General features: G+C 72.7%; 54 protein-coding genes and 2 pseudogenes (1 of these 56 only partly in view). 27 read left to right on the top strand and 29 right to left on the bottom strand.

Annotated features, from left to right (window positions below; translation table 11 throughout):
- Window positions 1-246 precede the first annotated feature (246 nt).
- A complete protein-coding gene (locus tag ACZ6ZT_RS29310) occupies window positions 247-864 on the bottom strand; it encodes a TIGR03086 family metal-binding protein (protein ID WP_469723084.1) in 618 nt (205 codons plus the stop codon).
- Between the two features lie 141 nt (window positions 865-1,005).
- On the opposite strand from ACZ6ZT_RS29310, the gene ACZ6ZT_RS29305 reads away from it, so the two are divergent.
- Both ACZ6ZT_RS29305 and ACZ6ZT_RS29300 read left to right on the top strand, forming a co-directional pair.
- Window positions 1,006-1,632 carry a TetR/AcrR family transcriptional regulator gene (locus ACZ6ZT_RS29305; protein ID WP_469723082.1) on the top strand — a complete coding sequence of 209 codons (627 nt, stop codon included), beginning with the start codon at window positions 1,006-1,008 and terminating at the stop codon, window positions 1,630-1,632.
- Window positions 1,629-2,537, top strand: coding sequence for an alpha/beta fold hydrolase (locus ACZ6ZT_RS29300; protein ID WP_469723080.1), 909 nt, complete (start codon window positions 1,629-1,631; stop codon window positions 2,535-2,537). Before ACZ6ZT_RS29305 ends, ACZ6ZT_RS29300 begins: the two co-directional genes overlap by 4 nt.
- Window positions 2,538-2,571: 34 nt before the next feature.
- On the opposite strand, the gene ACZ6ZT_RS29295 is transcribed toward ACZ6ZT_RS29300, so the two are convergent.
- From ACZ6ZT_RS29295 to ACZ6ZT_RS29265, 7 genes are all read right to left on the bottom strand, one after another.
- Complete coding sequence (locus ACZ6ZT_RS29295; protein ID WP_469723079.1) at window positions 2,572-3,933, bottom strand: phosphatase PAP2 family protein; 1,362 nt, start codon at window positions 3,931-3,933, stop codon at window positions 2,572-2,574.
- 162 nt (window positions 3,934-4,095) lie between these two features.
- Complete coding sequence (locus ACZ6ZT_RS29290) at window positions 4,096-4,479, bottom strand: DUF6009 family protein (protein ID WP_469723078.1); 384 nt, start codon at window positions 4,477-4,479, stop codon at window positions 4,096-4,098.
- A gap of 144 nt (window positions 4,480-4,623) precedes the next feature.
- Window positions 4,624-6,216, bottom strand: a complete 1,593-nt coding sequence (locus ACZ6ZT_RS29285; RefSeq protein WP_469723077.1) for a DNA primase family protein — start codon at window positions 6,214-6,216, stop codon at window positions 4,624-4,626.
- Window positions 6,213-7,334, bottom strand: coding sequence for a bifunctional DNA primase/polymerase (locus ACZ6ZT_RS29280; RefSeq protein WP_469723092.1), 1,122 nt, complete (start codon window positions 7,332-7,334; stop codon window positions 6,213-6,215). Before ACZ6ZT_RS29280 ends, ACZ6ZT_RS29285 begins: the two co-directional genes overlap by 4 nt.
- Before the next feature lie 932 nt (window positions 7,335-8,266).
- Window positions 8,267-8,683, bottom strand: coding sequence for a hypothetical protein (locus ACZ6ZT_RS29275; protein WP_351820729.1), 417 nt, complete (start codon window positions 8,681-8,683; stop codon window positions 8,267-8,269).
- Between the two features lie 51 nt (window positions 8,684-8,734).
- Window positions 8,735-9,439: a hypothetical protein gene (locus tag ACZ6ZT_RS29270; protein ID WP_469723076.1), complete on the bottom strand. Its 705-nt coding sequence runs from the start codon at window positions 9,437-9,439 to the stop codon at window positions 8,735-8,737.
- A 1,121-nt stretch (window positions 9,440-10,560) separates the two neighbouring features.
- Window positions 10,561-10,920, bottom strand: a complete 360-nt coding sequence (locus ACZ6ZT_RS29265; protein WP_469723075.1) for a hypothetical protein — start codon at window positions 10,918-10,920, stop codon at window positions 10,561-10,563.
- Window positions 10,921-11,072: 152 nt separating this feature from the next.
- Here ACZ6ZT_RS29265 and ACZ6ZT_RS29260 point away from each other — a divergent pair, with 152 nt between their 5' ends.
- Window positions 11,073-12,233, top strand: coding sequence for a ParA family protein (locus tag ACZ6ZT_RS29260; RefSeq protein WP_469723074.1), 1,161 nt, complete (start codon window positions 11,073-11,075; stop codon window positions 12,231-12,233).
- Window positions 12,230-13,507, top strand: a complete 1,278-nt coding sequence (locus tag ACZ6ZT_RS29255; protein ID WP_469723073.1) for a ParB/RepB/Spo0J family partition protein — start codon at window positions 12,230-12,232, stop codon at window positions 13,505-13,507. Before ACZ6ZT_RS29260 ends, ACZ6ZT_RS29255 begins: the two co-directional genes overlap by 4 nt.
- Window positions 13,508-13,873: 366 nt before the next feature.
- Here ACZ6ZT_RS29255 and ACZ6ZT_RS29250 read toward each other — a convergent pair whose 3' ends face one another.
- The 5 genes from ACZ6ZT_RS29250 to ACZ6ZT_RS29230 all read right to left on the bottom strand — a co-directional run bounded on the left by ACZ6ZT_RS29250 (window position 13,874) and on the right by ACZ6ZT_RS29230 (window position 19,183).
- On the bottom strand, window positions 13,874-14,560 hold the full coding sequence (locus tag ACZ6ZT_RS29250) for a VC0807 family protein (RefSeq protein ID WP_469723072.1): 687 nt from the start codon (window positions 14,558-14,560) through the stop codon (window positions 13,874-13,876).
- 142 nt (window positions 14,561-14,702) lie between these two features.
- Window positions 14,703-15,359 carry a response regulator transcription factor gene (locus ACZ6ZT_RS29245; protein ID WP_469723070.1) on the bottom strand — a complete coding sequence of 219 codons (657 nt, stop codon included), beginning with the start codon at window positions 15,357-15,359 and terminating at the stop codon, window positions 14,703-14,705.
- Window positions 15,323-16,786, bottom strand: a complete 1,464-nt coding sequence (locus tag ACZ6ZT_RS29240; RefSeq protein WP_469723069.1) for a sensor histidine kinase — start codon at window positions 16,784-16,786, stop codon at window positions 15,323-15,325. Before ACZ6ZT_RS29240 ends, ACZ6ZT_RS29245 begins: the two co-directional genes overlap by 37 nt.
- Window positions 16,787-16,923: 137 nt before the next feature.
- On the bottom strand, window positions 16,924-18,096 hold the full coding sequence (locus ACZ6ZT_RS29235; RefSeq protein ID WP_469723067.1) for a UDP-N-acetylglucosamine--N-acetylmuramyl-(pentapeptide) pyrophosphoryl-undecaprenol N-acetylglucosamine transferase: 1,173 nt from the start codon (window positions 18,094-18,096) through the stop codon (window positions 16,924-16,926).
- Between the two features lie 55 nt (window positions 18,097-18,151).
- Window positions 18,152-19,183: a serine hydrolase domain-containing protein gene (locus tag ACZ6ZT_RS29230; protein WP_469723066.1), complete on the bottom strand. Its 1,032-nt coding sequence runs from the start codon at window positions 19,181-19,183 to the stop codon at window positions 18,152-18,154.
- Window positions 19,184-19,603: 420 nt separating this feature from the next.
- Between ACZ6ZT_RS29230 and ACZ6ZT_RS29225 the strand changes: the two genes are divergently transcribed.
- The 5 genes from ACZ6ZT_RS29225 to ACZ6ZT_RS29205 all read left to right on the top strand — a co-directional run bounded on the left by ACZ6ZT_RS29225 (window position 19,604) and on the right by ACZ6ZT_RS29205 (window position 24,331).
- Complete coding sequence (locus ACZ6ZT_RS29225) at window positions 19,604-20,806, top strand: cytochrome P450 family protein (protein WP_469723091.1); 1,203 nt, start codon at window positions 19,604-19,606, stop codon at window positions 20,804-20,806.
- 79 nt (window positions 20,807-20,885) lie between these two features.
- Window positions 20,886-21,530, top strand: coding sequence for a TetR/AcrR family transcriptional regulator (locus ACZ6ZT_RS29220; RefSeq protein WP_469723065.1), 645 nt, complete (start codon window positions 20,886-20,888; stop codon window positions 21,528-21,530).
- A gap of 134 nt (window positions 21,531-21,664) precedes the next feature.
- Window positions 21,665-22,276: a DJ-1/PfpI family protein gene (locus tag ACZ6ZT_RS29215; RefSeq protein WP_469723064.1), complete on the top strand. Its 612-nt coding sequence runs from the start codon at window positions 21,665-21,667 to the stop codon at window positions 22,274-22,276.
- A 628-nt stretch (window positions 22,277-22,904) separates the two neighbouring features.
- Window positions 22,905-23,264 carry a GDSL-type esterase/lipase family protein gene (locus ACZ6ZT_RS29210; RefSeq protein WP_469723063.1) on the top strand — a complete coding sequence of 120 codons (360 nt, stop codon included), beginning with the start codon at window positions 22,905-22,907 and terminating at the stop codon, window positions 23,262-23,264.
- 209 nt (window positions 23,265-23,473) lie between these two features.
- Window positions 23,474-24,331: a DUF4190 domain-containing protein gene (locus ACZ6ZT_RS29205; protein WP_469723062.1), complete on the top strand. Its 858-nt coding sequence runs from the start codon at window positions 23,474-23,476 to the stop codon at window positions 24,329-24,331.
- Window positions 24,332-24,347: 16 nt separating this feature from the next.
- On the opposite strand, the gene ACZ6ZT_RS29200 is transcribed toward ACZ6ZT_RS29205, so the two are convergent.
- On the bottom strand, window positions 24,348-25,763 hold the full coding sequence (locus tag ACZ6ZT_RS29200) for an FAD-dependent oxidoreductase (protein ID WP_469723061.1): 1,416 nt from the start codon (window positions 25,761-25,763) through the stop codon (window positions 24,348-24,350).
- A gap of 383 nt (window positions 25,764-26,146) precedes the next feature.
- Window positions 26,147-26,236: pseudogene (locus ACZ6ZT_RS29195) on the bottom strand (LysR family transcriptional regulator); the annotation flags it as partial.
- Window positions 26,237-26,554: 318 nt separating this feature from the next.
- Here ACZ6ZT_RS29195 and ACZ6ZT_RS29190 point away from each other — a divergent pair.
- A complete protein-coding gene (locus ACZ6ZT_RS29190) occupies window positions 26,555-26,845 on the top strand; it encodes a DUF3253 domain-containing protein (protein WP_469723060.1) in 291 nt (96 codons plus the stop codon).
- Window positions 26,846-26,922: 77 nt separating this feature from the next.
- Window positions 26,923-27,315 carry a YciI family protein gene (locus ACZ6ZT_RS29185; protein WP_469723059.1) on the top strand — a complete coding sequence of 131 codons (393 nt, stop codon included), beginning with the start codon at window positions 26,923-26,925 and terminating at the stop codon, window positions 27,313-27,315.
- 14 nt (window positions 27,316-27,329) lie between these two features.
- Here the strand turns inward: ACZ6ZT_RS29185 and ACZ6ZT_RS29180 are convergent, their stop codons facing one another.
- From ACZ6ZT_RS29180 to ACZ6ZT_RS29170, 3 genes are all read right to left on the bottom strand, one after another.
- Complete coding sequence (locus ACZ6ZT_RS29180; protein WP_469723058.1) at window positions 27,330-28,223, bottom strand: NAD-dependent protein deacetylase; 894 nt, start codon at window positions 28,221-28,223, stop codon at window positions 27,330-27,332.
- A gap of 73 nt (window positions 28,224-28,296) precedes the next feature.
- Window positions 28,297-28,752, bottom strand: a complete 456-nt coding sequence (locus ACZ6ZT_RS29175; protein ID WP_469723057.1) for an STAS domain-containing protein — start codon at window positions 28,750-28,752, stop codon at window positions 28,297-28,299.
- A 246-nt stretch (window positions 28,753-28,998) separates the two neighbouring features.
- Entirely contained in the window at window positions 28,999-29,319 is a 321-nt protein-coding gene (locus tag ACZ6ZT_RS29170; protein ID WP_469723056.1) for a hypothetical protein, read from the bottom strand.
- Here ACZ6ZT_RS29170 and ACZ6ZT_RS29165 point away from each other — a divergent pair.
- A pseudogene (locus tag ACZ6ZT_RS29165) lies at window positions 29,288-29,512 on the top strand (DUF3291 domain-containing protein); the annotation flags it as partial. The gene ACZ6ZT_RS29170 and the pseudogene ACZ6ZT_RS29165 sit on opposite strands and share 32 nt — an antisense overlap.
- A gap of 101 nt (window positions 29,513-29,613) precedes the next feature.
- Here the strand turns inward: ACZ6ZT_RS29165 and ACZ6ZT_RS29160 are convergent.
- Both ACZ6ZT_RS29160 and ACZ6ZT_RS29155 read right to left on the bottom strand, forming a co-directional pair.
- Window positions 29,614-30,156 (bottom strand): GNAT family N-acetyltransferase, encoded by a 543-nt coding sequence (locus ACZ6ZT_RS29160; protein ID WP_469723055.1) that lies wholly within the window; start codon window positions 30,154-30,156, stop codon window positions 29,614-29,616.
- Between the two features lie 83 nt (window positions 30,157-30,239).
- On the bottom strand, window positions 30,240-31,280 hold the full coding sequence (locus ACZ6ZT_RS29155) for a helix-turn-helix transcriptional regulator (protein WP_469723054.1): 1,041 nt from the start codon (window positions 31,278-31,280) through the stop codon (window positions 30,240-30,242).
- Between the two features lie 97 nt (window positions 31,281-31,377).
- On the opposite strand from ACZ6ZT_RS29155, the gene ACZ6ZT_RS29150 reads away from it, so the two are divergent.
- Entirely contained in the window at window positions 31,378-31,758 is a 381-nt protein-coding gene (locus ACZ6ZT_RS29150; RefSeq protein WP_469723089.1) for a VOC family protein, read from the top strand.
- An 84-nt stretch (window positions 31,759-31,842) separates the two neighbouring features.
- Window positions 31,843-32,274 (top strand): GNAT family N-acetyltransferase, encoded by a 432-nt coding sequence (locus ACZ6ZT_RS29145; RefSeq protein ID WP_469723052.1) that lies wholly within the window; start codon window positions 31,843-31,845, stop codon window positions 32,272-32,274.
- A gap of 15 nt (window positions 32,275-32,289) precedes the next feature.
- Here ACZ6ZT_RS29145 and ACZ6ZT_RS29140 read toward each other — a convergent pair whose 3' ends face one another.
- Together ACZ6ZT_RS29140 and ACZ6ZT_RS29135 are read right to left on the bottom strand one after the other, a co-directional pair.
- Window positions 32,290-32,949 carry an AAA family ATPase gene (locus ACZ6ZT_RS29140; RefSeq protein WP_469723051.1) on the bottom strand — a complete coding sequence of 220 codons (660 nt, stop codon included), beginning with the start codon at window positions 32,947-32,949 and terminating at the stop codon, window positions 32,290-32,292.
- 158 nt (window positions 32,950-33,107) lie between these two features.
- Window positions 33,108-33,713, bottom strand: a complete 606-nt coding sequence (locus tag ACZ6ZT_RS29135) for a hypothetical protein (RefSeq protein ID WP_469723050.1) — start codon at window positions 33,711-33,713, stop codon at window positions 33,108-33,110.
- Window positions 33,714-33,944: 231 nt separating this feature from the next.
- Here ACZ6ZT_RS29135 and ACZ6ZT_RS29130 point away from each other — a divergent pair, with 231 nt between their 5' ends.
- The 5 genes from ACZ6ZT_RS29130 (at window position 33,945) to ACZ6ZT_RS29110 (ending at window position 37,575) form a co-directional block, all read left to right on the top strand.
- Window positions 33,945-35,033 (top strand): LLM class flavin-dependent oxidoreductase, encoded by a 1,089-nt coding sequence (locus tag ACZ6ZT_RS29130; RefSeq protein WP_469723049.1) that lies wholly within the window; start codon window positions 33,945-33,947, stop codon window positions 35,031-35,033.
- Window positions 35,030-35,677 (top strand): CE1759 family FMN reductase, encoded by a 648-nt coding sequence (locus ACZ6ZT_RS29125; RefSeq protein ID WP_469723048.1) that lies wholly within the window; start codon window positions 35,030-35,032, stop codon window positions 35,675-35,677. Before ACZ6ZT_RS29130 ends, ACZ6ZT_RS29125 begins: the two co-directional genes overlap by 4 nt.
- Before the next feature lie 275 nt (window positions 35,678-35,952).
- Window positions 35,953-36,156: a cold-shock protein gene (locus tag ACZ6ZT_RS29120; RefSeq protein WP_469723047.1), complete on the top strand. Its 204-nt coding sequence runs from the start codon at window positions 35,953-35,955 to the stop codon at window positions 36,154-36,156.
- A gap of 210 nt (window positions 36,157-36,366) precedes the next feature.
- Window positions 36,367-36,903, top strand: coding sequence for a hypothetical protein (locus tag ACZ6ZT_RS29115; protein WP_469723046.1), 537 nt, complete (start codon window positions 36,367-36,369; stop codon window positions 36,901-36,903).
- Between the two features lie 192 nt (window positions 36,904-37,095).
- Complete coding sequence (locus ACZ6ZT_RS29110; RefSeq protein ID WP_469723045.1) at window positions 37,096-37,575, top strand: DUF4232 domain-containing protein; 480 nt, start codon at window positions 37,096-37,098, stop codon at window positions 37,573-37,575.
- A gap of 69 nt (window positions 37,576-37,644) precedes the next feature.
- On the opposite strand, the gene ACZ6ZT_RS29105 is transcribed toward ACZ6ZT_RS29110, so the two are convergent.
- Window positions 37,645-38,229 (bottom strand): hypothetical protein, encoded by a 585-nt coding sequence (locus tag ACZ6ZT_RS29105; protein ID WP_469723044.1) that lies wholly within the window; start codon window positions 38,227-38,229, stop codon window positions 37,645-37,647.
- A 167-nt stretch (window positions 38,230-38,396) separates the two neighbouring features.
- Window positions 38,397-38,747 (bottom strand): helix-turn-helix transcriptional regulator, encoded by a 351-nt coding sequence (locus ACZ6ZT_RS29100; protein ID WP_469723043.1) that lies wholly within the window; start codon window positions 38,745-38,747, stop codon window positions 38,397-38,399.
- Window positions 38,748-38,869: 122 nt separating this feature from the next.
- Between ACZ6ZT_RS29100 and ACZ6ZT_RS29095 the strand changes: the two genes are divergently transcribed.
- Window positions 38,870-39,244, top strand: coding sequence for an STAS domain-containing protein (locus ACZ6ZT_RS29095; protein WP_469723041.1), 375 nt, complete (start codon window positions 38,870-38,872; stop codon window positions 39,242-39,244).
- An 89-nt stretch (window positions 39,245-39,333) separates the two neighbouring features.
- Here the strand turns inward: ACZ6ZT_RS29095 and ACZ6ZT_RS29090 are convergent, their stop codons facing one another.
- Both ACZ6ZT_RS29090 and ACZ6ZT_RS29085 read right to left on the bottom strand, forming a co-directional pair.
- Window positions 39,334-39,519, bottom strand: a complete 186-nt coding sequence (locus tag ACZ6ZT_RS29090) for a hypothetical protein (RefSeq protein ID WP_469723040.1) — start codon at window positions 39,517-39,519, stop codon at window positions 39,334-39,336.
- 92 nt (window positions 39,520-39,611) lie between these two features.
- Window positions 39,612-39,887 carry an isoamylase early set domain-containing protein gene (locus tag ACZ6ZT_RS29085; RefSeq protein WP_469723038.1) on the bottom strand — a complete coding sequence of 92 codons (276 nt, stop codon included), beginning with the start codon at window positions 39,885-39,887 and terminating at the stop codon, window positions 39,612-39,614.
- A 399-nt stretch (window positions 39,888-40,286) separates the two neighbouring features.
- Between ACZ6ZT_RS29085 and ACZ6ZT_RS29080 the strand changes: the two genes are divergently transcribed.
- The 3 genes from ACZ6ZT_RS29080 (at window position 40,287) to ACZ6ZT_RS29070 (ending at window position 43,142) form a co-directional block, all read left to right on the top strand.
- Window positions 40,287-41,153 (top strand): MerR family transcriptional regulator, encoded by an 867-nt coding sequence (locus ACZ6ZT_RS29080; protein ID WP_469723037.1) that lies wholly within the window; start codon window positions 40,287-40,289, stop codon window positions 41,151-41,153.
- Window positions 41,150-42,379 (top strand): glycosyltransferase, encoded by a 1,230-nt coding sequence (locus ACZ6ZT_RS29075; RefSeq protein WP_469723036.1) that lies wholly within the window; start codon window positions 41,150-41,152, stop codon window positions 42,377-42,379. The genes ACZ6ZT_RS29080 and ACZ6ZT_RS29075 overlap by 4 nt, the downstream gene beginning before the upstream one ends.
- Before the next feature lie 406 nt (window positions 42,380-42,785).
- Window positions 42,786-43,142: a MerR family transcriptional regulator gene (locus ACZ6ZT_RS29070; RefSeq protein ID WP_469723035.1), complete on the top strand. Its 357-nt coding sequence runs from the start codon at window positions 42,786-42,788 to the stop codon at window positions 43,140-43,142.
- 4 nt (window positions 43,143-43,146) lie between these two features.
- Here the strand turns inward: ACZ6ZT_RS29070 and ACZ6ZT_RS29065 are convergent, their stop codons facing one another.
- Complete coding sequence (locus tag ACZ6ZT_RS29065; protein WP_469723034.1) at window positions 43,147-43,368, bottom strand: hypothetical protein; 222 nt, start codon at window positions 43,366-43,368, stop codon at window positions 43,147-43,149.
- 214 nt (window positions 43,369-43,582) lie between these two features.
- Between ACZ6ZT_RS29065 and ACZ6ZT_RS29060 the strand changes: the two genes are divergently transcribed.
- From ACZ6ZT_RS29060 to ACZ6ZT_RS29050, 3 genes are all read left to right on the top strand, one after another.
- On the top strand, window positions 43,583-44,200 hold the full coding sequence (locus tag ACZ6ZT_RS29060; protein WP_469723033.1) for a flavodoxin family protein: 618 nt from the start codon (window positions 43,583-43,585) through the stop codon (window positions 44,198-44,200).
- Between the two features lie 78 nt (window positions 44,201-44,278).
- Window positions 44,279-46,075, top strand: coding sequence for a thiamine pyrophosphate-requiring protein (locus ACZ6ZT_RS29055; RefSeq protein WP_469723032.1), 1,797 nt, complete (start codon window positions 44,279-44,281; stop codon window positions 46,073-46,075).
- 64 nt (window positions 46,076-46,139) lie between these two features.
- Window positions 46,140-46,538, top strand: coding sequence for a hypothetical protein (locus ACZ6ZT_RS29050; protein ID WP_469723031.1), 399 nt, complete (start codon window positions 46,140-46,142; stop codon window positions 46,536-46,538).
- Between the two features lie 83 nt (window positions 46,539-46,621).
- Here ACZ6ZT_RS29050 and ACZ6ZT_RS29045 read toward each other — a convergent pair whose 3' ends face one another.
- Window positions 46,622-47,038 (bottom strand): hypothetical protein, encoded by a 417-nt coding sequence (locus tag ACZ6ZT_RS29045; RefSeq protein ID WP_469723030.1) that lies wholly within the window; start codon window positions 47,036-47,038, stop codon window positions 46,622-46,624.
- A 225-nt stretch (window positions 47,039-47,263) separates the two neighbouring features.
- Window positions 47,264-47,617 carry a DUF6086 family protein gene (locus tag ACZ6ZT_RS29040; RefSeq protein WP_469723029.1) on the bottom strand — a complete coding sequence of 118 codons (354 nt, stop codon included), beginning with the start codon at window positions 47,615-47,617 and terminating at the stop codon, window positions 47,264-47,266.
- Window positions 47,618-47,859: 242 nt separating this feature from the next.
- Between ACZ6ZT_RS29040 and ACZ6ZT_RS29035 the strand changes: the two genes are divergently transcribed.
- On the top strand, window positions 47,860-48,192 hold the 5' portion of the coding sequence (locus tag ACZ6ZT_RS29035; protein WP_469723028.1) for an SRPBCC family protein. Its footprint extends 117 nt past the window's final position; only the first 333 of its 450 coding nucleotides appear in the window; its start codon is at window positions 47,860-47,862; the stop codon falls past the right edge of the window.

Genomic DNA, 48,192 nt, shown 5'->3' with positions numbered 1-48,192 from the left:
GCGGCGGGTGAAGCACCCGGGCCGCCCGGCGACTCATCCAGTACTACAGACCGCCCCCCACGCTGGCAACGAGCCCCGGTACTAGCCCGCCTCGGAGACCGTGACCAGCGACTGCCCGGCTGACCACGGGCATCCGGCAGGTGGGAGGCAGGGGCGGCGCACGAGCGCGAGGGGTAGGAGGTTACTAAAGCGGGTCGTATGTGACGTGGGTCCTATGGGGCGCCTCACCTCCAGGGCGCCCCGATCTCACCCAACGTCACCGTTCGTACCACTCGTAGGGCGCCAGCCGGGGTCGCGGCCGCTCAACCCGACGGCCCGGTCCAGCAGCGGGGCGTCCGCCGGGGCGGGTACGACCGGCCCGAAGATGCCCCCGCCGCGGCCCGCGTCGGCGACGGCCGCCAGCAGGAACCCGTGCGCGGCGCGCAGGGCGGCCCGGTCGGGCTCGTAAGGCTGGCCGGTGGCCCGGGCCAGGTCCCAGCCGTGCACCACCAGTTCGTCGGCGGCGACCGCGGCCGCGACCTCGCCGGGCAGGTCCACGCCCCCCGCGCGGGTCATCCCGCTCCAGGCGGCCGGGTCCCGCCACGCGACGGCCAGCTCGTCGAGGACGCGGGGCATCTCCTCCCGCCAGGAGTCGGACAGCGTGGGCGCGGCGGCGCCGGGGGCCGTGTCCGTCGTGGGACCGAGGTCCTTGCGGCCGGCGTCCCGGAAGGCGACGGCGAGTCCCGCGAGGTGGGCCAGCAGATCGCGGACCGCGTACGCGGGACAGGGGGTCCGGTCCCCGAGGGCGGTGTCCGGAACCGCTGCCGCGAGCCGGGCCACGATCCGGGTCTGCGGGCCGAAGTCGAAAGCCGTCGTGTCCGTCATCTTCGATCACTCCCAACACCACCCTCCCCCGCCGCACGACGGCCCGCCACGGCGACGGGTCACGACACGGCACATTGACGATATTTAGAGAGGAGTCTAAATTTATAGAGCTCTCTAACTATGGCGGAAGGGGACGCGGGGATGCCGGCAAAAGCGGTGGTGGGGCTGCGTGAGCAGCACAAGGCGCGGCGGCGGGCGCGGATTCTTGAGGCGGCGCGCGAGCTGTTGCGGGAGGGTCCGGACGATGTGATCAGTACGGAGCGGATCGCCGAGCGGGCGGAGGTCGCGCCGGCCACCGTCTACAACCTGGTCGGACCGCGGGACAAGGTCTGGGAGGCGCTCGCCGCCGGGTTCATGGACGATCTGGAGCGGCGGCTGGCGGGGCTGGGGGCCGTCGAGCCGCGCGCCGTCGTCGGGGAGACCGTCGGACTGTTCACCGCCGACCCGGCCGTCTCGCGGCGCATGGTGCGCGGCTGGGAGGAGAGCGGCCTCGTACTGGACCGCGGTCCGCTCATCCCGCTGCGCCGGGCGATGGCGCAGGCCCGGGCGAGCGGTCTCCTGCGCGCGGACGTCGACACGGACGCCTTGGCCGCCGTGGTGGCCGCCTCGTGCGTGGGGGCGCTGCACCAGTGGGTCGCCCGTCTGATCGATGACGACCGGTTCCTCGCGCGTGCGCTGTTCGCGCTGGACGTCGCCCTCGCCGCGGCGGCCGCCGATCCGCACCGCGACCGGCTGCTGGCGCCGCTGCGGCGCACCCCCGCGCGATGAGCGCCGACGCCGCGCGGCCCCGTACCCGTGAGGTCGTCGGCGCGGGCGGGATCCGGCTCGTCGCGGACGTATGGGGCGAGGCGGCCGCGCCGCCGCTCGTCCTGCTGCACGGGGGCGGCCAGACCCGGCGCTCCTGGGGCCGGACCGGCCCCCGTCTGGCCGCGCTGGGGTGGCGGGTCGTCGCGCCGGACCTGCGGGGGCACGGGGACAGCGGATGGTCCCCCGACGGCGCCTATGACCTGGACGTGTACGCCGAGGACGTACGGGCACTCGTCGCCGGGCTCGGCGGCGGCCGGCCGGTGCTCGTCGGTGCCTCGCTGGGCGGCCTGAGTGCGCTGCTCGCCGCCGGGGAAGCCCCTGGGGCGGCGCCCGGCGCGGCCGTCCGGGCCCTGGTGCTCGTCGACGTCGCGCACCGGCCGGACCCGGGCGGCTTCCACCGGATCGCGGCGTTCATGCGCGGCCGTCCGGACGGCTTCGCCACCGTCGAGGAGGCGGCCGAGGCGGTGGCCGCGTACCTGGCGCACCGCCCGCGTCCGCACGATCCCGAGGGACTGCGGGACAGCCTGCGACGCCGGGGCGAGCGCTGGGTCTGGCACTGGGATCCCCGGATGCCCGAAGCCTTCGCGGGGCGGATGGACCCGCCCGGCAGGGCGGAGCGCCTCCTCGGCGCCGCGCGCCGGGCCGACGTACCGATCCTGCTCGTGCGCGGCGCGCTCAGCGACGTCCTGCGCGAGGACGTAGCGGAAGAGTTCTGCGTACGGGTCCCCCGCGCCCGGCGCGTCGATGTGGCCGGCGCGGGGCACATGGTGGCCGGCGACCGCAACGAGCACTTCCTTGACGCGGTCGTCCCGTTCGTCGCCCCGTTCCTGGAAGGGGCCGGGGAAGGGACCGAAGGGACCGGATGACCCGGGATCGAGCCGGGCCCGGCTCGATCCCGGGTCAGACCAGCTCGGGCTGCTGTTCGCGGCGGGGCTGCGGGAGGCTCGGGGCCGTGGGGGTGTGCTCCCAGCGCCTGGTGGTGCGTACGTAGCCGTAGATCACCGAGGCCATCGCCAGGATGACCAGCGGGCCCGCCAGCCACCGGTGCTCGGCCATCGTCACCGGCAGGTAGCGGTACGAGGCCAGGAGCGCGGCGAAGACGGCGGCCCCGTAGAGCGCCAGCCGCAGGCCCCGGCGGTCCCGGCCGCGGTCGAGCGCACGCAGGGCGATCTCGATGGTCAGGGTGAACACCACGCCGGCGACGATGTCCGCGCCGTAGTGGTAGCCGAAGCCCAGCGTCGCGCCGAGCGTGGCGATCAGCCAGAACGTGCCCGCGTAGCGCAGGGCGCGCGGGCCCTTGCGGGAGTGGACGAAGATCGCGGTGGCCCACGCGGTGTGCAGGCTGGGCATGCAGTTGCGCGGGGTGATCTCGTCGAAGGGCATCGCCTGCGGGGTGCCGAGCGGCGGCGGGGTGTGCGGCCACAGGTTGGCGACGGCCCAGTGCGTGCCATCGGCTCCGTAGGCCAGGACCGGTCCGACCACCGGGAAGATCATGTAGATGCCGGGTCCGAGCAGACCGATGACCAGGAAGGTGCGCACCAGGTGGTGGCGCGGGAAACGGCGCTCGGCCGCCACACCGCGCAGCTGGTACAGCGCGACGGCGACCGCGGCGACGGCGAGCTGGATGTAGACGAACTCCAGGACGTGGGCGCCGACCGTACCGGTGGCCTCGACGAGGCGGCCGACCAGCCACGACGGGTTGCCGAGCGCGTGGTCGGCGGTCGCCACGTACTGGTCGAGCACCATCGGGCGGGTCTTGGAGGTGATCAGCAGCCAGGTGTAACCGGTCTTGCGGCCGGCGACGAGCAGCAGGGCCAGGCCGACGCCGTTCAGCAGCAGGGCGCGTTCACGGCCGGTGCGGCGGGTGAGGGCGATGACGGCACAGGCCAATGTGACCCACAGGGCGCCGTTGCCATACATCATCTGGGCGCCGACCGCCCAGCGCACGAGCCAGAAGACGAGGTCGATGCCGACCGCCGCGCCGAGGGCGAGGAATCGCTGCCGCCAGGTGAGTACCACCATCATCAGGGCCATGCCGGCGTAGAGGACCGTCCCCGACTTGGGGGCGAGGATCACCTCCTGCGCCTGGGCGGTGATCGGACCCGGCGCGCCGTAGCGGCGCGCGGCGACCTCCAGCGCGATGAGGAACCCGAGGGTCACCACGCTCACCGCGATCCACAGCAGGGCGCGGGGCCGGCGCCATCCGGGGGACGTGGTTTTGCCGCCTATTCGCGAGAGCACGCGCGTTTCCCCAGATTTCAATTGCCAGCCGTTTAATCGTCTTGTCTGCGCGGTTGCCGCGAACTCGAACATGTTAACGGAGGGGCGCGCGTCGCTCCCCGGGGCCCGTCGTGCGGCAGTGCGAACGCCGCCGCCCCGCCCGGTTCGAAACCGGGCGGGGCGGCGGGGCGGGCGGCTGGGTCGTCAGGCGACCGTGGGTTCCGCGGGGGTCAGGCCGCGCTGGGAACGGGGGGTCTTCAGGCCGACCTTGCGGGGCTCGATCGTCCGGGGGTCGACGGCTTCGCCCGGGGCGCCCTCGCGATAGAGGCCGTTCGGTTCGGCGTCCCGGTCGTGCGGCAGGAGGTAGAAGACGCGGCGCTTCTGCAGGCCGCTGTCGGGGTCGGCCTCGGCCGTCTCCCCCAGCTCGGTGAAGCCGATCATGCGGCCGTCACGGTAGTAGCGGGGCCGGCCACGGCGGCGCGGGGTCTTGTCGAGGGCCTGGCGCACGTAGTCGAGCTCTTCGGGATCCTCCAGCCACACCACTTTGACCTCGTGGGCGAGATCGCTCGGTTCGAGCAGCGAACTCATAGCCTTCGTCCTTCCTCGGTGTCACGGCCCACCCTGGAAGCGGGGCGGTCGCGGACGGCTATGGCGGCGGCGGTGCGGTGCCTGGCGGTGGTCTGCGTCCATCGTAGAGGGGTGGCCGGGCTGCGGACAGTACGCGGGGTTGGTTCACGCACGCGACGACCGGTTCGCCACGTCGGGTACGGCGCCCTCCTCGGCGAGGAGGGCGAGGCCCGGATAGAACTTCTGGCCGTTGGAACGGAGCATCTCGCTCGGCGAGGAGAGCCCGGCCTCGGCGCGGATGCGGGTGGCGAAGGCGCGGGTGGTGGCCGGGCGCAGGCCTTCGCCCTCCTGGCACCAGACGCTGTACGCGCGATAGAGGGCGCCCTGCTCGACGCGCAGGTCGCGGGGGTCGGCCGGGTCCGCGGCGGCGGCCGTCGTACAGCACTCGGCGAGGAAGCGACCGATGTGGTCCTCGGTGGTGGCGTACGCCTGGGTGGCGGTGCGGACGACGGTGGGGCCACCCAGGGAGGGTTTCGTCGCGAGGTAGGCCATGGCGCCGTCGACCATCCACTGGAGGATGCCGGGCCCCTCGTCGGCGACGAGCTCCTCGGCCAGGTTGTCGATCTTGCGGTGGTCGGGGACGACCCGGTCGAAGGGGATGAGGCGGATGCGCCGCCAGAAGGCGTGGCCGCCGGTGCCCACCTCGGGACGGTGGTTGCCCAGCAGCCACAGCTTGTGGGTGGGCTCGAAGCTGAAGTAGTCCTGCCGCATCCGACGGGCCTTCAGGCGGTCGCCGCCGGTGAGGAGCTTGACCCGGGCCTCGTCGAACTTGTCGTGCGGCTTGAGCTCGCTGCACACGAACAGGCGCCGCCCGTGGAGTTCGGTCAGCTCGGTGGAGTGCTCGTTGAACTTGCCGCGCTCCATCAGGAAGCCGGGCGGCGCGACGTCCGCGTAGTCGCCGAGGATCTTGATGACCACGTCCATGAGGGCGGACTTGCCGTTGGCGCCGATGCCGTAGAGGAAGGGCAGGACCTGGCCGCCGACGTCGCCGGTGATGGAGTAGCCGAGCAGGAGATGGAGGAAGTGGATCATCTCCTTGCCCTTGTCGTCGCCCCCGAAGGTCTCCGTCAGGAACCGCTCGAAGCGGGGGGTGGGGATGGGCTGGGGGGCCACGTAGGTGGCGCGGGAGTGCAGGTCGCGGCGCGGGTCCGGGGCGCGCAGGGCGCCCGTACGCAGGTCGACCACGCCGGCGGGGGTGCACAGGGCGTACTTGTCGCCGTCGAGGGAGTCGGGGTCCAGGGCGAGTTCCGGCGAGGCCTTGGCCTGGGCGAGCATCGCCTTGACTCCGGAGGTGGACATGGAGCGCTTGCGGTGCTGGCCCAGCTCGCGGTCGGTGAACAGGCCGCGCGGGTCGTGCAGGGGCATCTCCTCGGCCATGTCGCCGGCGGCCCAGATGGCCGCCTTCTCGCCACCGGTGCGCTTCCACCGGTAGACGTCCCACACGTACCAGCCGAGGCCCTCGACGTGCCGGAAGCGGTGGCTGTGCAGGTGCGCGAAGAGTTTGGCGTTGCCGCGGTCGGACAGGTTGGCGAGCAGGCCGGACTGGACGAAGTCGCCGGGACGGGACAGCGCGGTGACGGCGCCCTGCTGGGCGGGGAGCAGCTGGGGTTGGGGCTGGGCGGGCTCGGCGGCGCCGAAGACGCTGAGCTGCTCGGCGGCGGCGTGCGCGTCGAACCCGGTGCTGCCTGCGCTGCTCATGAACGTCCCTCGGGGTGGATCGGGCGGGTGCCGCCGGCGCGGAGTGCGGAGTCGATGACGAGCTGGTTCCTGCGGCTCTGGTGCGGCCGTGCGGCGTCGGCGGCCTCGGCCAGCATTGCGGCGCAGTCGGCGTGCGGGAGATGCCCGGCGGCGGCCAGCCCGCCCGCCGTGAAGGCGGCACGGTTGAGCTTCTCGGTGAACGCGGTACCGGAGGGGGCGCGGCCACAGTCGCGTACGGCGTCCAGGAGGGGCCGCAGGATCCGCTGGGCGTCCCGCCCGCCCCGCCGCCCCTCCCCGCGGGGCTCCGGAGCCCGTACGGGGGCGTACAGGGGCCCTGACGGGGCTTCGGGCGCGGCGGCGCCTCTGGAGCTGCGCAGGGGCCCGCGTACGGGCTCGCGTACGGAACGGCGAACGGCTCCTGGTACGGGGCCTCGTGCGGGTTCCCGTACGGAGCGGTTCGGGTCGGGCGCGAGGGCGTGGCCGGTGCGGGTCAGCTCGGCGCCGAGCCACAGGGGCAGCGGGGCGGGGGTGCGGGCGCCGGGCAGCGCCTCGTACGGCCCGGCGTCGGTACGGGTCGTGGGCGCGACGATGTAGCCGCCGCTCGCCCGTACGTCGACCTGCCAGGCGAGCGCGACGCGCGGACTGGAGCCGCTGGACGAGCGGAAGTGCGGGCTGCCGAGGGGCAGTCGGTACCAGATGTGCAGACCGCCGGACGGGGTCCGCACCCGCAGCGTGGCCGTGTCCTCGGCGGGGTGGGGCCGCGCGCGGTGGGCGGCGAGTAGGGCGAGGGTGTCGTACCCGGAGGCCAGTCCCGTCAGGTCGACGCGGTCGTCGATCCGGATGCCGGGAAGGAGCCGGTGGCGTTCGGGCACGGGCGCGGCGTGGGCGTCCACGTCGAGGACGACGAGCCCGGCCGGGCCGCAGGAGACCCCCACCCCGGACCCCGGCTCGCGGAGCCACCACGCACCGAGCACCTCGGGGTCGGTGGTCGCGGCGTGGAAACCGTGGCACCACCCCTGGCGGGCGTGGCAGGGGCAGGCGGTGGGCGGGTGCGGACGGGTGCGGCAGCCGGGGCAGTTCGGGGGCGGGGTCTTGGCCCCGGGGGCGAGCGGATGCACCGGGTAGCCGCGCGCCGCGAACCAGCGCGCGACGCCGAGCCGCTGCTCAGCCGCGGCGGAGGCGGCGCGAAGCCGGCTGGCGGGATCGGCTGGCACGTTCTGCTTCCTCGACGGGGCACCCTGCGATGTCAGTGGTCCTGTGCTGTGTCGCTTGCTGTGTCTGACGGGCGGTTCGGTCCCTGAGGGCAGGGACCAAGGGACTGAAGGGACCGAACTTTCACTATGGCGGAGCCTAGCGCAGCAGGCTCACAGGAACCTCGCAGGCCGGGGAGACCCTCGCTTGAGTCCCTCGCCGTGCACCCTTTCTCGGCCGGGCGGCTCCCGCCTCCCCGCCGAGGCGCTCTCGGTCCCTCCCTCGGAGAGGCAGCCGGGGGGCGTGCTCGGTCCCTGTCTCCACCCCTCCCCCTCTCCACCCTGACCAGGGTCCGAACGGCCGTCGTGCACGCTTCGGTCCCTGACCCTTTCAGTCCCTGCAAAACCTGCAGGTCAGCGGGCTGATCGCCGTTCGCCCAGGGACCGAAGGGACTCAACTTCGCAGTTATAACTCAAATATGGCACTACAAGGTTCATACGCCCGCGCATACGCACGCACACATAAAGGCTGGAAACAGGAAAGTTGAGTCACTTCAGTCCCTACCTGTGCGGTGAAAACTCCTCTGACCTGCGGCTTTATCGCAGGGACTGAACAGGGAGGGACCGAAGCACGAGGGACGCAACGGGGGTGCCACACGGATGAGGAGCCGTAACCCCCGGCGTGTCACCTCAGGGACCGAACGTGACACGGTCGGAGGACGTCATGGACGCCGACTGTGTGGAGAGCCGGGTCGGCGGATATACTTCGGGAACCAACTGTTACTCAGGCGCGGAAGGCCCCTCCACCACGGTGGAGGGGCCTTCTGTCTTGGGGCCCGTGGGGCCCGTTTCCGCCCGGTTCAGGCGACCTGGAGCTTCGGCCGGCCCGTCGGGGTGGGCGGGGCCTGGTGGTAGGTCGGGAGCTTCAGGTTGGGCAGGTCCCCCGCCTGGATGCGGACGAGGGCCGTACGGAACGCCGCCTCCATCGCCTCCGGTCCCTCGTACTTCGCCGCCAGCGGGTGCAGCCGGTAGGAGTTGCCGTTGCGCTCCTCGCTGCGCGGCCGCAGCACGATGTTCAGGTCGCACAGCGGGGCCATGAGCCCACTGACCGCCTGGGGGGTCACCCCGTACTCGGCCGCCATGTCCTTCTGACGGACCGGCAGCGCTCCCCCGAAGTCGCTGCGGGAGACGAGGTACTGGAGGAACTTCACGGCGGACCCTGACAGCGGTAGGGCCCAGATGCGCTCCGCGACGATCGGAGACATGACGTTAGCCATGGGATGGCCTTCCTCGTGAACGGTCGCCCGTGCGTGGGCCTGACAGCACTATCACCCCGTACGCCTCCTTCCGGGGGCGGGAACCTCAACTCCGAAGTCGAGGTCCAGCTGCTCCTGGTGGGCTCCCTCCGGTCCCAGCGCGTACGGGAACGACTCGGGGTCGTTGCCGTGCTTCTCGGCGATTTCCGCGAGAACCTCCTGCTGGGCGGTGCTGTTGCCCTGGAACCACAGGCGCACGTTGATCTGGATCCGGCCGTTCCCGGCCTTCTCCACCCAGTTGTAACCGCAGAGCGCCTGGACGGCGCGATTGACAGTCGAACGAGTGATCATCTTGCCGCCCTTCTGCGCGGCGATCTTGTTCAGCCCGTCCGTGATCTCCTGCTGCGTGTACTGGGTGATGCCGGTGCCCGGCACCTGGCCGCCCGCGACGAACAGGAAGACGCACAGCTGGGACTTGGTGATGCTGTTGGCCACGGCCAGCTGGGCCAGGAGCTGGGTGAACCAGTTGCTGGCCAGGCTGTAGCCGGCGCCCCCGGCCATGTCGTGGACGGATCTGGGATCGGCGGCGTACTCAAGGTGGACACCCTTGAGCCGACGCCGACCGCTGGGATCGGCGACTTGCGCGACCTGTTCCCCGAGCTGCTGGCCGAGGACGGCCAGGATGTCTCCGTACTCGGCGTCACTGCCCACGGTGGCGGGAACGGGAACAGGCCGGGGCCCGCGCTGTCGACGACGGGCGGGCGGATCAGATGTCACAGGACCTCCTTGTTACTCAGGCGGTCCGAGACTATCCAAAAAATCAACGAGGGCTTGTCTTTTGACGCCCCGGCGCGCCGAGATGCCGGTCCCACGCACCCACTCCCCCGCACCTGCGCCAAAACTACACGGTGCGTGAACTTATTTTGCGAGAAGGCCCCGGAAGTACACGGCTCCTTGAGTTCGGTTGTCGCGATGACGTCACACCTTGTTCGAACCGAACGAGCCCGGCGGGCCAGTTGAGCGCTTCCGCCCAAGTCTCTGACCTGCGGCGATGCGAGGCGAGTGGGCGGCTCGCAAAACTACACGGCTGCTTGATTTTTCCGCCAAATGTGCCCGCCAGGTACACACTTGGGACAGCGAAATGTGTCCTGGGGAACACATAGGTCACGGCAAACATGCAGGTCAGCGGCCTGAAAACAGGCCGCGCTCTTATACAAGAGCACCCTGATCCGGGCGGGTTCGGGCACTCGGTCCCCTGGTCTGCGACATGTGCGGAGCTGCGCGCGGTGTGCCCGCGCCGCCGATGTGTCGGTGTGGCGAGGAGATCCGACGGCTGGGTCACCCAATGCTGCCGCTCCTTCTACTGAGCCTGTTCGCACCCGCACCACCGAACGCGAGCCCCGATGCGCGGTCCGATGCATGAGCACGGCCAGTGGCCACCCGCACCACCTCAAGCCTCAGCCACATTTCCAAATCCACACCACGTCCGGCCCGCGGCCGCCAACGATGGCCGGCCACCCCGGCGGGGCACCGCAAGCCCGCCAGGGCTGAGGAGCTACCGGCCCAAGGCGCCCTCACTCGGACTGGTGGGATCTGACGGACGCTGGTCCGGCTCCCAGGCCCCATCAAGGGCGATTTCGCCTAGGACAGCCGAAAATCGACCGCCAGAATGGCGCCTCAGAGCCCCGAGCCGGGTGGCCCTGGTGCGATATGACCTTTCTGCACCTGAGAGGGCGTCAGCGGGCCGCACAGGGATTTTGATCATGGTCAACAAGCGCCGAGCTCCCCCTTTCGGCGGTGAGGGACCTGCCGCCGACCGATATCAGACGCGCTGTTCGCTAGTCACTGATCTCGACCGCCTCCGGCTTCGGAAACGCCAGGACGTCCCACCCCAGGGGCTAGCCGTGCGCGGTGCGCTGACCGCTCTCCGCTTCGAGCCGCCGTGGCACCCGCGAAAGCCACCATTGCCCTTCATGATCATCCCGCCCCGGCCAGCTCACCGTGGCGCGACAGAACCTGTGGTCGAGCTCGTCCAGTTCAGCGTGCCGGGCAGTACGGACGGATGGTGGCAACAGCGACCAGACGCGGGCCAACGCAGTGCGGCACTCCAGATCGTTGAAGAGCTCCGGGGCCGACCACCCGTAGCCCTCTTCCACGTCGTCCACCAATCCGCTCCACCGCTCCAAAAGAGAGTTGAGCCTCCGGAGGAGGCCGGCGGACGGCACTTCACCACCCGGCTCCGGTGCGACACGTTCCATCCCCCGACTATGCCAGGCGCCGCCGAAACTGCGGGGGCCAGGTGGGGGCGCCCTCAGGTGGGGTGCTTTCAGGGCAACTTCTGGCAAATCCGCTCACCGTGTCTGCGGTGTGCCTCTTCGCCTTTCGGAGGGAAGGTTAGTAAGGTACCCGCATGAGCGCCCCATACGATCCGGAAATCAGGGAAAAGGTAGTCGCCAAGCTGCCGGCGTCCCTCAGGCAAGAACTCAAGGTCCGTGCGGCCCAGTTGGGCGTGGACATCCAGGACGCCGTCACCGAGGGGATCCGCGCCTGGCGCGACGACGCCTCGGCGGCCACCACGGTGGACACCTCCGGTGCCTCCTCGTTCTCCACCTACCTCCCCACCGGTCTGTACGGGGAGTTCAAGGAGGATTGCCGCGTACGGGAGATCCCGTACAACCAGGGCGTCGCCCAGTCGATCCGGCTGTGGCTCGACACCCACCCCTCCCCCGTCGGCCGTCGGCGTCCCGCCAGTGAAGGGGCCCGCCGGATCGTCGTCTGCAACCAGAAGGGCGGTGTCGGCAAGAGTGCCATCAGCAACGGTGTCTCCCAGGCCCTGGCCGAAACGGGCGCCCGTGTGTGCGTCATCGACTTCGACCCCCAGGGGCACCTGACGCGCCACCTCGGTGCGGAAATGCTCTCCATCAAGGAGCCCAGCCTCGCCAAGCACATGCTCGGTGAGATCGAGGGCCGGGTCCGCGACCTCCTCGTCCCCATCGAGCACGGGGTCTTCGCCGGACGCCTGTTCCTCCTCCCCTCCTGCAAGGACGCGTTCCTGCTCGACGCCCGGCTGGCCACGACCCGCCACGTCCGGACCAAGGAGACCGCCCTGGAGAAGGCGCTCGAAGAGCTGGAGAAGGAGTTCGACTACATCGTCGTCGACTGCCCGCCCAGCCTCGGCTACACCATGGACACGGCGCTCTACTACGCCCGCAGCCGGGACGGCGAGCCCGCCAAGAGCTCCGGCATCATCGTTCCCGTGCAGGCCGAGGACACCTCCGCCGACGCCTACGACATGCTCAGCGAGCAGCTCGAAGACCTCATCGACGACCTCGACATCGAGATCGCCCAGCTCGGTTTCGTCGTGAACCTCTACGACAGCCGCAAGGGCTTCGTCGTCACCTCCTCCCTCCACAGCTGGAAGGAGTTCGGCGACCCGCCCGTCATCACCGTCATCGCCGACCTGAAGGAGCAGCGGGAGGCCGTACGCGTGAAGCTGCCCCTGTTGCACTACGCCCCGGAGTGCGAGCAGTCCGAGGCCATGCGCGAGATCGCCCGGAGGATCACGGCATGAGCAAGAGCGACCTCCTGGGTACCGGGGCCGCCTTCAGCAACGCCCGCCGGGCCGGCGGGCGCAGCGAGCGGGGGCGGGCCAAGGCCGTGGCACAGGGCGACGTTCCGGCGTACGAACTGGTCCGGATCCCCCTCGACCAGGTCTCCCCCACCCCCCTCAACCCGCGCCGCAACTTCGGTACGGACGAGGAGAAGACCCGCTTCGGTGAGGAGCTGCGGCAGGCGCAGCTGTCGGCGTGTGTCGCGGTGGGGCGTGCGGCGTACCTCGGGTTGTGGCCCGACCACGAGGCGCGGATCGGTGACGCCACGCATGTCCTGATCAACGGCGAGCGGCGATTCCGCAGCGCCGTGCACGTGGGGCTGGAGTCCCTCGACTTCGTCGTCCGCGACGACCTCGCCGCCTCTCGGACCGACTTCATCGACCACCTCCTCGCCGAGAACCTGGAGCGCGAGGACTTCGACGTCATCGAGCGGGCGCGGGGTGTGCAGCAGCTGGTCGACACCTGCGCCGGTGAAGGGCGTGAGCACGGGGCCAAGTCCCGGGCCGCCGAGCGGCTGGGGCGTTCCCCGTCCTGGGTCACGAACCAGCTGGTGCTGCTGGAGCTGCCCGAGGAGATCCAGGTCCTGCTGAGCTCCGGCGAACTGCCCGAGCGGGACGGGCGGCTGCTGGCGCGTACGGCGAAGGACCGGCCGGGGGCGAATGCGGCCGAACTGCTGGAGTTCCTCCAGCGGAACAAGCAGCAGGAGGCGGAGGCGAAGGCGGCGCAGCGGGAGATCCTGCGGCACGCGCAGGAGCCGGTGGTGCCGGGGCTGACCGGGGGAGTGGCACCGGTTCCGGTCCCGACCCCGGCTCCGGTCTCCGAGCCGGTAGCGGGGCCTGCGCCGCAGCCGCAGCCGCGTCCGGAACCGAGTCCGCAGCGGGCCCCGGAGTCGGCCCGACTTTTGTCCGCGGACAAAAGTCGGGAGCGGCAGCCCATGCCGTTGATGTCCGAGCCCGCAGTGACTGCTACGCCTACGCCTACGCCGGTGGAGGCTTCGACTCCGGCTCCGGTGCCGGTAGCGGCTTCGGCCGCCGAGCCGGTTCAGGGGCAGGAGCGGGAACCGGAACGGGAACGGGAGCCGGAAGGTGTGATCCCCCCGCAGGGAAGGCCGGGCGCCTCTTCCGTTCCGTGGCAGGACCCGAAGGCGGTGTACGAAGCGATCTGGGCCAACATGTCACCGAAACACCGGACCGAGCTGACGATGCTCCTGATCGAGAACAACCGACACGCTTAGCCGCGCCCCGACCCCGTCCGAGGCCCCACCGCATCCTGCGGTGGGGCCCGACTCTTGTCCACGGACAAAAGTCGGACCGCCTTCACACGGCTGGAGCGACCGCGTGGGGGACTCTCGGCAGTCCCCAGACTTTTGTCCGCGGACAAAGATCGGGCGACCTCTTGTCTCTCGGTGCCAGTGCGTCAGCCCCGGATCCTTGTCCGCGGACAAAAGTCAGGCTGCTCTCGGTGGCCGCCGGAGGGGTTGTTCAGGTGCGGGACCTTTGTCCGCGGACAAAGGTCGGGCTGTCCTCGGTGTCGTCCGGAGGGTCCATTGGGGCGCGGACTTTTGTCCGCGGACAAAAGTCGGGGGAGTGGGGGTGGCGGGTCAGGCGAGGTTCGTCATGATGCGGCGGCCGTAGGACTTGCTGGCCTTGACGATGGTCATCAGCATGCCCACCAGCAGGATCACCGAGAGCACCGGGACGAGGTCGACGGGCAGGGTGTACGCCATGACGATGCGGGCTGCGGAGTCGAGTAGGAAAGCCGCGCCCCAGGCGACCGACATCCCGCGCATCACGCTGCGGAAGCGGGGGTGCTGCTCCCAGTTGGAGTGCCAGGTGCGGGCGGTTTCCTCGGGCAGCATCTTGACCATCGTGGTGAACATGAAGGGCCGCTCCGCGAACAGGGTGCCGATCATCCAGAGGCCGAGCAGGCCCGTCAGGTAGCTCTCGCGAGCCAGCAGCAGCCGGGCGTCGCCGGTGACGAGGGTGATGGCGGTGCCGCATGCCATGACGCTGAGGGTGAAGAGGGTGACGGCGGCGACGCGGCGCTCGGTGGCCATCTTGTGGATCAGCTGAGCCAGCGGCAGGGCGCCGCTGATCAGGAGGGAGAGCCACTGGCCCAGGCCGGCGGCCCGGAGCCCGTAGTACAGGCCGAGCGGTATGCCGACGTCCATGAGCGCGGTGCGTAGCAGCGCCGCCTTCGGGTCCGTCGCGTCCCGCGCGGCCGTGGTGGCCGGCTGCCGTTCCTCGGCCCGCTGTGCGTTCGTCCGCTGCTGCCGCTCCGCCGTCATCACCGTATGTTTCCCGTCGCTCGCCCCGCCCGGCTCCTGCCCGGCCGCCCTCACCCCCATGACGCTACGGCGCGGACAAGGGCGTCGTAAGGGAGCTGTGAGCACATCCGGAGTGCAGAAAACTCCACCTCGAGGGGCGGCCTCAGAGGGGTGTCGGGCTCGCGTGCAGGTAGGCCAGGACGGCCAGGACCCGCCGGTTGTCGCTGCTGTCCTGTGCCAGCCCCAGCTTGGTGAAGATGTTCGCCGAGTGTTTGCTGACGGCGCTGTCGCTGAGGTGCAGCTCCTCGGAGATGCCCGCGTTGGACCGGCCCTCCGCCATCAGCCCCAGCACCTGGAGCTCGCGCGACGTCAGCGAGGACATCGGCCCGCGTTCGCCCCGCGCCACCAGCTTGGAGATCACCTCGGGATCCATCGCGGTCCCGCCGCCCGCCACCCGGCGCAGCGCGTCGACGAACTCCTCGTCGCTGAAGACCCGGTCCTTGAGCAGGTACCCGATCCCGCCCCGCCCGTCCGCCAGCAGCTCGCGCGCGTACAACTGCTCCACGTGCTGCGACAGCACCAATACCGGCAGCCCGGGCATCTCCCGGCGCGTGGCGAGCGCCGCCTGGAGGCCCTCGTCGGTGAAGGTCGGCGGCAGCCGCACGTCCACCACCGCCACGTCGGGCCGGTGCTCCAGCAACGCCCGCGACAGCCCGGGTCCGTTGTCGACGGCCGCGACGACCTCGAAGTCGTACGACTCCAGGAGCCGCACCATCCCCTCCCTCAGGAGGTACTGGTCCTCGGCGAGGACAACACGCATGGCAGCTCCATCGTCACTGTGGTCGGGCCGCCCACCGGGCTGCTCACGAACAAATCTCCGTCGAATGTACCCAGCCGCTGGCGCACGCCTTGGAGGCCCGTGCCCTTGGCGAGGTCGGCTCCGCCACGGCCGTCGTCGGTCACCGTCATCCGCAGCACCCCGTCGGAGTGCCGCAGGTCGATGCGCACCCGGGAAGCCCCCGCGTGCTTGGCGGCGTTGGCGAGGACCTCGCACACCGCGAAGTACGCGCATGCCTCCACCGGTGCCTCCGGCCGCCCCGGCACGTCCACCGTCACCTCGACGTCCAGCGGGCAGTCCAGCGCCACCGCCCGTACCGCGTCGCCCACGCCGCGCTCCGCGAGCACCGGCGGATGGATCCCGCGCACCAGGTCCCGTAGTTGCTTCAGCGCCGTCGATGACTGCCGGCGCGCCTCGGCCACCAGCTCGCGCAGTTCCGGCGCCTCGTCGCCGAGCCGCCGCTCGACCACACGCAGCGTCATCCCGATGGCCACCAGGCTCACCTGGGCCCCGTCGTGCAGGTCCCGCTCGATCCGGCGCAGTTCGGCGGCCTGCACCCCGGTGGCATCCGCGCGAGTCTCGGTCAACCGCTGCACCCGCCGGGCCAGTTGGGCGTGCCGGGTCGGTCGCAGTAGGAGCAGCCCGAGCCGGGTGTGCGCCCGCAGCGTGTACGGGGCCGCCCAGGCCGCCGCCGCCCCCAGCGCCGTGCCCACCAGGACCGCGGCCCACGGGACGCCGGGGAGCGCCCGCGTTGCCGGCAGCTGCCGCAACGCCTCGTCCCAGAAGGTGTAGGGGGCCGCGCCGCCGCCCGTCAGCATGTCCAGCAGGCCCGGCAGCACCAGCCCGAACAGCGAGAACCCCACCACGGCCAGCGGTGCCGCCAGCAGCGCCGCGGCCGCCACTGGACCCACCGCCAGCCACACCAGGTCGCGCCACACCGCCGGATCGGTCAGCGCGTGCCGCATCAGCTGCAACTGCCGTACCAGGTAAGGAGACCGGTACAGCCGCCGCCCGTACTGGTAGTAGCCGTCCGCCCCGCGCTGGACCGGCTCCGGCGCGGCGAGGTAGGGCACCGGGATCTCCACGCCGACCCATTCCCCGGCCAGCCGCCGGTACAGCGTCACGAAGCGGTGGCTCAGTTCCACGGCCTTCGGGAAGAGGCCCACCAGGCCGGTGCAGAGTCCGAGTACGAGCGCCACCACCTGTGCGGCGGCGAGCACGGCACCGGCCACCGACAGCAGCGACAACAGGATTCCGGCGCCCAGCAGCCGAAGGCGCCTGCCCAGCACGCCCGTCGCGCCGGCGACGACCGTGACCAGGGTGGGCACCAGGGCCAACAGGCCGACCAGTCCCAACAACACCCGCGCCAGTCCGCGCAGCGGCGCCATCGCGTGAGCTCGCAACCTCATGGCGGCGCCGACCGGTCCGGTCGGCGCCCCACGTCGTTCTTCCCGGCCAGGTGGATCAAGCACCCGGCCAGTCTGGCACGCCCGTTCGACTCCGTTCGACCCGCATCGAGCCCGGTCGCGGAGGTCCGGGGGAGGGGTCAGCCGTTCGCCGCCGACAGCAGTACGTCCACCAGCCGGTCCGCCGCGTCCGGCCTGCCGTACGCCCGCGCACGCTGGGCCATCGACGTCCGCAGCGCGGCATCGGTCAGCAGCGGGCCGACCGCCTCCCCGAGTGCCTGCGGCGTGACCTCGCCGAGCAGGGCGACCGCCGCTCCCGCGTCCGCCAGGTGCTTCGCGTTGTGCGCCTGCTCGTTCCCCGCCGACGTCGCCAGGGGGACGAACACGGCCGGCTTGCCCAGCGCGGTGACCTCCGCCAGCGTGCCGGCGCCGCTGCGGGAGATGATGACGTCGGCCAGCGCCAGCACGTCCGGCAGCTCCGGGCCGACGAAGCCCGTCAGGTGGTAGCGCCCGGCGAGGACCGGGTCCAGGGACGCGGCGGCGGCGCGGAGCTCGTCCACGTTGGCCGGGCCGCACTGGTGGATCACGTTCGCGTGGCTCAGCAGCCACGGGAGCACGTCCCGTACGACGCCGTTGATCTGCTGGGCGCCCTGCGCGCCACCGGTCACGTACACCGTCGGCAGCCGCCGGTCGAACCCGTACAGCGCCAGCGTCTGCACCGCCTTGTCCGGGTGGCCGGAGAGCACCTCGGGCCGCACCGGGTTGCCCGTGACCACCGCGCGGTCGCGCACCTCGGCCGGCAGCAGCTCCAGCGAGGACTCCGAGGACACCGCGATGCGCGTCGCCGAGCTCGCCAGCTTCCGGTTGGCCAGGCCCAGCCGCACCGTCTGCTCGTGCAGGACCAGCGGCCGCTTGCACAGCCGTGCGGCCAGGCCGGCCGGCACCGCCACGTACCCGCCCGTCGCGAGGACCACGTCCGGCTGGAACTCGGACACGATGGCCCGCGCCTGCGCCACGCCGAGCGGCACCCGCGCCATGTCCTTCACGTTCGCGGCGGACAGCATCTTGAGGGGATTCGACGAGCGGCGGATCTTGCCCGTGGCCACCGTCTTGAACGCGATGCCCTCAGCCGGGGCGATCCGGGCTTCGAGACCGTCCGCGGTCCCGATCCACAGGACGTCGAGCGTGCCGCCGGTGGCCGCGAGCCGGCCCTGGAGGGTACGGATCGCGGTGAGGGCCGGATAGGTGTGACCGCCAGTTCCTCCACCGGTGACGAGCAGCCGGAAGGAACGCGGGAGCGAGGGAGTGTCCACGCGCCCCACCCTACCCACCCGGGTGCGCGGCCCCCGAGGACGGGATCCTCCCGGGTCAGGTGGCGGAGATCGTCTTCAGCGCGAGGGCCCGCAGCGGCGCGATGCGCTTCCGGGCGGCGCCGTGGTAGACCGCGTTCGTGCAGATCACCAGGTAGCGGCCGGTAGCGGGGGACAGGTACATGCTCGTGCCGGTCCAGCCGTGATGGAAGGCCACCCCCGCGCCCGGGGCGACGATCCACGACAGGCCCCGGTCGAGCCCGGGTTCGACGGCGGCGTACGGGGTGAGGCTGGTGCGCAGCCACTCGCCGAGGTGGCCGTCCACCAGCCCCTGGTACGCGGTCAGCAGGAACCGGGCGTACGCGGCCAGGTCCGCCGGGGTGGAGAACACCCCGGCGTGCCCGGCGACTCCGCCCATCAGCGCCGCGTTCTCGTCGTGCGCCGACCCCCAGATCCGCGGGGCCCCCGGCAGGCGCCGCTCGGTCGGCGCGACGCCCGGGCCGCGGCCGACCGGGCCGTACGAGGTGGACGTCATGCCCAGCCCGCGCCACAGCTCCGCGCCCAGGTCGGTCAGCGGCCGGGCGTGGACGTGGGCCAGCGCCAGGCCGAGCAGGATGTACCCGCGGTTGATGTACCGGTGCTCGCCGGGGGCGCTTTCGAGCGGTTCCCGGCAGAGCAGCTCGTGCAGCGGGGCGTCCGCGCCCCGGTACCGGTCCAGCCGGGTCGAGGCCCGAAGCCCGCCGGTGTGCGTGAGGAGTTGCCGTACGGTCGCCTCACCGCTGGGAGCCGCGCCGGCGAGGGCGGGCAGGAACTCCCGCACGGGCGCGTCCAGATCGAGCAGCCCGGCGTCGACCGCCTGCCCCACCAGCGGCCAGACGGAGACCACCTTGGTGAGGCTGGCGATGTCGTAGACGGTGGTGTCGTCCGGGGGGACGTCGCCGAGCTCCGGGGCGACGGTCCCCGCCGACAGCACGGCGGGCTGTTCGTCGACGGTGCCACCGACGACCACGCCGCCGGGCGTGGCCCCGTCGGCCACGACCGCGTCGAGCGCCTCGTGCAGTCGGGTCAGGTCGGCGCTGGTGAACGTCATGAGCGGCCCTCCGGGACGGTGGCGGTGTCGGCTCCCAGCGTGGCGGGGCCGGACGGCGGAACCCTGGCGGCTCGCGGGGGCGGGGCGTGGGGAACCACCCGAGATCATGCGCTATTGTTGACCTTGTTCGCACGGCCGGGAACCCCGGCGGTGGGACTCGCGTTGGTGGTCCAAGGAAAGACACCCCACTTCCCGTGGGGGGATGCAGGTGCAAGGCCTGCCCAGCGCTCGATCAAGACAAGAAGGGCCCCGGCCTCCTGAAGAAGGAGACCGGGGCCTTTCGCGTTTCCCGTTTCCCGTCTCGTTTCCCGTTTCCCATGTCCCCGTGTCGCGTGTCCGGGATAGCGTTCTGCCCATGAAGTGGGGAGCACTCCCCACTTCATGGATCCGAAGAGGAGGAAGGGAACCGCCATGCCCGCCATGCCCGCCCCGACGCTCGAACAACTCGCCCCCGACGGGGCCGACTACACCGCCGACCCGTACCCCGTCTACGCCGCGCTGCGCGAGAAGGCCCTCGTGCACCGCGTCCACGTGCCCGGGACCGGTGACGTCTGGCTCGTCCTCGGACGTGACGAGGTGCGCGCCGCCCTGACGGACCCCCGGCTGCGCAACGACATACGGCACTCCGCGACCTGGCAGAGCGACGGCGGCCACGCCATCGGGCTCAACATGCTGCAGACCGACGCCCCGCACCACACCCGCCTGCGCGCCCTGGTCGCCCGCGAGTTCACCGCCGGGCGCGTCGACGCGATGCGGCCGCGCGTCCAGCGGATCGCCGACACCCTCCTCGACGCCCTCCCGTCGGCCGGCACCGCCGACCTGGTCGGCCGCTACGCCCTGCCGTTGCCGCTGACCGTGATCTGCGAGCTGCTCGGCGTTCCCCTCGCCGACCGGCACCACTTCCACGCCTGGTCGACCGAGCTCGTGGCGCCGTCCTCACCCGCAGCGGCGGGCGCCGCCGCCGGCGAGATGAGCGCGTACTTCACCGCGCTCATCGCCGCCAAGGCCGGTGACCCCGGCCCGGACCTGATGAGCGCCCTGGTCCGGGCGTCGGCCACGGAGGACGGCCTCTCCGCCGAGGAACTGCTCGGCATGGCCTTCCTCCTGCTCGTCGCGGGACACGAGACCACCGTCAACCTCGTCTCCAGCGCGGTCCTGGCCCTGCTGCGCCACCCCGGCCAGCTCGCCGCGCTGCGGGCCGACCCGCGCCTGATCGACGGCGCCGTCGAGGAGGTGCTCCGCTACGACGGGCCCGTCACCGCCGCCGCGTTCCGGTACGCCGCCGAACCCGTGGAGATCGCCGGGGTCCGCGTCCCGGCGGGGGACAGCGTGCTGCTCTCCCTGGCCGCCGCCTCCCGGGACCCCGGACACTTCCCCGACCCCGACCGCTTCGACATCCGCCGCCCCGCCCACGGCCACCTCGGGTTCGGCCACGGCGTCCACCACTGCCTGGGGGCGCCGCTCGCCCGTGTCGAGGGCCGGATCGCCGTGGAGACACTGCTGCGGCGGCTGCCGGACCTCGCCCTCGCCATCGCCCCGGAAGCCCTCGTACGCCGTCCCGGGGCCATGCTCCGGGGCGTGGCGGCCCTCCCCGTACGGTGGTCGCGGCGGCTCCCCGCGTAAGGCACTACCATCCGTACCGGACAACGATCCCCGGTACGAGCGCACGTAGGCCGGTCACCGGCGACACGAGGAGCGGACCTTGGTACGGCGTGACGCGCAGCGCAACCGTGAGCTGCTCCTGGCCGCCGCGCGCACGTCCTTCGCCGCCCAGGGCCTGGAGGTCCCGCTCGACGAGATCGCCCGCCGGGCCGGCGTCGGCAACGCCACCCTGTACCGGCACTTCCCCACCCGCGCCGCCCTGATCGACGCGGTGTTCCGGGACGCCCTCCAGGGAACCGTCGACGCCGGGGAGGAGGCCCGGCGGGCGGCGGACCCCTGGGCGGGCCTCGCCCGTTACCTGGAGGCGGTCTTCACGGTGCTGGCCGCCGACCGCGGCGCCAACGACCTGATGACCACCGCCATCGAGGGCGTGACCTCCCTCGACGCCGTCCACGCCCACAACCGCGCCACCCTCGCCGCCCTGATGGACCGCGCCCAGCGGCACGGCGCGATGCGCCCCGACGTCACCGTCGAGGACCTGCTCCTGGGCCTGGCCACGCTCGGCCGCTCCGTACCCTCCCTCGCGGCCGCCGCGCCCGCCCACGCCTGGCGCCGCCAACTGACCTTGTTCCTGGACGGCTTGCGCGCCGCCACCCGTCCTCCCACCGCCCTCCCCGCCCCGGCCCCCAGCCCCCGGACCCTGTCCGCCGTCCTCCAGGACCTCGGCCCCCACCGCCAGACCTGAGGCGGAGGGAGGTAGGCCAACGGTCCCGGATTGGCCCTCGTCCGGTGATCGTCCACGGGAGAGTCTGGGGACCTGACGCCGTACGAAGCGCCAGGACCCAAGGACTGAACGCTCAAGGCTCAAGGAGCAGTGTGATGACGCAGGTGGCCGTAGTGACCTTCGACGGGTTCAACGAACTCGACAGCTTCATCGCCTCCGCGCTGATCAACCGGTGCCGCAAGGACGGCCTGGAGGCCTTCATCACGACGCCGACGCCGGTGGTCACGTCGATGAACGGCGTCGAGGTGAGCGGGCAGCGCCCGATGGAGTTCGTGGCCGAGGCCGACGTCGTGCTGATCGGCAGCGGGGTCAAGACGCGCGACGTGGTCGCCGACGACCGGCTGATCTCCCGGCTGACCCTCGACCCCACGCGGCAGTTGATCGGCGCCCAGTGCTCCGGCGCGCTCGTGCTCGCCCGGCTCGGGCTGCTGAACGGCATGCCGGCGTGTACGGACCCGATGAGCCGGCCCTACGTCGAGGCCTGCGACATCACCGTGCTGGACGCGCCGTTCCACGCCGAGGGCAACATCGCCACGGCGGGCGGCTGCCTGGCGTCCCAGTACCTCGGCGCATGGGTGATCACCCGCACGCTCGGCGAGGACGCCGCGCGGGGCGTCATCGACTACGTCTCCCCGATCGGCGAGAACGAGGAAACGGTAGCCCGCACCCTCCGCGCCCTCCGCACCCCCGAGCCCGCCCTGCGCTGACCCTCCCACCGGCCCCCGGCCGGGCACCGGGTACTGACGGAACTGTCGGTCGACGAGCGGCGGACCGTACTGGCCGGCGGCCCGGGCGGCCGCCGAGCGGCTGGCCGCGGCGGGCATGTCCGGGCAGTTACCGCGGCGCGCTTGCTGTGGCCTCGGAAGTGGGCGCCGTGCCCGTCGGCGTCGAGACATCACTGCCGCCGCCGAAGAGCGCCACCAACACCACGATCAGAAGCAGCAGGATCCCGCCCCCGCCCGCCACGGCCGCCGGACCGATCCGACGGGAGTGGGCCCGTACGCGGGTGCCGTTGCGGACATGAGCCCGCACGTTCGTCGTCGCTCCCGGTGCCCCCCGAGGGCGCGGCACCGCCGGACGCGCGGCACCGGCCGCGCCCTTGGTACGACGCGTGTGCGGCCGGACGTAGGAGCCGTTCTTTCGGCGGTGACCACGGACATGTGCCATCAGCGGTTCCTCAGAGCAGTCGGGGAGGAGCGGAGAGAGCAGGCCCGATCGGGCACAGTCTCGACGGTAGCCCCGCCCACTGACCATCTGAGGCCCACCAACTGGCGTGCGCCTGCCGCGCGTTGAGGCACACGAGGCTCAGTGGGGGCGCGCGGTGCGCGCGGGTACGTGATCTCCCCGGAGGAGTTCGAAGCGGGCTACGAGCGGCTGCTCGCGCCGCTCGCCGCGGCGGGCACGCGGCTGATCCTCATCGAGCCGTTCCTCCTGCCGGTCAGCGGTGTCGTCGAGGCCGGTGCCGCGCTCATCGGTAAGACGGAACGCGCGCGATGGCGTACCGATCTGGACCCGAAGATCCAGGTGGTGCGCGGGCTCGCCCGCACGTACGGCGCGCATCTGCTCGCCGCCGACGGCATGTTCGCCGAGCGCGCCGCGACGGCCGGCCCGGAGCACTGGGCGGAGGACGGTGTCCACCCGACGCAGGCCGGCCACGCCGCACTCACGGCGGCCTGGCTGCGGTTGACCGACTGAGGGTGGTTGGCGGGGCGGCTGGCGGGGGCCTTGGCGCCTTCTGAGGGGGTTTAACAGGCCTGGCGCCACCTGGCGCCGCCTCCGTCCCGCCGCCCCCTCGCTCAGTTGTCCGAGTGCCGTGCGACCATCAGACGCCGCCCCCGCGATCACGGTCTCACCGCCCGGTCGCCGGCTGCGGATCCACCTGTTGAGCAAGGAGCGCCACGCGTATGTCCACACCCCCGCCACCGCAGCAGCCCCAGCAGCCGTACGGACAGCCGTACGGGTACCCGCAGCCCGGGCCGCAGGGGCAGCCGGGCCAGCCCGGGTACGGGTACCCGCAGCCGGGTCAGCCGGGTCAGCCGGGTCAGCCCGTGCCGCCCGCCGGCCAGCAGGGCTGGTACGCACCGCCCATGGCGCCGCCGCGCAAGACCAACGTGCTGGCCATCGTGGCGTTCGTCATGTCGATCCTCTGCGCGATACCCCTGGTGCCGCTGATCCTCGGCATCGTCGCCCTCTCCCAGATCCGCTCCCGTGGCGAGCAGGGCAAGGGCTTCGCCATCGCGGCGATCGTCATCCACGGCCTGACCATCTGCTTGTACGCCCTCGTGCTGGTCCTCGGGATCACCGGCGGGCTGCCCAACTCGTCGCCCAAGCGCGACACCAGCGGCCAGGTCACCGGCTCGGGCTCCAGCAAGGTCGACGACATGCGCGCGGGGGACTGCTTCAACACCGACGGCGACCTGTCGCAGTTCCACGACGACGGCAGCGGCAAGGCCTCGCAGTCGGTCCGCGTCGTGCCCTGTGACCAGTCCCACGAGGGGGAGACGTACGCCGTCTTCGACCTGCCGGGCGGGCCGTACCCCGGATCCGAGAAGGTCGGCGCGCTGGCCGAGGAGAAGTGCGGCGGCACGCTGCTCACCGACTACGTGGGCAACGACCCCGCCAAGATCTCGAAGAAGCTGGAGCTGTACTACTACTTCCCGCAGGCGGCCACCTGGACCCTCGGCGACCGCACGGTCACCTGCTTCCTCGGCGACCCCAGCGGCGCGAGCACCGGCTCGGCCCGCACCACCGCCACCCCCTGACCGCCACCACACCGGGCTAGCCCTGGATGAGGGCCTCCCACCGTTCCCGCGTCGGGCCGTCGTGGGCGGGCGTGAAGTCCGGGCGGGCCTCCAGCCAGGCGGTGACGGCTTCGTCCACCTCGTCGGCGCCGTACGCGTCCGGGGCCGGCCGCAGGAGATGGCGCACCTGGGCGCGGGCCCGCATGACGACCGGGTCCTCGAAGGCGCAGGCGCCCAGGGCGGCGGCCCGCCGGTCCACGGGCGGGGCGCCGCCGGTGAGGCGCTGCTCGTTGCCGCGGTCGGCGGCCACCTGGGCGTCGTACCACGGCCGCAGGGCCCGCGCCGTCCAGGCGTGGTAGCCGGTGGGGTCCGCGGCGATCCGGTCGGCGTGGGCGGCGAGGTGCTGGGCGGAGCGCAGTCCGAGGGCCACGCCGTGCCCCAGGGTCGGATTCGTGTGCATCAGGCTGTCCCCGAGGTTGACCAGGCCGGTGACGACGGGCCCGGCGTCGTCGGCGAGGGAGACCCAGCGGTTGTCCAGGCCGGCCATCGCCAGGACGGGCGACCGCGGTTCGGGGTCCAGATCCAGCCAGGCGGCCGTGGCGGGGAAGGCGCGGGCGGCGGCCTCGAACACGACGGGGTCGGTGAGCGCGCCGCGCGTCGGATCGCCCGTGGAGACCACGAGGTGCAGCGCGAAGGAGTCGTTGTCGGACGGGAAGACCCCGGCCAGCGCGAACGGCGCCGACGAGCCCGTCTTCACCCGCCCGGGGTCACGGGGGCCGTCGCCGCGCAGGCGGTACCAGCGGCACAGGTACGCGATCCCGGTGCGGTGGCTCTCCACCACGGGCGGACGGCAGCCGGCCACGGCCAGCCAGCCGGGCACCGGCGAGCGGCGTCCGGCCGCGTCGACCACGAGGTCCGCCCCGCACGTCTCCCCGCCCGCCCGAACACCGGTGACCCGGACGGGGCTCCCCTCGGCGAAGTCGAAGTCGGAGCCGGAGTCGGAGCCGAAGTCGGAGCCGAAGGCGAGGCCGTCCACCCGGCAGCCGCGCCGCACCTCGACGGCGGGCTCCCGCCGCACGGCCGCCGCCAGGGCGGCCTCCAGCACGATGCGGCGCGTGCGCAGGGTCACCAGCTCCTCGTCACCGTCCCGGTGCGGGGGATGCTCGCCGAACCAGTCGAAGTCGTGGTACTCCCGGGCCCCGCGCGCCAGCAAGTCCTCGTACACGTCCGGTACTTCGGCCCGCAGCACGGTCCGCACCGGCGCGAGGAACGAGTGGGGCTGGACGGCCTGCGGTGTCCGGGGCCGGTTCCAGTCGAAGAAGTCCCGCTCCACGTCCTCACCGGCCTGCCGCCGGTCTTGTTCGAACAGTACGACCGCATGACTCCGCCGGCCGAGCATGAGCGCCGTCCCCAGCCCGCTGATGCCCCCACCGACCACCGCAACCCGCGCCACCGCATCCCCCTCGCGTCGTGTTGCGGCACGAGCCTACAAGCCGATGATCTTCACGGTCCCGGCCGGGTACCCGGCACCGTGTCCGGGTCCCCGGCGGGCCCGCGCAGGGTGGCGGTCGCGACGGGCCCGCACAGGCGGTCGCCGGCACCGCCAGGCAGGTCTCGACGGGCGGTGCGTCGGTGACCGGCAGATAGACGAGGTCGGCGCGCGAGTACGAGCCCGCGACGCTGAGCGGGACGAGCGAGATCCCCTGCCCGGAGGCGATGAGCTCCAACTTCTCGTCCAGGGCGAGGTACGCCGCTTGCGGGCGTCGAGGATCGGCTCGCGTCGAGGTCGGAACGTGAGGGTACGGCGGCCCGCCAGCGGATGCGTCACGGGCAGGCCGGCTGCGCGATGAACAGCTCCCGCGCCGCCCGGCCGAACTGCCGGTGCTCGGCCGCCGCGACGAAGTAGCGGAGCTTGCGCAGGTCCAGGTCCGGAGGGCGGACAGGACCTCTACCGGGCCTCCGAGGCCGCGCTCAACCAGCTGATGCGGTGCTACGCCGCCCGCCGGGCCGAGGCCGGGGACGGCTGGACGCTGCTCCTGATGAACCCGGGCTGAGTACGTACGGACCTCGGTGGACCCGGGGCCGAGCTCAGGGTGGAGGAGAGCGTGCCCGGGGTGGTGGACACCATGGAGCGCCACCGGGGGCAGCCCGGTCTGCGGTTCCTCGATCACCGGGGCGGGGACGTGCCCTGGTAGCGGGCGCGGGCGGCGGGCGGGGCGGCGCCGCCGGGGCGACACTGGCGGGGTGACGGACAGCGAGCGGCAGACGGAGCGGCGCCTGGAGCGGGCCATCCTGGAACTGCTGGAGCGCCGCGGGCCGGACGCGACGATCTGCCCCTCCGACGCCGCGCGGGCGGTGTACGCCGGGGACGACGACGGCTGGCGCGCGCTCATGGAACCGGCCCGGCGCGCGGCCCGGCGGCTGGTCGGGGCCGGCGAGGTGGACATCACCCAGGGCGGCCGGCCCGTCGATCCGGAGACGGCCCGGGGGCCGATCCGCATCCGTATCCGTACGCGGATCCGCCGCGACCGATGAGTTTCGCGGCGCCGGACGGTCTGCCCTTCCGTAAGCCTGCGCTGGCCCTCGTCAGCCCCGGAAGGGTGAGGAACAACATGAAGTACATGATCCAGTTGAACGTCCCGGCAGCCGAGTGGGACGCCGTCATGAACGCGTACTCCAAGGACGACATGCAAGCCATGTTCGCCCACATGGGAGCCCTCAACGACGACCTCACCTCCGCCGGGGAATGGGTGGAGGGCCGGGGCCTCGGCGGTCCCTCGCAGGTCAAGACGGTGCGCGCGGGGAGCGACGGACGGCCGCAGGTGACCGACGGGCCGGCCGCGGACGACCGCATCCTCGCCGGGTACTGGGTGGTCGACGTCAAGAGCGAGGAGCGGGCCCTGGAGATCGCCGCCCGGGCGTCGGCCTGCCCCGGCCCCGGCGGCGAGCCCGGCAGCGACCCGGTCGAGGTGCACCTGATCCCCGAGGGGCCGCCGCAGGCCTGACGCGACGCGCCCTTTCAGCCCCCGTCAACGAGCGGGATGTCCAGCCGCTCGGCGAGCGCGGTGAGGGTCGGCCCCAGCGGCAGCGCGACCCGGGCCAGGGCGTGCTGGTCGCCGCGGGTCGGGTCGTGGTTGACGATGAGTACGGGTTTCCCCGCGCGGGCCGCCTCGCGGACGAACCGCAGCCCGGACATCACCGTCAGCGAGGAGCCCAGGACCAGCAGGGACGCGGCCCCGGCGACCAGCGACCGGCACTGCTCGACCCGCCCCGGCGGCACGGATTCGCCGAAGAACACCACGTCCGGCTTGAGCACCCCGCCGCACCGCGAGCACGGCACCACGCGGAAGTCGCCCACCTGCGCATCGGTGAGGTCGGCGTCACCGTCCGGGTTCAGCGCGGCGGCGACCGGCGCGAAGCCGGGGTTGGCCTCCGCCAGCCGCAGGGCGAGCTCCCGGCGGCCGGAGGAGGCGCCGCAGGAGAGGCAGACGACCCGGTCCAGGCTGCCGTGGAGTTCCACCACGCCCTCGCTGCCCGCCGCCTGGTGCAGCCCGTCGACGTTCTGCGTGATGACGCCGGAGAGCAGCCCGTGCCGCCCGAACGCCGCCACGGCCCGGTGCCCGGCGTTCGGCCGGGCCCGGCCGAAGGTGCGCCAGCCGAGGTGACTGCGCGCCCAGTACCGGCGCCGGGCCTGGGCGCCGGCGGTGAACTCCTGGTACGTCATCGGGGTGTGCCGGCTCAGGCTGCCGCCCTTGCCCCGGTAATCGGGGATCCCCGACTCGGTGGAGATCCCCGCCCCGCTGAGCACCAGCACACCGCCGCCGCGCAGGGCATCGGCGACCGGCCCCGCATCGGCGGTACCAGGCCGCGGGTCCCCGGTCGGCGTCCAGCTCAGAGTCGGCCGCATCCGCATGCCGCCAGGGTACGCAACGACCGGGCCCGGCGGCCCGGCCCCGCGGCCCGCCGGGGGCGGCGACCGCCCACGGTCAGCGCGACCACATGTGCGGCTCGGCGGCGGTTGCCATGACGGTGGCCGGGGACGCGGTGGCGGCGGCCGTGGCGGTGGCGTGTTCGGCACGGGATTCGATCAGGCGCCGGAAGCCGGCGAGGGCGTAGCGCTCACCCGTGCAGGAGCCGCGCCCGCGGATGCCCGCGACGGTGGCCATGAGCTGCTGGGGCTGTTCGCGCCAGCCGACGGCCAGCACCCGCAGGCCGAGGCATTCGGCCCGCCGGTGCAGGTCCAGAAGCAGGAGCAGCCCCGGAGTGTCCATGTACGAGACCTGGTGCAGGTCGAGCATGAGGGCGTCGGCCCCGAGGTCGGTCGCGAGGACCGGCAGTACGTCGTAGACGGCCGGCGCGGCGGCCGAGTCCAGGTCGCCGATGAAGCTGATCAGTACGGTGTTGCCGCGGCGCTCGGCCTCGGTGGTGAACGATGACGTCACGGTGCTCCCTGCTGTTCGCGGCCCGGCGGCTGCGCGGGGGCCGAAGCCTTCCATTTTCGCGTGCCGGACGGGGCGTTCCCCGCTACCCCGTACGCGCGGCGCGGCGCGGCGGGCCGGGGGCGCGGGCGGGCTCCCGGTGACGGGCTCGGATCAGACCCCCGGGCGGGCGGCGGCGAGGGCGCGCGGGGCGGTGTTCCGGGAGGACGCCTTGCGGGTCTCCCCGCCGCGCCACGTCTCCTTGGCGGGTCAGTCCTCGTTCTCCTCCCGGGCCAGGTGCAGGGCCAGTTCCTGGAGGATCTCGTCGGTGCCGGGAGCCGAGCCCGTCGCGTCGTACGCGGTGGCGACCGCCGCGAAGGCGGCGATGAAACCGCTGACCAGGGCGCTCAACGGCACGGACAGCTGATCGAGGACGGCGCCCCCGACCTCCTCCGCGGCGGCTTCGGCGGGGACCAGGAACCGGTCGGGGATCACCTCTTCGAGGAGTTCGGCGACGAGGCCCTCCTCGACGTCCCCGCGCAGGGCGGTCAGCGCGCCGATGGCCTTGAGCTTGATCTCGTTCTCGTGCACGGACCGAGCCTACGAGCGGCCACCGTCCCGCGGGGCGGACCGGCGCGCGTCACGCCGCGCGGTCTCGGGGCCGCGGCACGTCGCGGCGCACCTCGTGCTCTGGTGGGTGCCCGTCGGCCACGTGCCCGCCGTGGAGGAGGCGTTGGAGCGGCTGGCGGCGCTGCGCGGGCACGGGCCGTCCCCGTACGCGTTCACCTTCGCCGCGCCCCACACCGCCGCCGAGGCCGCCCGGCACCGCCGGAGCGGGCCGCCGCAGGCCGCCGCGGGCCGCCGCCGGCCGGGCGGCGGCGGACGTCAGGAGCGGTCGAGGCCCCAGGTCTGGAGGCTGAAGGGGCGCCCCTTCTCCTCGCCGGTGATCAGCGGTACGTCGAGCAGCCGGAAGCCCGCCTTGGTGGCGACGGCCACACTCGCGGCGTTCTCGGGCTCCAGCTCCAGGATCACCTGCTCCGCGCCCAGTTCCCCGAAGGCGTACGCGGCCATCACCCGCACCGCGCGCACCGCCAGCCCCTGCCCCCGGTGGGCCGGGCCGACCGCGTAACCGATCTCGGTCCCCTCGGGGGCACGCCGCAGCATCACCTCACCGAGCGGAGCGCCGCCGTCCACGGTGATGGCGAGCAGGATCGCCGTGCCCTCCTTGCGCAGCTGCCGGTCCCGCGCGAGGCGCGCGAGGGCGGCCGCGTCGTCGAAGGGGGAGACGATCGGGGTCCAGTACGCGATGTCGGGGTGGTCGAAGAGTTCCGGCATCGCGGCCAGGTCCGCCTCGGTCCAGTCGCGCAGGACGAGACCCTCTCCCGAGAGTTCCATCCGCTCGGGGAACGACGCCGTTGTGCTGTTCATGCTGAGGACCTCCATGGCCTGGCCTGCTGTCTTACGCCGACGAGGCAGGTTAGCCGCGCCCGCCGGCGCGGGCGCGGGCGCCCTCACGCGGACGGCGGGGTCCGCCGGGCGCAGCGGGCGAGACGGGCGGCGAAGGCCTCCACCAGGCCGCGGAGTTCCGGCGGGTGCTCGATGACGAAGGGGCGGTCCAGGGAGGCGAGTACGGCGGGCAGCCAGTCGAGCCGCTCCGCCCGCAACTCGGCACGACACCAGGGGCCGGGGTGGGGGTCGGCGTCAACCTCCGCCTCCGCCCCGCCGCCTTCGGCTTCCATCGGCGGGAGTTCCCGTACGACGACCGCGAGGCCCGCCGGCAGCCGGGTGCGGATCTCCTCGGCCGTTCCCCGGACCCGCAGGCTCACCTCGTGCCGGTGGTGCGCGGCCGTGGCGATCCCCGTCAGGACGCGCTCGGCCGGATCGGCCCCGGCGGGCGGTGCGAACGACCCGGGCAGGAGCCGTACGCCCGTGATGCGGTCCAGCCGGAAGGTGCGGTCGCCGCCCGCGGCGGGGTCCGCGGCCGTCACGTACCACCGGCCGGCGTGGGCGACGACCCCGTACGGGTGCACGGTGCGCTCGCTGCGCCGGCCGTCGCCGGCGGTGTACCGGATCGCGACGGGCCGGTGGTGGTGCACCGCGTCGGCGACCGGGAGGAGGACGGCGGGATCCGGGGCGGCGGTCGCCTCACCGGGCCGGTTCGTGAACGCGAGGGCGCCGAGCACCGCGTCGAGCCGGTGGCGCAGCCGCTCGGGCAGCACCCGCCGGATCTTGGCCGACGCCGTCTCGCTCGCCGTCCCGGTGGCTCCCGTCAGGCTCGCCCGGCGGCCCGCGACCAGCCCGAGCAGCACGGCGAGCGCCTCGTCGTCGCTCAGCATGAGCGGCGGCAGCCGGTACCCGGGGCCGAGCCGGTAGCCGCCGTAGCGGCCGCGCACCGACTCGACCGGGATGTCGAGCTCGATCAGGTGCCGCGCGTAGCGCCGCACGGTGCGTTCGTCGACACCTAGCCGGCCGGCGAGCTCGGGGACGGTACGGACACCCCCGGACTGGAGGAGCTCCAGCAGGGTCAGGACGCGGGCGGTGGGACGGGCCATGGCCGAAGTCTCTCGCGAATACCGGGCGGGTTCCGCCCGGTATCGCCCGTAGCGTGCGGTGGGTCAGCCCGCACCGAACCAGGGAGCCACCATGACCGTGAACTTCGCCTCCGTCCGCGTCATCACCGACGACGTCGCCCGCCTCGTCGCCTTCTACGAGCGCGCCACCGGCGTGGCCGCCACCTGGTCCACCGAGGACTTCGCCGAAGTCAGGACCCCCTCCGCCACCCTCGCCATCGGCAGCACCCGTACCGTCCCGCTCTTCGCCCCCGGCTCCGCCCGCCCGGCCGCGAACGACAGCGTCATCCTCGAATTCCTCGTGGACGACGTGGACGCCGTGTACGAGGACCTGCGCGGCGGCGCGGTGACCGACTTCGTCAACGAGCGGCCCACCACCCTGCCCTGGGGCAACCGCTCCCTGCTGTTCCGCGACCCGGACGGCAACCTCGTCAACTTCTTCACCCCCGCCGCCCGCTGAGGACGGCGGCCGGGGGAGCGGCCCGGGGGAGCGGTCAGCGGAAATCCAGCGGCCGTGCGTGGCCGGAACTGTTTGGATACGGCCATGACCATCACCCTTCCCGCCGGTTACGAGATCTCCGACGACCCCGCCCGGATCGACCCCGCCCTCGTCTACGCATGGCTGTCCGAGGACGCGTACTGGGCCCGCGGCCGCTCCCGGGAGAAGCAGGACCGGGCGATCGCGGGTTCCCTCAACTTCGGTGTCTACGAGCGGGCTTCCGGCCGCCAGGTCGGCTACGCCCGCGTCGTGACCGACCTGGCGGACTTCGCCTGGCTGTGCGACGTGTACATAGCCCCCGAGGCGCGCGGCAAGGGGCTGGGCACCGCGCTCGCCGCCGCCGTGCGCGACCACCTGGCCCCGTACGGCCTGCGCCGCATCATGCTGGCCACCGCCGACGCGCACGGGGTCTACGCCAAGGTCGGTTTCACGCCACTGGAGAAGCCCGAGTGGTGGATGACCCTCGGCGCCCAGTGAGCCGAGCGGCCGGGGTCAATCGCTCCGGCCGGCGCCGAACCGTATCGAGACGACGCGGCGGTCGCGCAGGGCGCGGTCGAGCAGCACCACCGAGCCGATGCCGGTGGCCGCGGCCCGGGCGGCGGCCGGGGTGTCCTCCCCGAGCCGGGCCAGCAGCTTCGCGAGGCCGCGCTGGTGGACCCGGAAGACCCGCGGGGAGGCCAGCCGGCGGCGGGCGCGCTGGCCCGACAGCGCCTCCTGCGGGCCGACGTCGAGGACCACCATGTGCAGGGGCCGGCCGGACCGGTGCGCCGTGTGCGCGAGCCACCGCCGCATCCAGGCCCTGCTGCCGCAGTCGTGGATGAGCAGGGGACGGCGCAGCCGCATCTCGGTCCGTATCCGCCGCATGTGGCCCAGTCGCGCCCAGGGCCGGTAGGCCGCGTACGGGAGCCAGTCGGGCATCCGCGCCTCGTAGGCGGTACGGGTGGCCCGCGGATCGAGGACGGTGGCCGCGGCCGACCACGCGCGCAGCAGCGTGCTCTTCCCGCTGCCGGGCAGCCCGGCGACGACGACGGCCGCGTTCGCCGGGTAGGACAGCCTGACGTCGCTGTCGCCGGCACCTTCCCCGGCCGCGCCGCCCCGCAGGTCGACGATGCCCCGGGGCGCGAGGTGTTCGGTGCGGAGGGGTGTGCTCACAGGTGACGGGCCGTCCGGAGGTGCTGGGTCGGGTACGCCCCTGAGGCTACGTGACCCACCCATCGCCTCCGACGGCGCCGGCGACGGCAGGGACGGCGGGGACGGCCGGGACGGCCGGGACTCCGGGGACTCCGGGGACTCCGGGGACTCCGGGGTGCTCACTTCCACCCCTCCCCGTACCCGACGTACCCCTCGTGCCGGACGCACCCGCCGTCGGCGGTCAGCACCGGCTCCCCCGAGTACCAGTCGGGCCGCAGCGACAGGGTGATGCCGTGGCCGTCGGTCGTCCGGACCCCCGGCAGGCCGGCTCCCCGCTCGCCCGCCGCCGGGGCCGGTAGGTCCGTCACCTTCAGGCCCCGGGCGGACCAGGCCTCGCGCAACTCGCCGACGGCCGCCTCGTACGCGGCGCGGTCCGCGAAGCCGGGCGCCCAGGTGACGCGCGGCTGATCGCGGCCGGCGCCCTCGGGGTCGAGGCCCAGATCGTCCTTGCAGGAGGCATTGGCCATCTCGTGCCCGTCCACGATGGCCGAGGGGTCCATTCCCAGCCGTCGCACCGCGTCCTCGCCCGACTCCTCGGTCAGCCGCAGGTGCGCGCGGAACTCCGTCTCCGACATCACCCGGCCGCTCGCACAGCCCTGGGTGAGCGCCGCCACGAGCAGCACCGCACCGCCCGCGACCAGCGCCCGGGCGCCGCGCCGGCGCCGACGCGGGCGCGGCGGCGCGGGATACCGGGGGCGCGGGGCGGGAGCGGGCTTCGTCGTCATGGGCCCATCCCAGCAGCCGGTTCGGGCGCGCGGCACCGCTCCCGTACTCAGTCGCCCATGAGTACGCGGGGAGCACCCGTCGGCCGCCCGGCCGCCCGGCGGGGGACGAGGCGGGCTCGAAGGGCGCCCGAGGTGGGCCGCGTACGAATGGACCCGGGAATAGGCCGGACGGACCGCCCGTTCCCCGCATATAGTTGAATTACGAACAATCTTGAGAAGAGGGCGGGAGCCATGCAGTTCGGGATCTACAGCGTCGGAGACGTCACCCCCGATCCGACCACCGGACGGGTGCCCGGTGAGCACGAGCGGATCAAGGCGATGGTCACCATCGCGCGGAAGGCCGAGGAGGTCGGCCTCGACGTCTTCGCCAGCGGCGAGCACCACAACCCGCCGTTCGTCCCCTCCTCGCCCACGACGATGCTCGGCTACATCGCCGCGCACACCGAGAAGCTGATCCTGTCCACGTCGACGACGCTGATCACCACGAACGACCCGGTGAAGATCGCCGAGGACTTCGCGATGCTCCAGCACCTCGCCGAAGGCCGCGTCGACCTGATGATGGGCCGCGGCAACACCGGCCCGGTCTACCCCTGGTTCGGCAAGGACATCCGCGACGGCATCGACCTCGCCATCGAGAACTACGCCCTCCTGCGCCGGCTGTGGCACGAGGACGTGGTGGACTGGAAGGGCAAGTTCCGCACCCCGTTGCAGTCCTTCACCTCGATTCCGCGCCCGCTCGACGGCGTCGCGCCCTTCGTCTGGCACGGCTCCATCCGCTCGCCGGAGATCGCCGAGCAGGCCGCGTACTACGGCGACGGCTTCTTCGCCAACAACATCTTCTGGCCGGCCTCCCACACCCGGAAGATGGTCGACCTCTACCGCCGGCGCTACGCCCACTACGGCCACGGCACCCCCGAACAGGCCATCGTGGGGCTCGGCGGCCACGTCTTCATGCGCCGGAACTCGCAGGACGCGGTCCGTGAGTTCCGCCCGTACTTCGACAACGCGCCGGTGTACGGGCACGGGCCGTCCCTGGAGGAGTTCACCTCCCAGACGCCGCTGACCGTCGGCTCGCCCCAGCAGGTGATCGAACGGACCCTGTCCTTCCGCGACTACGCCGGCGACTACCAGCGCCAGCTGTTCCTCCTGGACCACGCGGGCCTGCCCCTGAAGACCGTCCTGGAGCAGCTCGACATGCTCGGCGAGGAGGTCGTACCGGTGCTGCGCAAGGAGTTCGCGAACCTGCGCCCCGCGGGCGTGCCGGACGCGCCGACGCACGCGGACCGCGTGGCGGCCGCCGCCGAGGAGGCGCGGGCATGAGGCTGGTCATCGTCTCGGCGGGGCTGAGCTCGCCGTCCTCGACGCGGCTGCTCGCCGACCAGCTCACGGCCGCGACGCTGGAGCACGTCGACGCCGCGCCCGAGGTGATCGAGCTGCGGGAGCTGGCGACCGGGATCGCCCAGCACCTCGTCACCGGTTTCCCGCCCGCCGCCCTGGCCGCCGCCCTCGACGCGGTGGCGGCCGCGGACGGTCTGATCGCCGTGACGCCGGTGTTCGCGGCGTCCTACAGCGGCCTGTTCAAGTCGTTCTTCGACGTCCTCGACAAGGACGCCCTCACCGGGAAGCCGGTCCTGCTCGGTGCGACCGGCGGCACGGCCCGCCACTCCCTGGTCACCGAACACGCCATGCGCCCGCTCTTCACCCACCTGCGCGCGCTCGTCCCGCCGACCGCCGTGTACGCGGCCTCGGAGGACTGGGGCGAGGAGGGGCTGGCACAGCGCATCAGCCGCGCGGGCGCGGAGCTGGCCCGCCTCATGGCACCCGGCGCGGGCGCCGCCGCGCCGAGCGCACCCCGGTCGCCCACCGGCGCGGTCACCTCGGCGGACCCGGCGGACGACTTCCGGCTGATCCCCTTCGAACAACGCCTCGCCGCCCTGGAGGCCACGCCCCCACCCCGGCACTGACGGGCCGGCGGCGCGGGGCGCGGGCGTCCGGCTCGGCGGCGGGAGGGCGAGAGGGCGGGGCGGCGGGGAGCCGGTTGGGGACGTGTCCATATTTGGTCGCCGTTGCTCTCTGGTGAGAGGCGAATCCGGCGTGTAGTTTCAGCTCCAGCTGTCGTGGTTCGCAGTCCCTGCCCGCGCCCTGGCGTGGGCGTTTTGCTGTGCAGTGCATGCCGGACCAGGGCGATCACCTCCGGGTCCGCGCGGTGCGGATCCGACTTCGACCGGGAGGCATAACCATGGCCAGCGGAACCGTGAAGTGGTTCAACGCCGAAAAGGGCTTCGGCTTCATCCAGCAGGACGGCGGCGGACCGGACGTCTTCGCCCACTACTCGAACATCAACGCCACCGGCTACCGCGAGCTCCAGGAGGGCCAGGCCGTGACGTTCGACATCACGCAGGGCCAGAAGGGCCCGCAGGCGGAGAACATCACCGCCGCCTGACCCGCCCGACCTGATACGCCCCGGCTCCGCCCCCGACGCACGACCCCGGGGGCGGGGCCTGCGCGTATCCGCCGCGTACGCCCGGGGGAGGGGCCCGCGCACCACCGTCGGCGGTCGGTCCTTCGCCGGGATTCGCCCCCTGCCGCCGATCGGCGGCCCTACGGTACGGGGACACGGCGCCCGCCGCGCCGCAGTCATCCAGGAGGATCCGTGACATCGTCCTACGACCCCCAGTACGCACCGGCCGGCGACGTCAGCGCGGCGCTCATGGCGATCGACTCCCGGCTCAAGGCGATCTACGACGGCAAGACCACGCCCGACCCCGAACAGCAGCTGCTGATGGACCAGTTCATCGCGTCCCTGGGGTACCGGGGAGCCCGTGACCTGGTCGACGGGGCGTGCACCCTCATCTACATGTTCATGACGTGGCTGAGGAAGGCGTACGAGGAGCACGACAAGGACGTCATCGAGTACGTGGTGCCGTACCTCGTGGCCTCGATGCGCACGATGCCCCGCAGCGTCCGCCCCGAGACCATCCCCACCATGGCCGGCATGGTCATCGCGGCCGGTATCGGTCTGAGCCCCACCCTGTGGCGCCAGCGGTACGGGGAGTGGACCAAGGAGGAGATGAACCCCCTGGAAGCCACCGCCTTCCTGCTCGCCGAGCACATCAACCGGCTCACGGGCGACCGGGATTACGCCACCCGCCTGATCACCAACGCCCTGTCCGGCGCCGGCCGGGACTGATCCGCGGGTTCCCGCGCGGCGTGCGGGAACGGATCGCGGGGTAGGTGGAGCAGGCATCAATCACGTGCTGGCGCCGCCCGCGTCAGCCGATCGATCGGGGTGAGTGAGCTCATGGCGATGCCCGCACGAACGACCCGAACGGCACGAACGGTACGAGCAGTCCGAACGGCACGAGCAGCCCGAACGGCCCGTATGGCGGTTCCCGCGCTGCTGTCCCTGGCGGTGGGGGCCACGCTGGTCGGCGCCGGGCCCGCGGCCGGTTCCGAGCGGCCGGTCCGCGAGAGCACCTGCGCGCTCGGGAACCTGCGCGTCGCCGCCGGGGAGCCGGACGTCGGAGCCGGGCAGTTGTACCTGCCGATCCGCTTCACCAATACCGGTGACCGCCCCTGCACCCTGCTCGGGTACCCCGGCGTGAGCGTCCTGGGGCCGGACCAGCGGCAGATCGGGACACCCGCGGACCGCGACGGCCAGGTGCCCGCCGCCGTGTCCCTGGCCCCCGGGCGCAGTGCCACCGCCACCCTCCACACGACGAACGGGCCGATCGGCGGCCCGTGCCTGCCCAAGGGCGCGTTCCTGAAGGTCTACCCGCCCGCGTCCCGGGACGCGGTTCTGCTGAACACGCCGTTCCAGGTCTGCTCGAACCGTTTCACGGTCAGCCCCGTCGCGGCCTGACCCCCCGCCGGCGGGGGCCGGACGCCGTCCGGCCCCCGGGGCCCGCCCGTACGGCGGGCTTTCGGCGTATCAGACCGGGGTGTCGGAGAGTTCCGCGAAGCCCGGCGCGCAGGCGGTCGCCAGGTTGGCGGCGGTGAAGGGCGTGGTGCTGGTGACGCAGACGGCCTGGTGGAGCGTGCCGTTGCTGGCGAGCAGGGTGATGTAGAGGTGGCCGGGGCCTTCTTCGGTCACGGCGACGGTGGTGTCGTAGACGCACCGGGGGGCGTGGGGGAGCAGGCCGAGGTTGAGCCAGACGCCGGGGTTACGGCTGTCGTTGAGGAAGGCGTGGCCCTCATCGTCGGTGGCCGAGCGGAACACCGTGTTGTAGACGGGGGAGAGGGAGTAGTCGACCACCGTGGAGTCGACGTCACGGCTCGTACTGCACTTCCTGCCCCCCATCACCTGGCCGTTCTGGGGCTCCACCAGGATCGGCTCGGCCGGGGCCGGTCCGGCCGGGGCCTTCTTGGCCGGCGCCTTCTTGGCGGCCGCGTGCTTGCCCGGCGGCTTGGGGCCGGGCCCGGTGTGAGCGTGCGCGACCGGGGCGATGAGCGCTCCCGCGAGTACGGCGCCCGAAACTGCTGCCACACCCCGTGCTGCCCAGGTGAGGGTCCTCATACGGTTCCTCCAACGTCAGTGCGGGCCGGCCGCCTCGGACGGCCCCTGCCTCGTGGCCGTGACCGAACGTCGCACACCTGAACCGTCGGTGATCGTATGCCGATCCGAAGAATCACCCGGGAGGGGTGGATCCGGCCGCCGTATGGCGGTCCCGGTCCGCCGCCGCCTCAGGCCCGCTGCGCCTCACGATGCGGCTCGCGGTGCCGCTCGCGGGCCGGGGGCGGGTCGTCGGAGAACAGGGCGAGGAGCCCGGCGAGGTCGCGGCCGGCTTCGGCGGGGTGGCGGAACCTCGCTTCGGGGGTGATCCGGTAATGGTTGCGGCGCCCCTCGCGTACCCGGGTGAGGTACCCCTCCGCCTCCAGGTCCGAGACGATCGACTGGACCGTCCGCTCGGTCAGAACGCAGGTGGCCGCCACGTCCCGCAGGCGCGCGCCGGGGTCCCGGGCGAGGGCAAGGAGAACGCGGGCGTGGCTGGTCAGGAACGTCCAGGAGGCTCTGTGAAGCGTTTCTCCACCCATGCCTCCAGGATGCCCGTTTTTCGTATATACGTCCCGTTTTTCGGGTAATTCTTGACGTATGCCGGAGGCGGTGCCGACCATTCTGGTGAGGAGCAGCCCCACGAAGGGACGGGGAGGCAGGCATGACCGGGATCATGTACGAAAACCGCCTCGCCACCGGCACGGCCACTGCCGCCGCCGTCGAGGACGGTGACTGCCTCGCGATCGGCGTCGAGCCCGGCCCGTCCGGCACGGTCCGCGTCTGCGTGAGCGGGGAGATCGATCTGCACAACGCCGCGGCCTTGCGCGAGACCCTGCTGATCGCCCTCAGCTCCCACCGCGGCAACCTCCTCCTCGACCTGCGGCAGGTCGCCTTCTGCGACTGCGCCTGCCTCAATGCCCTCCTGACCGTCCAGCAGACCGCGCTGCGCGTCGGCCGCCGCCTGCGGATCACCGCGGCCGGCCGCCCCGTGGAGCGGCTGCTCCGGCTCACCGGCACGCGTACCTTCCTCACCTGATCGGGAGGGGGCGGAAGGCCGGTGAGGGGGGCGCCCGTTGCGCGGCGCCCCCGGGGCGTGCGTGGTGGCCGGGGCGGGGCGTCCGGCCCTCAGCCGCCGCAGCCCCCGCCACCTCCGCCGCAGCCCCCGCCCTCCGGTCCCTTCCACGTCCTGGGCATCGACGACTGGTGTTCCACCGGCTCCTTCGTACCCAGCGCGGCCCAGATCAGGAACACACCCACACCCACCCCCAGCAGTCCGGCCGGAATCAGCACAGCGAGCAGCCATTCGGGCATGACGTCCCCCCCAGACATCTACGCCGTATCCCCGCTTCCCCTTCTCCTTCCAGGGTAGGGACCCCCACTGACAACGCCGCCCTGCGCGCCGCCTACGTGTGCAGGCGGCTGTTGGGGCCGTCCTCGTCGCCCGCGCTCTCGTCGTTGAACCAGTAGTCACCGGCGGCGAGGTAGCGGAAGGCGTGGGTGGTCTCGGCGGGCAGCTCGACGCTGACGGCCCGCGTCCCGTCCTCGCGCGGCTGGAGGGTGTGGATGCCGGGCTGCCAGTCGTTGAAGTCACCGACCACGCTGACGGGGCCGGGCGGGGTGTCGGCGGGCAGGACGAAGGTGACCTCGGTGCGGTCCTGGCGCAGGGTGCGCTCCAGCATCGGAACTCCTGTCGGTGAGGAAGGGCGGTACGGGTCCATCGTCGGCGGCGCCCGCGCGGCCTGCATGCCGACGACGGCGCCCGGGTCGCGCCTTCACCCGCCCGCCACGTCCGCGGACCCACGTGATGCGGCCCATGGCCCCGTGTGCCAGTTTGGGTGGCGGACGACACGCAGATCCGATCAAGGCCGACACGCGGCCCCCGTACGCAGGACCCGGCCGGGCCCGTAGTCACCTCGGCCGGGCCCTGTCGCGTCATCACGCCCTGCGCCATGGCCCGTGCCACGACCGCCCGGCGCCCTGCCCGGCGTCATGCGGCCGCCGGGGCGGCCCGCGGCCCCGTGGGTTGACCCTCCCCCTACGTCAGGCTCGAAGCTGGACGCCGACGAAAGGGCAGGTGGATGAGTTATTCCGTAGGTCAGGTGGCGGCCTTCGCCAGGGTGAGCGTGCGTACGCTGCACCACTACGACAAGGCGGGCCTGCTCTCGCCGAGCGGTCGTACCCGGGCCGGCTACCGGCTCTACGGCGAAGCCGACCTGGCCCGGCTCCAGCAGATCCTCTTCTACCGCGAGCTCGGCTTCGGCCTCGACGAGATCGCCGCGATCCTCACCGACCCGCAGGCGAACGCCCTGGAGCAACTCCAGGCCCGGCAGCGGCAGCTGCGCGAGGAGATCGCCCGGCTGGAGCGGCTCGCCGACGTCGCGGGCCGGGCGGCCGAGGTCCAGCGGACCGGGGTGCGACTCACCCCCGAGGAACGCTTCGAGGTCTTCGGGGAGATCACCTTCGACCTGAGCTACGCCACCGACGCCGAACTGAAGTGGGCGCACACGCGGGGGAGCCGGGAGGCGATGGCGCGCGCCGCCGCCCACACCAAGGAGGACTGGCGTCGGCTCATGGGGGAGGGGACCGCCTGGCGCGCGGAACTGCTCGCCGCCTTCGACGGCGGGGAGCCCGGCGACGGGGACCGGGCGATGGACCTCGCGGAGGAGCACCGGCTGCACGTCTCGCGCTGGTTCACCTCCTGCCCGCCGGACATGCACCGCAGGATCGCCGACGACTTCGTCGCCGATCCGCGAGCCTTCGCCCTCGTCGTACCGCCGTCACAGCAGCGCCCGGGCCTGGCCGCCTATACGCGCAAGGCCGTCCACGCCAATGCCGACCGCCACGCCGGCGGCCGGCCCGGAAGCGAGTCAGGAACAGGAACAGGAACCGGAACAGGAACAAGAACCGGAACAAGAAGCGGAATCGGAACCGGGGGAGACCGATGAGGATCCTGCTGGCCACCGCCGGATCACGCGGCGACGTCGCGCCCTACACCGGACTGGGCGCCGCGCTGCGCCGCGCCGGACACGACGTCGCGCTCGCCACCACCGACACCTTCGCGCCCCTCGTACGCGATGCCGGACTGGAGTTCCGCCGGCTGCCCGCCGACACCCGGCCGCGCGGCGACGTCACGGACCGGCGGGCCCTGATGCGCACCGCCGCCGCCTTCGTCAGCGAGCTGGGCCAGGGCTTCGCCGACGCGGTGGACGCGGGAACGGACCTGCTCCTGCTGTCGACCACCACCGCCCCCCTCGGCTGGCACCTCGCCGAGGCGACCGGCATCCCGAGCCTCGGCGTGTACCTCCAGCCCACGGCCCCGACCGGCGACTTCCCACCCGTCATCACCGGCGGGCACTCCCTCGGCCGCCTCGCCAACCGCGCCGCCGGCCGCTTCGCGCTGCGCATGACCGACCGCGTCTACGAGGACGCCACCGCGCGGCTGCGCCGGCGTCTGGGGCTGCCCCCGCTCGCCGCGTCCGCGATGCGCCGACGGCGGGAAGAGGCGCGGTGGCCGGTCCTGTACGGGTTCAGCGGCGCCCTGGTGCCCCGCCCCCGCGACTGGCGACCCGGCCTGGAGGTCGTGGGGAACTGGTGGCCCCACCACGATCCGGCCCAGCGGCTCCCCGACGACCTGGAGGCGTTCCTGCGCGCCGGGAGCCGGCCCGTCCTCATCGGGTTCGGCAGCATGGCGTCGGGCGAGGGGGAGCGGCTGGGCGAGATCGCCGTACGGGCGCTGCGCCTCGCCGGGCTGAGGGGCGTCCTCCAGGCCGGCAGCGCCGGCCTCACGGCCACCGGGGTGGACGGCGTCGGAGACGAAGTGCTGACCATCGGGGAGGTACCGCACGCTGCGCTGTTCCCCCGGCTGGCCGCGGTGGTCCACCACGCGGGGGCCGGCACCTCCGCCGCCGCGCTGCGCGCCGGCGTGCCGGCGGTGACCGTGCCCGTGACCGCCGACCAGCCGTTCTGGGCGGCCCGGCTGGCCGCCGTCGGCGCCGCCACCGAACCGGTCCCCTTCCGGTCCCTCACCGCCGAACGGCTCGCCGCCGCGCTCGCTCGGGCCGTGGAACAGCCGCAGTACGCCCGGGCCGCCGCGTCGGCGGCCCGGCGGATGGAGGCGGAGGACGGGACGGGCCGCGTCCTGCGGGCCGTGGAAGGGCTGACGCGCGCGTGACGCCCGCCCGGGCCCTCGTTCGAGTACCGGCACCTCACTTTCGAACGCGAGGAAATCTATGGTGGCGGGAGTAGACATTGGGCTGCGACATGGGTATGTTTTCTCTCGTAGTCACGCAGTCCGCAGGAAGACAAGAACGGAGGAGTTGAGCGCCATCAGGATCGCCCGGACGGGAGCGCGGAAGCAGCAGAGCGCACGGTCCGGGTACCGCAGGACATCGATAGTGAGGTGGTCTCCGGTCACGCATCCGCGATCCCCGCACCCCCGGCGCCGTACCGGCCGGGCATGCGGAAAGAGAACGCCGGCACGGCTCGACAGCCGGCGGATGGTGTAGCAGTTCCTCGGGGCCCTGGTGCCGGTACGGCGCCAGGGCCCCTCGACGCGTCCCCGCCCGTGAGAGGTGCAGATGGCAGCGGAGAACACCTACGACCGTCTCGACGACGACGATTACCCCGCCTACACCATGGGCCGGGCCGCCGAGCTGCTCGGCACGACCCAGGGCTTCCTCCGGGCCATCGGCGAAGCCCGCCTGATCACCCCGCTGCGGTCCGCGGGCGGCCACCGCCGCTACTCCCGCTACCAGTTGCGCATCGCCGCCCGGGCCCGGGAGCTCGTCGACCACGGCACCCCCATCGAGGCCGCCTGCCGCATCGTCATCCTCGAAGACCAGCTCGAAGAGGCCCAGCGCATCAACGCCGCGTACCGGGCCCGGGCCGGCGCCGCCTCGGTGTCCGTCCCGTCGGGTTCCGCCCGCCCCGAGTAGCCGGTCACCACTCCGGGTGGACGTCGTGGCTGTCGTAGCGGCGGCCGGACGCGGTCACCCACGGGCGGAACCGGCCGGGGCCGGTGTGGTCGAAGGTGTAGTCCACCGGCTCGCCCGAGTCGTCGGTGACGATCACGGCCCCGGCCTTCTGGGCGCTGCGCAGGGCGTGCGTCCAGTGCGGGCCCTTCCGGCCGGTGCGGTAGTCGGGGATCTTGGACTGGGTCATGGCGTCTCCTCCCCGGGCCGGGTCGCCCCGGCGCCTCCCCGGCGTCCCGGGTGGCAGTGCGGGCCCCATCTGATACCCACGGCAAAACATCGAGAAACCGCTCATACGGGCTGATAGTGATGCGGGTTTCGGGGGCAGGGCCGCGGCGCCGCCGGCGGGGTGGATGTTGCAGGCCCGGGCGGTAGAGAGCGGCCAGGCGGGGCAGCAGAGGTTCATGACTTCCACGACACCACTGCGGGCGGTCGCGCTCGTCTGCACCCTGACCCCGTCCCCCGCCCCCTCCAGCTCCGAGCTGCTCGCCGAGCAGACCATGGCCGCCCTCGCCGAGCACGGCGTCACCGGCAAGACCGTACGGATCGTCGACCACGACGTGAAACCGGGCGTGAAGACCGACATGGGCGACGGAGACGCCTGGCCGGAGATCCGGGACACGGTCCTCGGCGCGGACATCCTGCTCCTCTCCACCCCGATCTGGCTCGGCCACCCGTCGAGCGTCGCCCAGCGCGTCATGGAGCGCCTCGACGCCGAGATCGGCGAGAGCGACGACGAGGGCCGGATGCTCACCTACGGCAAGGTCGCCGGCGTGTGCGTGGTGGGCAACGAGGACGGTGCCCACCACGTCAGCGCCCAGCTGTTCCAGGGACTGAGCGACGTCGGGTTCACGCTGCCCGCGAACGCCGTCACCTACTGGGTGGGGGAGGCGATGCAGGGCACCGACTACCAGGACCTCGACAAGACGCCGGAGAAGACGGCCGCCACCACCGCCACCCTCGCCTCGAACCTCGCCCACCTCGCCCGCCGCCTCAAGGACGCCCCCTACCCGCCCAGCTGAACGCCCGCCCGCCACGGCGCCGGCGCGGGTGAGACCACCCCCACGTACCCCTCCTGAACGCGACGAAAGGTCTGTCCCGTGACGACGAAGGTCTCCGACCACATCCTCCAGCGCCTGCGCGAATGGGGGGTCGAGCACGTCTTCGCCTACGCCGGCGACGGCATCAACGGCCTCCTCGCGGCCTGGGGCCGCGCCGACAACAAGCCCGAGTTCATCCAGTCCCGGCACGAGGAGATGTCCGCCTTCGAGGCCGTCGGCTACGCGAAGTTCTCCGGCAAGGTCGGCGTCTGCGCCGCCACCTCCGGGCCCGGCGCGATCCACCTCCTCAACGGCCTCTACGACGCCAAGCTCGACCACGTGCCCGTCGTGGCGATCGTCGGGCAGACCAACCGCAGCGCCATGGGCGGCTCCTACCAGCAGGAAGTCGACCTGCTGAGCCTCTACAAGGACGTGGCCTCCGACTTCTGCGAGATGGTCACCGTCCCCGAACAGCTCCCCGCCGTCCTCGACCGCGCCATCCGCACGGCCTACGCGCGCCGCACCGTCACCGCGGTCATCGTCCCCGCCGACGTCCAGGAACTCGACTACTCGCCGCCCACGCACGAGTTCAAGATGGTCCCCTCCAGCCTCGGCACGGGCGCCTATGCCCCCGTCCCCGCCGAGGAGGAGATCCTCAAGGCCGCCGAGATCCTCAACGCGGGCGAGAAGGTCGCCGTCCTGATCGGCCAGGGGGCGCGCGGCGCCCGCGCCGAGGTCGAGCAGCTCGCCGACCTGCTGGGGGCGGGCGTCGCCAAGGCGCTGCTGGGCAAGGACGCGCTGCCCGACGACCTCCCGTACGTCACCGGGTCCATCGGACTGCTGGGCACCCGGCCCTCGTACGAACTCATGCAGGACTGCGACACCCTGCTGGTCATCGGCTCCAGCTTCCCCTACGCCCAGTTCCTCCCCGAGTTCGACCAGGCGCGCGCCGTCCAGATCGACATCGACCCGCACATGATCGGGCTGCGCTACCCCTTCGAGCTGAACCTAGTCGGCGACGCCCAAGCCACCCTCACCCGCCTGCTGCCGCACCTGCGGCAGAAGCCCCGGGGCGCGTGGCGCGAGAAGATCGAGAAGGACACCGCCCGCTGGTGGGAGGTCATGGAGCGGCGCGCCGCCGTCGAGGCCGACCCCATCAACCCCGAGCACGTCGTCCACACCCTCGACGCGCTCCTGCCCGACGACGTGATCCTCGCCGCCGACTCCGGCTCCGCCGCCAACTGGTACGCCCGCCACCTGCGGCTGCGCGGCTCGATGCGCGGCTCCCTGTCGGGGACGCTCGCCACCATGGGCCCGGGCGTCCCGTACGTCATCGGCGCGAAGTTCGCCCACCCCGGCCGGCCCGCGCTCGCGATCGTCGGGGACGGGGCGATGCAGATGAACGGCATGGCCGAGCTGATCACCGCCGCCAAGTACTGGGAGCAGTGGGAGGACCCGCGGCTCATCGTGGCCGTCCTCAACAACCAGGACCTCAACCAGGTCACCTGGGAGATGCGCGCCATGTCCGGAGCGCCGCAGTTCCTGCCCTCCCAGGCCATCCCCGACGTCCGGTACGCGGACTTCGCGCGCTCCCTGGGACTGGGCGGCCTCCGGGTGGAGAAGCCGGGCGACGTCGAGAACGCCTGGCGCACCGCGCTGGCCGCCGACCGGCCCTTCGTGCTCGACTTCCGCACCGACCCCGCGGTGCCCCCGATCCCGCCCCACGCCACGCTGGAGCAGATCGAAGCCGCGGCCACCGCCATCCTCAAGGGCGACAGCGACCGGACGAACGTGCTCAAGCAGGGCTTCAAGGCGAAGGTGCAGGAGATGCTGCCCGGCGGCCGCAAGGACAAGTGACGCCCGTCGGCGTGGCCGGCCACCGGCCGGTCGAGGGCAGATCCCGGGTCCGGCGCGGACGCGGGTGAGCACCCTGACGCGCCGGGCCGCGCCCGTACGGTCGCGGCCCGTGCGGATCGCCGTCAGCGGGGCGCTGGTGTGCGCCGCGGTGCTGGACGACGTCTTCCTGGAGCACCTGCCCCCCTTCCCCAGGATCCTCGTCCTGGCCTGCGGAGTCATCGCCGGCCTGTGCACGCTGCCGCTGCGGCGGATCTCCCTCACGGTCCGCGCCGCGGTGGCGGCCGCCGTGTCCCTGGCGGCCAGCGTCATCCTGATGGCGGGCGACCACCCGATCACCGTCTTCGCCTATCCGGAACTCTGCGCCCTGCTCCTGCTGCTGGTGGAGGTGCTCTGGAAGGACCAGGACCCGGACCGCGTCGAAATCGCCCTCTGGGCCTGGGAATCGGGCCTGCCGCGCACCTGACTCCCGGGCCGGACCCCGGAGATCCCCGCGGCGTGGGGACGCCGCGGGGATCACCGTCGGTCAGCTTTTTTCGGGCGGTCGGATCAGGCCGGGCACTTCAGCCCGGTCCGGGCGGACTGAACCGCCGCGTCCAGCTTCTGGGCCTGCGGCTTCAGCTTGGTGACGGCCTCGGAGCCGGTCGTGTCGCCCGGCAGGTCCTGGTAGGACTTCTTCAGGTCCTCGGCGGCGGACTTCACCGCCTCCTTCTGGCCCGTCTTCCACGTCGCCGTGGACTTCGAGACCTTGTCCCAGTCGTCCTTGACGTTGTTGTACGCGTCCTTCAGCTGGTCCTTGGTGGCGGTCGCCGGATTCAGTCCGCGCAACGCCCCGGTGTCGGAGCGGAGCTTGCCCAGGTCGGTGCACAGCTGGGCCGCTGCCGCACTCGGGTCGTCGCTCGGGTCGGCCGCGAAGGCGGCGGAAGCACCGCCGACTGCCAGGACCAGCGCCGCGGCGGAGCTCACGGCAGTACTCGGAATGCGCCTCATGGGTTTCCCCTCAGTCCGGGTTTCCTTGGGTCGGTCCCCGCCCCGCTCTCCCCGGCTCACCACGCTGACACAGCCCGCCCGACCCCGCAATCCGCGACCGTCACACCCCGGACGCCCCAAGGCCGACAGCGCTGCGGAGGGGTCTGCGGCCACCGGTGGACAGGCCCGGGAAGGCGACGGCGCCCGCCACGGAAACGCCGCTCAGCGCGGCATGCACCCGTCCAGCCGGTGCGCCGTCCCGCGCGCTTCCGCACTCCCGGCGCCGCCCACGGGGATCCCGGCGCGCTCCGCGAGGACCAGTACGGTGGCGACGAAGCCCTCCGAGAGCGCGAGCAGCACCGGGTGGCCCGTGCGCCGGTGCCATGCCAGCAAGGCGTGGACGAAGGCCTCGAAGGCGCCCCGGTCGATCTGGCACGCGTCGTTCTCCATGGGCCCGATGCCCGAGGGGAGTTCCAGCTCCCCCTCGAAGAGGGCGACCTGGCGCAGGAACATCCGGGAGACCCCGTTGGACGGGTTCCACAGGGTCTCGTCCCCCCTGTCGAAGTACTGGCTCACGCGGGCACCCTTCAGCTGGTCACGGCGGGTCAGCGTATCCGGCCGACCCTTCGGCCCGGGGAGTCCGTTGTGACCATATGACCGGTTGGTGCCGGCGCTGTCCCCCCGCCGGGATCCTCGTGCGCCTGTTCGGGGGTCATGGACGCGGAGAACGCGGGCAAAGGCGCCCGTAGGGGAAGAGCTTCCCCGGTCGGACCGGGCGCCGCTGCCCGGTCGTCGCCGAACAGGAAGGACGTACTGCCGTGTCGAAGGTCGAAGAGTCCGTCGAGGTCGATGTCCCGGTGCGCACCGCGTACAACCAGTGGACGCAGTTCGAGACGTTCCCCCATTTCATGGACGGCGTGGAGCGCATCGACCAGCGCACCGACACCATGACGCACTGGGTGGCGAAGATCGGCGGCGTCACCAAGGAGTTCGAGGCGGAGATCACCGAGCAGATCCCCGACGAGCGGGTCGCGTGGACGACGCTGGGCGGCGAGGTCAAGCAGGCCGGTGTGGTGACCTTCCACCGCCTGGACGACGCCAAGACCAAGGTGATGCTCCAGCTGGACTACGACCCGGACGGCTTCGCCGAG

The organism is Streptomyces sp. NPDC102258 (assembly GCF_055584685.1).
This window is presented reverse-complemented; position numbering and strand designations above follow the sequence as displayed.

Coding starts and splice junctions, on each gene's coding strand:
- ACZ6ZT_RS29310 (WP_469723084.1), bottom strand. CDS start 864: ATGACGGACACGACGGCTTTCGACTTCGGCCCGCAGACCCGGATCGTG.
- ACZ6ZT_RS29305 (WP_469723082.1), top strand. CDS start 1,006: ATGCCGGCAAAAGCGGTGGTGGGGCTGCGTGAGCAGCACAAGGCGCGG.
- ACZ6ZT_RS29300 (WP_469723080.1), top strand. CDS start 1,629: ATGAGCGCCGACGCCGCGCGGCCCCGTACCCGTGAGGTCGTCGGCGCG.
- ACZ6ZT_RS29290 (WP_469723078.1), bottom strand. CDS start 4,479: ATGAGTTCGCTGCTCGAACCGAGCGATCTCGCCCACGAGGTCAAAGTG.
- ACZ6ZT_RS29285 (WP_469723077.1), bottom strand. CDS start 6,216: ATGAGCAGCGCAGGCAGCACCGGGTTCGACGCGCACGCCGCCGCCGAG.
- ACZ6ZT_RS29275 (WP_351820729.1), bottom strand. CDS start 8,683: ATGGCTAACGTCATGTCTCCGATCGTCGCGGAGCGCATCTGGGCCCTA.
- ACZ6ZT_RS29265 (WP_469723075.1), bottom strand. CDS start 10,920: ATGGAACGTGTCGCACCGGAGCCGGGTGGTGAAGTGCCGTCCGCCGGC.
- ACZ6ZT_RS29260 (WP_469723074.1), top strand. CDS start 11,073: ATGAGCGCCCCATACGATCCGGAAATCAGGGAAAAGGTAGTCGCCAAG.
- ACZ6ZT_RS29255 (WP_469723073.1), top strand. CDS start 12,230: ATGAGCAAGAGCGACCTCCTGGGTACCGGGGCCGCCTTCAGCAACGCC.
- ACZ6ZT_RS29250 (WP_469723072.1), bottom strand. CDS start 14,560: ATGACGGCGGAGCGGCAGCAGCGGACGAACGCACAGCGGGCCGAGGAA.
- ACZ6ZT_RS29245 (WP_469723070.1), bottom strand. CDS start 15,359: ATGCGTGTTGTCCTCGCCGAGGACCAGTACCTCCTGAGGGAGGGGATG.
- ACZ6ZT_RS29240 (WP_469723069.1), bottom strand. CDS start 16,786: ATGAGGTTGCGAGCTCACGCGATGGCGCCGCTGCGCGGACTGGCGCGG.
- ACZ6ZT_RS29230 (WP_469723066.1), bottom strand. CDS start 19,183: ATGACGTTCACCAGCGCCGACCTGACCCGACTGCACGAGGCGCTCGAC.
- ACZ6ZT_RS29225 (WP_469723091.1), top strand. CDS start 19,604: ATGCCCGCCCCGACGCTCGAACAACTCGCCCCCGACGGGGCCGACTAC.
- ACZ6ZT_RS29215 (WP_469723064.1), top strand. CDS start 21,665: ATGACGCAGGTGGCCGTAGTGACCTTCGACGGGTTCAACGAACTCGAC.
- ACZ6ZT_RS29205 (WP_469723062.1), top strand. CDS start 23,474: ATGTCCACACCCCCGCCACCGCAGCAGCCCCAGCAGCCGTACGGACAG.
- ACZ6ZT_RS29185 (WP_469723059.1), top strand. CDS start 26,923: ATGAAGTACATGATCCAGTTGAACGTCCCGGCAGCCGAGTGGGACGCC.
- ACZ6ZT_RS29180 (WP_469723058.1), bottom strand. CDS start 28,223: ATGCGGATGCGGCCGACTCTGAGCTGGACGCCGACCGGGGACCCGCGG.
- ACZ6ZT_RS29160 (WP_469723055.1), bottom strand. CDS start 30,156: ATGAACAGCACAACGGCGTCGTTCCCCGAGCGGATGGAACTCTCGGGA.
- ACZ6ZT_RS29155 (WP_469723054.1), bottom strand. CDS start 31,280: ATGGCCCGTCCCACCGCCCGCGTCCTGACCCTGCTGGAGCTCCTCCAG.
- ACZ6ZT_RS29145 (WP_469723052.1), top strand. CDS start 31,843: ATGACCATCACCCTTCCCGCCGGTTACGAGATCTCCGACGACCCCGCC.
- ACZ6ZT_RS29135 (WP_469723050.1), bottom strand. CDS start 33,713: ATGACGACGAAGCCCGCTCCCGCCCCGCGCCCCCGGTATCCCGCGCCG.
- ACZ6ZT_RS29130 (WP_469723049.1), top strand. CDS start 33,945: ATGCAGTTCGGGATCTACAGCGTCGGAGACGTCACCCCCGATCCGACC.
- ACZ6ZT_RS29125 (WP_469723048.1), top strand. CDS start 35,030: ATGAGGCTGGTCATCGTCTCGGCGGGGCTGAGCTCGCCGTCCTCGACG.
- ACZ6ZT_RS29120 (WP_469723047.1), top strand. CDS start 35,953: ATGGCCAGCGGAACCGTGAAGTGGTTCAACGCCGAAAAGGGCTTCGGC.
- ACZ6ZT_RS29110 (WP_469723045.1), top strand. CDS start 37,096: ATGGCGGTTCCCGCGCTGCTGTCCCTGGCGGTGGGGGCCACGCTGGTC.
- ACZ6ZT_RS29105 (WP_469723044.1), bottom strand. CDS start 38,229: ATGAGGACCCTCACCTGGGCAGCACGGGGTGTGGCAGCAGTTTCGGGC.
- ACZ6ZT_RS29100 (WP_469723043.1), bottom strand. CDS start 38,747: ATGGGTGGAGAAACGCTTCACAGAGCCTCCTGGACGTTCCTGACCAGC.
- ACZ6ZT_RS29095 (WP_469723041.1), top strand. CDS start 38,870: ATGACCGGGATCATGTACGAAAACCGCCTCGCCACCGGCACGGCCACT.
- ACZ6ZT_RS29090 (WP_469723040.1), bottom strand. CDS start 39,519: ATGCCCGAATGGCTGCTCGCTGTGCTGATTCCGGCCGGACTGCTGGGG.
- ACZ6ZT_RS29085 (WP_469723038.1), bottom strand. CDS start 39,887: ATGCTGGAGCGCACCCTGCGCCAGGACCGCACCGAGGTCACCTTCGTC.
- ACZ6ZT_RS29080 (WP_469723037.1), top strand. CDS start 40,287: ATGAGTTATTCCGTAGGTCAGGTGGCGGCCTTCGCCAGGGTGAGCGTG.
- ACZ6ZT_RS29075 (WP_469723036.1), top strand. CDS start 41,150: ATGAGGATCCTGCTGGCCACCGCCGGATCACGCGGCGACGTCGCGCCC.
- ACZ6ZT_RS29070 (WP_469723035.1), top strand. CDS start 42,786: ATGGCAGCGGAGAACACCTACGACCGTCTCGACGACGACGATTACCCC.
- ACZ6ZT_RS29065 (WP_469723034.1), bottom strand. CDS start 43,368: ATGACCCAGTCCAAGATCCCCGACTACCGCACCGGCCGGAAGGGCCCG.
- ACZ6ZT_RS29060 (WP_469723033.1), top strand. CDS start 43,583: ATGACTTCCACGACACCACTGCGGGCGGTCGCGCTCGTCTGCACCCTG.